This is a genomic window from Hymenobacter qilianensis, from assembly GCF_014489555.1.
Taxonomy (GTDB): domain Bacteria; phylum Bacteroidota; class Bacteroidia; order Cytophagales; family Hymenobacteraceae; genus Hymenobacter; species Hymenobacter qilianensis.
The window spans coordinates 3,618,640-3,675,219 of record NZ_CP060784.1; the positions used below are offsets into that span (position 1 = coordinate 3,618,640).

At 56.1% G+C, this 56,580-nt stretch carries 55 protein-coding genes and 3 pseudogenes (2 of these 58 cut by a window edge); 28 read left to right on the forward strand and 30 right to left on the reverse strand.

Annotation, left to right across the window (positions count from 1 at the left end):
* The 4 genes and pseudogenes from pstB to H9L05_RS16290 all read right to left on the reverse strand — a co-directional run.
* Positions 1–276, reverse strand: a pseudogene (pstB, locus tag H9L05_RS16275) (phosphate ABC transporter ATP-binding protein PstB); it reaches 475 nt to the left of the window's first position.
* A gap of 74 nt (positions 277–350) precedes the next feature.
* Positions 351–1,154: a phosphate ABC transporter permease PstA gene (pstA, locus tag H9L05_RS16280; protein WP_223284512.1), complete on the reverse strand. Its 804-nt coding sequence runs from the start codon at positions 1,152–1,154 to the stop codon at positions 351–353.
* Positions 1,147–2,022 (reverse strand): phosphate ABC transporter permease subunit PstC, encoded by an 876-nt coding sequence (gene pstC, locus H9L05_RS16285; protein ID WP_187731821.1) that lies wholly within the window; start codon positions 2,020–2,022, stop codon positions 1,147–1,149. Before pstC ends, pstA begins: the two co-directional genes overlap by 8 nt.
* Before the next feature lie 27 nt (positions 2,023–2,049).
* A complete protein-coding gene (locus tag H9L05_RS16290; RefSeq protein WP_223284513.1) occupies positions 2,050–2,937 on the reverse strand; it encodes a PstS family phosphate ABC transporter substrate-binding protein in 888 nt (295 codons plus the stop codon).
* Positions 2,938–3,322: 385 nt separating this feature from the next.
* Between H9L05_RS16290 and H9L05_RS16295 the strand changes: the two genes are divergently transcribed.
* Positions 3,323–5,212, forward strand: coding sequence for a pyruvate kinase (locus tag H9L05_RS16295; RefSeq protein WP_187731822.1), 1,890 nt, complete (start codon positions 3,323–3,325; stop codon positions 5,210–5,212).
* Between the two features lie 153 nt (positions 5,213–5,365).
* Here the strand turns inward: H9L05_RS16295 and H9L05_RS16300 are convergent, their stop codons facing one another.
* Both H9L05_RS16300 and H9L05_RS16305 read right to left on the reverse strand, forming a co-directional pair.
* A complete protein-coding gene (locus tag H9L05_RS16300) occupies positions 5,366–5,932 on the reverse strand; it encodes an NADPH-dependent FMN reductase (RefSeq protein ID WP_187731823.1) in 567 nt (188 codons plus the stop codon).
* 84 nt (positions 5,933–6,016) lie between these two features.
* Entirely contained in the window at positions 6,017–6,934 is a 918-nt protein-coding gene (locus H9L05_RS16305; protein WP_187731824.1) for a DUF5996 family protein, read from the reverse strand.
* A 165-nt stretch (positions 6,935–7,099) separates the two neighbouring features.
* Here H9L05_RS16305 and H9L05_RS16310 point away from each other — a divergent pair, with 165 nt between their 5' ends.
* Complete coding sequence (locus H9L05_RS16310; protein ID WP_187731825.1) at positions 7,100–8,167, forward strand: SDR family oxidoreductase; 1,068 nt, start codon at positions 7,100–7,102, stop codon at positions 8,165–8,167.
* Positions 8,168–8,320: 153 nt separating this feature from the next.
* On the opposite strand, the gene H9L05_RS16315 is transcribed toward H9L05_RS16310, so the two are convergent.
* From H9L05_RS16315 to H9L05_RS16325, 3 genes are all read right to left on the reverse strand, one after another.
* Entirely contained in the window at positions 8,321–8,752 is a 432-nt protein-coding gene (locus H9L05_RS16315) for an STAS/SEC14 domain-containing protein (RefSeq protein WP_187731826.1), read from the reverse strand.
* Between the two features lie 182 nt (positions 8,753–8,934).
* Positions 8,935–9,477, reverse strand: a complete 543-nt coding sequence (locus tag H9L05_RS16320) for a hypothetical protein (protein ID WP_187731827.1) — start codon at positions 9,475–9,477, stop codon at positions 8,935–8,937.
* Between the two features lie 288 nt (positions 9,478–9,765).
* Positions 9,766–10,272, reverse strand: coding sequence for a hypothetical protein (locus H9L05_RS16325; RefSeq protein WP_187731828.1), 507 nt, complete (start codon positions 10,270–10,272; stop codon positions 9,766–9,768).
* 283 nt (positions 10,273–10,555) lie between these two features.
* Between H9L05_RS16325 and H9L05_RS16330 the strand changes: the two genes are divergently transcribed.
* Positions 10,556–11,542, forward strand: coding sequence for an NAD(P)H-quinone oxidoreductase (locus H9L05_RS16330; RefSeq protein WP_187734305.1), 987 nt, complete (start codon positions 10,556–10,558; stop codon positions 11,540–11,542).
* Between the two features lie 20 nt (positions 11,543–11,562).
* On the opposite strand, the pseudogene H9L05_RS27000 reads toward H9L05_RS16330, so the two are convergent.
* Positions 11,563–12,776 (reverse strand): annotated as a pseudogene (locus tag H9L05_RS27000) (beta-propeller fold lactonase family protein).
* 339 nt (positions 12,777–13,115) lie between these two features.
* Between H9L05_RS27000 and ispG the strand changes: the two are divergent.
* The 5 genes from ispG (at position 13,116) to H9L05_RS16360 (ending at position 18,195) form a co-directional block, all read left to right on the forward strand.
* Complete coding sequence (ispG, locus tag H9L05_RS16340) at positions 13,116–15,101, forward strand: (E)-4-hydroxy-3-methylbut-2-enyl-diphosphate synthase (RefSeq protein WP_187734306.1); 1,986 nt, start codon at positions 13,116–13,118, stop codon at positions 15,099–15,101.
* Between the two features lie 645 nt (positions 15,102–15,746).
* Positions 15,747–16,172, forward strand: a complete 426-nt coding sequence (locus H9L05_RS16345) for a hypothetical protein (protein ID WP_187731829.1) — start codon at positions 15,747–15,749, stop codon at positions 16,170–16,172.
* Between the two features lie 135 nt (positions 16,173–16,307).
* The gene (locus H9L05_RS16350; protein WP_187731830.1) at positions 16,308–16,982 is read left to right on the forward strand and encodes an NAD-dependent epimerase/dehydratase family protein; all 675 of its coding nucleotides are present in this window, start codon (positions 16,308–16,310) and stop codon (positions 16,980–16,982) included.
* A 64-nt stretch (positions 16,983–17,046) separates the two neighbouring features.
* On the forward strand, positions 17,047–17,730 hold the full coding sequence (locus tag H9L05_RS16355; protein WP_187731831.1) for an HAD family hydrolase: 684 nt from the start codon (positions 17,047–17,049) through the stop codon (positions 17,728–17,730).
* Between the two features lie 144 nt (positions 17,731–17,874).
* Positions 17,875–18,195 carry a DUF6984 family protein gene (locus H9L05_RS16360; RefSeq protein ID WP_187731832.1) on the forward strand — a complete coding sequence of 107 codons (321 nt, stop codon included), beginning with the start codon at positions 17,875–17,877 and terminating at the stop codon, positions 18,193–18,195.
* A 6-nt stretch (positions 18,196–18,201) separates the two neighbouring features.
* Here H9L05_RS16360 and H9L05_RS16365 read toward each other — a convergent pair whose 3' ends face one another.
* From H9L05_RS16365 to H9L05_RS16375, 3 genes are all read right to left on the reverse strand, one after another.
* The gene (locus H9L05_RS16365; protein ID WP_187731833.1) at positions 18,202–18,660 is read right to left on the reverse strand and encodes a nuclear transport factor 2 family protein; all 459 of its coding nucleotides are present in this window, start codon (positions 18,658–18,660) and stop codon (positions 18,202–18,204) included.
* 193 nt (positions 18,661–18,853) lie between these two features.
* Positions 18,854–19,309 (reverse strand): vanadium-dependent haloperoxidase, encoded by a 456-nt coding sequence (locus H9L05_RS16370; RefSeq protein ID WP_187731834.1) that lies wholly within the window; start codon positions 19,307–19,309, stop codon positions 18,854–18,856.
* A gap of 53 nt (positions 19,310–19,362) precedes the next feature.
* Positions 19,363–20,205 carry a hypothetical protein gene (locus H9L05_RS16375; protein ID WP_187731835.1) on the reverse strand — a complete coding sequence of 281 codons (843 nt, stop codon included), beginning with the start codon at positions 20,203–20,205 and terminating at the stop codon, positions 19,363–19,365.
* Between the two features lie 453 nt (positions 20,206–20,658).
* On the opposite strand from H9L05_RS16375, the gene H9L05_RS16380 reads away from it, so the two are divergent.
* The 4 genes from H9L05_RS16380 to H9L05_RS16395 all read left to right on the forward strand — a co-directional run bounded on the left by H9L05_RS16380 (position 20,659) and on the right by H9L05_RS16395 (position 23,332).
* The gene (locus tag H9L05_RS16380) at positions 20,659–20,832 is read left to right on the forward strand and encodes a DUF6728 family protein (protein ID WP_165963537.1); all 174 of its coding nucleotides are present in this window, start codon (positions 20,659–20,661) and stop codon (positions 20,830–20,832) included.
* Between the two features lie 8 nt (positions 20,833–20,840).
* Positions 20,841–21,197, forward strand: coding sequence for an MmcQ/YjbR family DNA-binding protein (locus H9L05_RS16385; RefSeq protein ID WP_187731836.1), 357 nt, complete (start codon positions 20,841–20,843; stop codon positions 21,195–21,197).
* A gap of 144 nt (positions 21,198–21,341) precedes the next feature.
* The gene (locus H9L05_RS16390; protein WP_187731837.1) at positions 21,342–21,722 is read left to right on the forward strand and encodes a hypothetical protein; all 381 of its coding nucleotides are present in this window, start codon (positions 21,342–21,344) and stop codon (positions 21,720–21,722) included.
* Positions 21,719–23,332: an FAD-binding protein gene (locus H9L05_RS16395; protein WP_187731838.1), complete on the forward strand. Its 1,614-nt coding sequence runs from the start codon at positions 21,719–21,721 to the stop codon at positions 23,330–23,332. The genes H9L05_RS16390 and H9L05_RS16395 overlap by 4 nt, the downstream gene beginning before the upstream one ends.
* Positions 23,333–23,615: 283 nt before the next feature.
* Here the strand turns inward: H9L05_RS16395 and H9L05_RS26340 are convergent.
* The 4 genes and pseudogenes from H9L05_RS26340 to H9L05_RS16420 all read right to left on the reverse strand — a co-directional run bounded on the left by H9L05_RS26340 (position 23,616) and on the right by H9L05_RS16420 (position 29,636).
* Positions 23,616–26,569, reverse strand: a pseudogene (locus H9L05_RS26340) (leucine--tRNA ligase).
* Positions 26,570–26,803: 234 nt separating this feature from the next.
* Positions 26,804–28,009 carry a porin gene (locus H9L05_RS16410; RefSeq protein ID WP_223284514.1) on the reverse strand — a complete coding sequence of 402 codons (1,206 nt, stop codon included), beginning with the start codon at positions 28,007–28,009 and terminating at the stop codon, positions 26,804–26,806.
* Between the two features lie 44 nt (positions 28,010–28,053).
* Entirely contained in the window at positions 28,054–28,893 is an 840-nt protein-coding gene (locus tag H9L05_RS16415) for a spheroidene monooxygenase (protein ID WP_187731841.1), read from the reverse strand.
* Between the two features lie 233 nt (positions 28,894–29,126).
* On the reverse strand, positions 29,127–29,636 hold the full coding sequence (locus H9L05_RS16420) for a pyridoxamine 5'-phosphate oxidase family protein (RefSeq protein ID WP_187731842.1): 510 nt from the start codon (positions 29,634–29,636) through the stop codon (positions 29,127–29,129).
* 121 nt (positions 29,637–29,757) lie between these two features.
* On the opposite strand from H9L05_RS16420, the gene H9L05_RS16425 reads away from it, so the two are divergent.
* Positions 29,758–30,375: an acyl carrier protein phosphodiesterase gene (locus H9L05_RS16425; RefSeq protein ID WP_187731843.1), complete on the forward strand. Its 618-nt coding sequence runs from the start codon at positions 29,758–29,760 to the stop codon at positions 30,373–30,375.
* A gap of 178 nt (positions 30,376–30,553) precedes the next feature.
* Entirely contained in the window at positions 30,554–31,102 is a 549-nt protein-coding gene (locus tag H9L05_RS16430) for a DUF4348 domain-containing protein (protein ID WP_187731844.1), read from the forward strand.
* 105 nt (positions 31,103–31,207) lie between these two features.
* On the opposite strand, the gene H9L05_RS16435 is transcribed toward H9L05_RS16430, so the two are convergent.
* On the reverse strand, positions 31,208–31,723 hold the full coding sequence (locus H9L05_RS16435) for an FKBP-type peptidyl-prolyl cis-trans isomerase (protein ID WP_187731845.1): 516 nt from the start codon (positions 31,721–31,723) through the stop codon (positions 31,208–31,210).
* 223 nt (positions 31,724–31,946) lie between these two features.
* Here H9L05_RS16435 and H9L05_RS16440 point away from each other — a divergent pair, with 223 nt between their 5' ends.
* The 5 genes from H9L05_RS16440 (at position 31,947) to H9L05_RS16460 (ending at position 40,546) form a co-directional block, all read left to right on the forward strand.
* Entirely contained in the window at positions 31,947–33,083 is a 1,137-nt protein-coding gene (locus H9L05_RS16440; protein WP_187731846.1) for an NHL repeat-containing protein, read from the forward strand.
* Between the two features lie 449 nt (positions 33,084–33,532).
* Positions 33,533–34,855 carry an FG-GAP-like repeat-containing protein gene (locus tag H9L05_RS16445; RefSeq protein ID WP_223284515.1) on the forward strand — a complete coding sequence of 441 codons (1,323 nt, stop codon included), beginning with the start codon at positions 33,533–33,535 and terminating at the stop codon, positions 34,853–34,855.
* Between the two features lie 41 nt (positions 34,856–34,896).
* Positions 34,897–35,460 carry a hypothetical protein gene (locus tag H9L05_RS16450; protein ID WP_187731848.1) on the forward strand — a complete coding sequence of 188 codons (564 nt, stop codon included), beginning with the start codon at positions 34,897–34,899 and terminating at the stop codon, positions 35,458–35,460.
* Positions 35,457–39,494 carry an FG-GAP-like repeat-containing protein gene (locus H9L05_RS16455; RefSeq protein ID WP_187731849.1) on the forward strand — a complete coding sequence of 1,346 codons (4,038 nt, stop codon included), beginning with the start codon at positions 35,457–35,459 and terminating at the stop codon, positions 39,492–39,494. The genes H9L05_RS16450 and H9L05_RS16455 overlap by 4 nt, the downstream gene beginning before the upstream one ends.
* A gap of 23 nt (positions 39,495–39,517) precedes the next feature.
* Positions 39,518–40,546 carry an FG-GAP-like repeat-containing protein gene (locus H9L05_RS16460; RefSeq protein ID WP_187731850.1) on the forward strand — a complete coding sequence of 343 codons (1,029 nt, stop codon included), beginning with the start codon at positions 39,518–39,520 and terminating at the stop codon, positions 40,544–40,546.
* 233 nt (positions 40,547–40,779) lie between these two features.
* On the opposite strand, the gene H9L05_RS26345 is transcribed toward H9L05_RS16460, so the two are convergent.
* The 10 genes from H9L05_RS26345 to H9L05_RS16495 all read right to left on the reverse strand — a co-directional run bounded on the left by H9L05_RS26345 (position 40,780) and on the right by H9L05_RS16495 (position 49,395).
* A complete protein-coding gene (locus H9L05_RS26345; protein ID WP_317174993.1) occupies positions 40,780–41,253 on the reverse strand; it encodes a C-terminal helicase domain-containing protein in 474 nt (157 codons plus the stop codon).
* A 35-nt stretch (positions 41,254–41,288) separates the two neighbouring features.
* Complete coding sequence (locus H9L05_RS26350) at positions 41,289–42,305, reverse strand: AAA domain-containing protein (protein WP_317174994.1); 1,017 nt, start codon at positions 42,303–42,305, stop codon at positions 41,289–41,291.
* A gap of 26 nt (positions 42,306–42,331) precedes the next feature.
* Positions 42,332–42,760 (reverse strand): hypothetical protein, encoded by a 429-nt coding sequence (locus H9L05_RS26355; RefSeq protein WP_317174995.1) that lies wholly within the window; start codon positions 42,758–42,760, stop codon positions 42,332–42,334.
* A 125-nt stretch (positions 42,761–42,885) separates the two neighbouring features.
* Positions 42,886–45,297, reverse strand: a complete 2,412-nt coding sequence (locus tag H9L05_RS16470) for a sugar-binding domain-containing protein (RefSeq protein ID WP_187731851.1) — start codon at positions 45,295–45,297, stop codon at positions 42,886–42,888.
* A gap of 68 nt (positions 45,298–45,365) precedes the next feature.
* Positions 45,366–45,587 carry a hypothetical protein gene (locus H9L05_RS16475; protein WP_187731852.1) on the reverse strand — a complete coding sequence of 74 codons (222 nt, stop codon included), beginning with the start codon at positions 45,585–45,587 and terminating at the stop codon, positions 45,366–45,368.
* Positions 45,569–45,715 (reverse strand): hypothetical protein, encoded by a 147-nt coding sequence (locus tag H9L05_RS16480; RefSeq protein WP_187731853.1) that lies wholly within the window; start codon positions 45,713–45,715, stop codon positions 45,569–45,571. The genes H9L05_RS16475 and H9L05_RS16480 overlap by 19 nt, the downstream gene beginning before the upstream one ends.
* Before the next feature lie 87 nt (positions 45,716–45,802).
* Entirely contained in the window at positions 45,803–46,387 is a 585-nt protein-coding gene (locus tag H9L05_RS16485; protein ID WP_187731854.1) for a hypothetical protein, read from the reverse strand.
* Positions 46,388–46,412: 25 nt separating this feature from the next.
* Entirely contained in the window at positions 46,413–47,027 is a 615-nt protein-coding gene (locus H9L05_RS16490; RefSeq protein ID WP_187731855.1) for a hypothetical protein, read from the reverse strand.
* A gap of 68 nt (positions 47,028–47,095) precedes the next feature.
* Positions 47,096–47,230, reverse strand: coding sequence for a hypothetical protein (locus H9L05_RS25200; protein ID WP_262892558.1), 135 nt, complete (start codon positions 47,228–47,230; stop codon positions 47,096–47,098).
* Between the two features lie 29 nt (positions 47,231–47,259).
* The gene (locus H9L05_RS16495; RefSeq protein ID WP_223284516.1) at positions 47,260–49,395 is read right to left on the reverse strand and encodes an efflux RND transporter permease subunit; all 2,136 of its coding nucleotides are present in this window, start codon (positions 49,393–49,395) and stop codon (positions 47,260–47,262) included.
* Positions 49,396–49,557: 162 nt separating this feature from the next.
* Here H9L05_RS16495 and H9L05_RS16500 point away from each other — a divergent pair, with 162 nt between their 5' ends.
* The 9 genes from H9L05_RS16500 (at position 49,558) to H9L05_RS16540 (ending at position 55,797) form a co-directional block, all read left to right on the forward strand.
* Positions 49,558–49,776 carry a hypothetical protein gene (locus H9L05_RS16500; RefSeq protein WP_187731856.1) on the forward strand — a complete coding sequence of 73 codons (219 nt, stop codon included), beginning with the start codon at positions 49,558–49,560 and terminating at the stop codon, positions 49,774–49,776.
* Positions 49,777–49,919: 143 nt separating this feature from the next.
* The gene (locus tag H9L05_RS16505; protein WP_187731857.1) at positions 49,920–50,246 is read left to right on the forward strand and encodes a hypothetical protein; all 327 of its coding nucleotides are present in this window, start codon (positions 49,920–49,922) and stop codon (positions 50,244–50,246) included.
* Positions 50,247–50,584: 338 nt separating this feature from the next.
* Positions 50,585–50,881: a TIGR03643 family protein gene (locus tag H9L05_RS16510; RefSeq protein WP_187731858.1), complete on the forward strand. Its 297-nt coding sequence runs from the start codon at positions 50,585–50,587 to the stop codon at positions 50,879–50,881.
* A gap of 463 nt (positions 50,882–51,344) precedes the next feature.
* Positions 51,345–52,034, forward strand: coding sequence for a hypothetical protein (locus H9L05_RS16515; RefSeq protein WP_187731859.1), 690 nt, complete (start codon positions 51,345–51,347; stop codon positions 52,032–52,034).
* A gap of 115 nt (positions 52,035–52,149) precedes the next feature.
* A complete protein-coding gene (locus H9L05_RS16520; RefSeq protein WP_187731860.1) occupies positions 52,150–52,656 on the forward strand; it encodes a vanadium-dependent haloperoxidase in 507 nt (168 codons plus the stop codon).
* Between the two features lie 55 nt (positions 52,657–52,711).
* Entirely contained in the window at positions 52,712–53,578 is an 867-nt protein-coding gene (locus H9L05_RS16525; protein ID WP_187731861.1) for a hypothetical protein, read from the forward strand.
* A gap of 189 nt (positions 53,579–53,767) precedes the next feature.
* Positions 53,768–54,562 carry a thymidylate synthase gene (locus H9L05_RS16530; protein WP_187734308.1) on the forward strand — a complete coding sequence of 265 codons (795 nt, stop codon included), beginning with the start codon at positions 53,768–53,770 and terminating at the stop codon, positions 54,560–54,562.
* A gap of 264 nt (positions 54,563–54,826) precedes the next feature.
* Entirely contained in the window at positions 54,827–55,417 is a 591-nt protein-coding gene (locus H9L05_RS16535) for an energy transducer TonB (RefSeq protein ID WP_187731862.1), read from the forward strand.
* Positions 55,418–55,575: 158 nt separating this feature from the next.
* A complete protein-coding gene (locus tag H9L05_RS16540) occupies positions 55,576–55,797 on the forward strand; it encodes a hypothetical protein (RefSeq protein WP_187731863.1) in 222 nt (73 codons plus the stop codon).
* Here the strand turns inward: H9L05_RS16540 and H9L05_RS16545 are convergent.
* Together H9L05_RS16545 and H9L05_RS16550 are read right to left on the reverse strand one after the other, a co-directional pair.
* Positions 55,791–56,393 carry an aminotransferase class IV gene (locus tag H9L05_RS16545; RefSeq protein WP_187734309.1) on the reverse strand — a complete coding sequence of 201 codons (603 nt, stop codon included), beginning with the start codon at positions 56,391–56,393 and terminating at the stop codon, positions 55,791–55,793. The two genes, H9L05_RS16540 and H9L05_RS16545, sit on opposite strands and share 7 nt — an antisense overlap.
* Positions 56,378–56,580, reverse strand: partial view of an aminotransferase class IV gene (locus tag H9L05_RS16550; RefSeq protein WP_187731864.1) — the 3' portion only. 37 nt of this gene lie beyond the right edge of the window; 203 of the gene's 240 nt are visible here — the last part of the coding sequence; its start codon lies beyond the right edge, outside the window; it ends in the stop codon at positions 56,378–56,380. The genes H9L05_RS16545 and H9L05_RS16550 overlap by 16 nt, the downstream gene beginning before the upstream one ends.

The window sequence follows — 56,580 nt, forward strand, 5'->3', positions numbered from 1 at the left end:
GTCGCTGAAACACCATGCCTACGCGCTTGCGCAGCTCCTCTACGGCCTGCTGGGGGCATATATATCCTGGCCCTGAATGAGAATGCTCCCCTCGTGACGAAAGTCGCTGATGAAGTCATTCATACGATTGAACAGCCGCAGAAACGTGGATTTGCCGCAGCCCGAAGGACCAATCAAGGCCGTCACCGTATGGGCTTCCATGGTCATAGATATGTCCTGCAGCACCTGGTTCGTGCCGTAGTACACACTCACATGTTCAACCTCCAGTTCGGGCATCAGGCAAGGTACGTTTTTGAGAAGCTACGGCAGGTGCCGCCGCCAGCGGTTACGCAGGAATATAGCCAGGCCATTCAGCCCAAACGTAATGAGCAGCAGCACAATAATAGCGGCGGCGGCGTTGATTCCGAATGCCTGCTGGGGGCGCGAAATCCAGTTGAATATTTGAACGGGCAACGCCGAAAACTCGTCCAGGGGGCTTTTTGGCGCAAACGGCACGTAGGCCAGCACCCCCAGCACGAGCAGCGGGGCCGTTTCGCCCACCGCCCGCGACAAGGCCAGAATAATTCCCGTAAGAATGCCCCCATAGAGGCCGGCAGGACCTGGTACCAGATTGTTTGCCAGCGCGTTGCGCCCAGCGCAAACGAGGCTTCGCGCAGCGTTTTGGGTACGGCCCGGATGGCCTCGCGGGTGGCTACAATGAGAATAGGGAGGATGAGCAGGGCCAGCGTGCAGCTGGCGGCCAGCACGCTGCTGCCCATGCGCAGAAAGCGAACAAAGATGTTGAGCCCCAGCAAGCCATAAATCACCGACGGCACCCCGGCCAGGTTGGTAATATTGATTTCGAGCAAAGCCGACCAGCGACTTTTGCGGCCATACTCCTCCAGGTAAACGCCTGCTGCCAAACCCACCGGCACCGCAATCAGAGCGGTGAGCACCATAATCCAGACGGTGCCCAGTAGGGCCGTGTAAATGCCGGCCCGCTCAGGAAAGCGCGAAGGCAGAGCACTCAAAAACTGCCAGCTGAGGCGGCTCAGGCCCGTGCGCAGAATATCGAGCAGAAAAACGGCCAGCAGCAGCAAGCCAAGCAAGGTAGCCAACAGGCCCACCGCGCGGAAGGCGCCGTCGAGCAGGCGGTTGCGGGTCATGTTACTCATATTGTTCCCGGAATTTCTGGCGGAACCAGTACCCCACGTTATTCAGCACCAGGGTAAGCACAAAGAGGGTGATGCCGGCGGCAAAAATGGTGTCGTACTCCAGGGTGCCGTAGGCCACGTCGCCGGAGCTGACCTGCACGATATAGGTGGTTATGGTCTCGACCGGCACCAGCGGATTGGCCGTCAGGCGAGGCTCCTGTCCGGCCGCAATGGCTACAATCATCGTCTCGCCGACCGCCCGGGAAATGGCCAGTATCACCGATACCGTGATGCCCGACGAAGCGGCCGGAACCACTACCCGCATGGCCGTTTGCAGACGCGTGGCGCCCAGCGCGTAGGAGGCTTCGCGCAAAGAGCGGGGCACGGCCGTCAGCGCGTCTTCGCTAAGCGAAGAAACTAGGGGCAGAATCATGATGCCCATCACGCTGCCCGCCGACAGGGCATTAAATCCGGCCATGCCGGGTATCAGTCGTTGCAAAAACGGCGTAACCACGGTCAGGGCAAAAAAGCCATAGACCACGGTGGGCACCGCCGCCAGAACTTCGAGCAGCGGCTTAATGACATTACGAAAGCCAACAGTCGCATACTCATTGAGGTAGATGGCAATGATGAGGCCCAGCGGCAGGGCCACGGCAATGGCCACGCCCGTGGTCAGCAAGGTGCCCGACACCAGCGGCAGAATACCGAAATGCTTGTCAGCAAATAGGGGCGTCCACTGCGTATCAGTCAAAAACGTGCCCAGCGGCACCTGCCGGAAAAAATGAGCCGCTTCCACGGCCAGCATCACAATAATGCCCCCCGTGGTGAGTACGCTGATACCTGCGCTCAGCGCCAGCAGGGCTTCGATGAGGCGTTCTCGCTGTTTCATGGCTGGCAGAAAGAATGGGTGAGGCGGTTACCGCTGTTGGGTTACAAACTCGTCGAAGCGGGCCTGCTGGCGCCGGTATTCCGTGGCGGGCAACGGAATATACCCCACCTCACGCGCCAGATCTGGGGCCTGGGTCAGGTAAAAGCGAATGAAGGCCTGCACCTCGGGGCGGCGCGCGGCCACGCTGCTCACGTACAAAAGCAAGGGGCGCGACAGGGGCGCGTACGTGTTGTTTTTAACGGTTTCGACGGTGGGTACTATCGGCCCGGCGCCATTATGGGGCTGCTCGTCGTCGATGGGCACGAGCCGGAGGGCCGCCTGGTTGGCTTCGTAGTAGGCAAAGCCAAAGAAACCCAGCGCCAGCGGATCGGTGGAGACGCCCTGCACCAGCACGTTATCGTCTTCGCTGGCCGTATAATCGCCCCGACTGGCATGGCGTTGGCCCACGACGGCCTGAGTGAAATAGTCGTAGGTGCCAGAGGCGGTGCCGGCCCCAAACAGATGGATTTCGGCCGCCGGCCATTCCGGCCGAATCTGGTTCCACCGCATGATGCGGTGCTGGGCTGCCGGCTCCCATATTTTCTTCAGCTCGCTCACTTTCAGGCTCTTTACCCACGTATTGCTGGGGTGCACCACCACCACCAATCCATCAAAGGCCACTGTCAGGGGCAGATAATCGATGTCCTGACGGTGGCAGTCCTGGCCTTCGCGGTCGGTGATGGGCCGCGAGGCGTTGGTTAGGTCAATCTCCCGGCGGCAGAACTTCTGGAAGCCGCCCCGGTACCCGACACGCCCACCGTAATCCGCGCCCTTGGATGTTGCCGCGCGTATTCTTCCACCACCGCCTCCGTGATAGGAAATACGGTGCTGGAGCCGTCGATGCTGATTTTTTGGCTGGTCGATTCCTCGCCGCACGCCGTTGCCAGCAGCGCCAGCAGGAGGGGAGTTCCTCTGAGGAAACCAGATCTGAGCGGATGGGTAGCAGCGTATCCCATGGTCGAAGAAGCACTGGTTACCAGATTTGCCCCCAGACTGCTTTGACGGCTTTCTCAGGGTGAAATAGCTTAAGTGAAGCGAATTAAATAAAGCGCCCGTGGCTCGCGCCCTTTTGGCTAAATGCGTAAGAGATAGAGCAGTAGGAGCTGGGGCGGCCTCGAAAGCTAAGCTAGCCAGAAAATTAAACTAATAAAATAATAACTTGTGTTTTAAGGCTATCCATGCGGCCTTAACCTACTTCGTTCAGTGGCTCTCGGCAAAGTATGCGCGCGGCGGTACATGGGGGGCTTTTTTGCTGCTGGCTATGACCGACCATCCCGCATCCTTGCTTTTTGCCGACCGCTACGGCACCCAAATAGCTGAACTGCTGAGCGAGCTGACCAGCCTGCGCCAGGATATGGTGAGCGGAACCGAGCTGGCCGGGAGCCGGCTGGCGCAGGTACACCCCACGTTTCGGGTGAGTGCCCACAACCTGCTGCACTACCTGGCGCTGCGCCGCCACGATTTGCGCCCCCTGCAGCAGCGGCTGGCAGCGCTCGGGCTTTCGTCTTTGGGACGCGCCGAAGCTCATGCCCTGGCCAGCGTGGACGCCGTGCTGGCCGTGTTGCACGAGCTGGCGCAGCCCGGCACATCTCATCCGCTTCCTGCCGATGCTATTGCCCCGGACTTCACGAGTGGGGGGCGTTTGCTGGCCGAGCACAGTGAGGCCGTGCTGGGGCCGGTGCCCGCCACGCGCGACGTGCGTATTATGGTCACGCTGCCCGGCGAGGCGGCCACAGATTACGCGCTTGTGCGGGATTTGCTGCGCCAGGGCATGGACTGCGTGCGCATCAACTGCGCGCATGATGACCGGGCGGCCTGGCAGCAAATGATTGACCACCTGCGCCAGGCCGAGCAGGAGGTAGGCAGGTCCTGCAAGATCTGTATGGATTTGGGGGGCGCGAAGCTCCGCACCACCGGCCTGCCCCCGGCACCGGCCGTGCTGCGGATCAGTCCCGTGCGCGACGAATTCGGGCGGGTGCTGACCCCGGCCCGCCTCTGGCTTACCAGTAAGGAGCTACCGCAGGCGGCGCTGGCGAGCGGGACGGTGCGCTTGTTCTTCCCCCAGGCGTGGCTGCGGCAGCTAAGCCCCGGCAATGCCGTTCGGTTTCGGGATGCAAGGGGCAACAAACGCAAGCTGCGCGTACGCAGCACAAATGAGCAAGGATGCTGGGCCGAGCTGCGCAAAACGGCCTATCTGGTGCCCAGCACCCGCTTTCGGGGCCCCGAGGCGAAAGCCACGCTACAGGAGCTGCCCCCATCAGATTCGTTTTTACTGCTTCGCCCCGGCGATGAGCTGCAGCTGACGCGCCGCGCGCTGCCTGCTGCCGTAGCCGACGGGATGCCCGGTACCGCTCTGGCACCGGCCGTAATCGGCTGCGCGCTGCCCGAAGTGCTCGACTACGTAAAGCCGGGCGAGCGTATCTGGTTTGACGACGGCAAAATCGGCGGCATCGTCGACCGCGTGGAGCCGGATATACTGCACGTGCGCATCACTCAGGCCCGGGCAAAAGGCGAAAAGCTACGCAACGATAAAGGCATAAACCTGCCCGACAGTAACTTATCCTTGCCTTCGCTTACGGCGAAAGACTTAGAAGATTTGGCTTTTGTGGCCCAGCACGCCGATATGGTCGGCCTCTCGTTTGTGAGCAAGGCCACCGAGGTAGAGCAGCTACAGCAGCACCTGTCCCGCCTGACGGAGCGCGCCGTTGCTATTATTCTCAAGATTGAAACCCAGCGCGGCTTTGAAGAGCTGCCGGCGCTATTGCTCAGCGCCATGCAGGCGGGCAGCTGCGGCGTGATGATAGCGCGTGGCGACCTAGCCGTGGAGTGTGGGTTTGAGCGGCTGGCCGAGGTGCAGGAAGAAATCCTGTGGCTCTGCGAAGCGGCCCATGTGCCCGTAATCTGGGCTACGCAGGTGCTGGAAAGCCTGGCCAGCGGCGGCTTGCCGTCGCGGGCCGAGGTGACGGACGCGGCCATGAGCGACCGGGCCGAGTGTGTGATGCTTAATAAAGGCCCCCGCGTGGTGCAGGCGGTACAAACCCTCGACAGCATTTTGCGACGCATGCAGGGCCACCAGCGCAAGAAAAGCGCTATGCTGCGCAGTTTGCACGTGGCCCAGACCACCTGGCATCTGGAGCGCGCCACCTCTTAGAATAGCGAACCACTGCCCCACGCGCCCCTGATTTCATAGCGGCTGGGTGCTACCGACTTTTTGTGCTGGTGGCTTGGAATGCGTGGCGTCTAAGAGTTGATTGAAACTGTGTAACCGACCAAAAAAGCCCCCAGCAATCAGCAAGCAAGCCGTTTACTGGTTTTCACGGATGCTTTTCAATCCTTTCGTCCAGCGGGCTAATTCCCGGAGCATCGCGTCGAGCGCTTTTTCCGAGATGTCGTTTGGTGCCAGGTGATCATCCTGAATGAACTCGGTGAAAAAAGGAATATTAACGGCCTCCACCAGCGGCACCACCCGGTACGAGGAAAGGTCGTTTTTGAGCGCATTCCAGGCCCGCGTGCCGGCCGATACGCCGCCGTAGCTGACGATGCCGGCCGCCTTGTAGCCCCATTCCTTCACCAAGTATTCGAGGGCGTTTTGCAGGGGCGCGGGGTAGCTGAAGTTGTATTCGGCCGTCACGAAAATAAAGGCGTCCGCCTCCGCGATTTTGGCGCTCCACTGCTTCGTGTGCTCGTGTTCATACTTCTGCTGGGCCGGATGATGGGGCTCATTCATCAGGGGCAGATTGATGGTTTGCAGGTCCAGTATCTCAACGTTGAATTCGCCGTGCTTTCTCGCTTTTTCGGCCACCCATTCGGTTACTATTGGTCCCTTGCGGCTAGGTCGTACGGTGGCCGTAATGATTTTCAGGTTGTACATAGAGGGGAGTTTGGTTGGTACGGTCAGCGAGAATAGGAAATATTCCCCTAAGCACCTGCGTGGGGGGCAAATCTGCCCGGAATGTTACGCTCTTTCCAGCGCGGCGCGGTCCCAGTGGGCCAGGGTGGCCGCCGCTTCGTAGGTGCTTTGCAAAAAGTGGAGCACGGCCTGCCGCGGATCGGGAGCCGTGCGCGCGGCTTCGTAGGGCAGCAGAAACTCGCCCATGTCCTGATTAAAAAAGCCCCCCACGGGCTCTATTGGCGCGTTGGCGAGTTCCGGCAGGCCAGGGTAGGCGTAGCTGTAGAAGGCCGCTTCCTGCCCATTACCGCCGGGCCACCAGCCGGCGGCAATCTGCTCCTCCGAATACGATTCGCGGGTCACCCAGTCGGCCAGGTGGGGGATGCCGCCCGGATGGGGAGGCGCCGGCCGGCCCGAAAAGCGCGTGACGGCCAAATCGAAGCTGCCCCAGAAGAAATGTACCGAGCTGCATTTGCCCCGAAAGCGGCTACGGAACTCCTGCAGCACCTGATCGGCCCGCAGCAGTACTTCCCAGAAGGTTTCCGCGGCGCGGGCGTCGTAGGCACGATGAATTTGGTCTTGGGTGAAAGGCGTAGTGTCTTCTATCTCCACCGGCACCGGCCACAACTTTACCGCAATGCCGGCTTCGCGCAGCAGACCGCGGTAGGCCTGGTAGAAATCGGCCACGGACCGGGGCTCCAGGGCCAGCTCGTGGGTGCGGCCGTCGGAGGTATGCACGCGCAGCTGATGCGCCCTAAAGTCGAATACGACCTCACAGCTGCCCGCCGCGTAAGGCATAGGCCCGGTCGATAGGCCTCGTGGCGTGACGTAGAGCGGCACCTGCCACCAATGGTTGAGCATCGGGCTCAGCGCCAGGCGGGTTTTGCCCACAATTTGGGTCCAACGGTGCAGCGTCTCGCGCGTGTCAGTCCAGGAGTCGGCCGGCAAGGCGGGCCATTGGGAGGCTAAGGCGTTGTCTGTCATGAAGAAAAGATAAGATGAACCAGGCACAAATCCTCCCTGCGCCGGCACGTATGCTTGACCTGGAAACGCCTTAGCCGTCGGGAAATCAGCGAGTACAAAAGCTTTCCGTTGATTGCCGCTGCTGGCTGCTGCGTACCCTTGGTCAGCTTTTCCGTACGTATTCTTATGACTAAAATCGCTTTAATTGTTGGTGCCAGCGGCATCATTGGCAGCAATCTGGCCCGCGAGCTGATCTCCCAGGGCTGGACCACCTACGGTTTGGCTCGTACTCCCAAAGACGATGTGACCGGGCTGCGTCCCGTAGCTGCCGACTTGCTCGACCCGGCCAGCCTTGCTACCGCCCTGGCCGACGTAGCGCCCACGCACGTCTTTCTCACCAGCTGGATGCGCCAGGACACCGAGGCCGAGAATATTCGCGTGAACGGCGCCATGGTGCGCAATCTGCTGGACGCCCTCGCCCCCAAGCAGTCGGTGCAGCATGTGGCACTGGTCACGGGTCTCAAGCACTACCTCGGACCGTTTGACTCCTACGCTCGGGCTGGTTCGCTGCCGCCAACGCCATTGCGCGAGGAGCAGCCCCGATTGCCCATCGAGAATTTCTATTATGCTCAGGAAGATGAGGTGTACGCCGCTGCGGCCCGCGATGGCTTTAGCTGGAGCATTCACCGCCCGCACACCATTATTGGCCAGGCCGTGGGCAACCTGATGAACATGGGTACCACGCTGGCCGTGTACGCCAGTATCTGCAAGGAAACGGGGCGGCCGTTTCAGTGGCCGGGTTCCGAAGCGCAGTGGAATGGCCTGTCCGATGTAACCGACGCCCGCGTGATTGCTAAGCAGCTGGTGTGGGCGGCCACGACGGAAGCCGCCAGGAATCAGGCGTTTAACATTACCAACGGCGATTACTTCCGCTGGAGCTGGCTCTGGCCGCGGCTGGCCGCCTGGTTTGGAGTCGAGGCCGCCGGCTTTGACGGCACTGTGCACCCGCTGGAAGCGGCAATGGCCAATGATGCGCCGCTGTGGCGCGAGATGGCGGCTCGCTACCAGCTAAATGTGCCTGAACTCAGCCAGCTGGCTTCTCCCTGGCACACTGATCTGGACCTGGGCCGACCGATTGAAGTGATGACGGATATGTCGAAAAGCCGCAAGCTGGGCTTTACGGTATATCAGGCGACCGAAGATTCCTTTTTCGACTTGTTTGCGCAGCTACGTACTGATAAACTCATTCCATAGGCGTGCTTTTAGTTAATGAACCTATATAATGCAGCCTTTTGCCTTACTTATCATAACACTGAAAAAGCCGCTCCCCAATAGGGAACGGCTTTTTCAGTGTTATTCAGATCTGTAACTATATGCTATGGCTTTCTCCCCGCAATGAAAGATTGGCTATGCTTGCTTCATTCCTGCTTCTTCACGTGCTTCCTTCAGCCAGGCCCGCGCTTCCTGTATATCACCAAACATGCGCATTTGCAGGCCCTCGCCGATGCCAATGTGCATCGCCTCCGCTGAAAGGGCCGCCATTGACTCGGGGCTAACTACTTGGGCAAAATGAGTGAGGCCCTGCGCTATGGCGCGGGGCGCCCAATCCGTGACAATCCACTCCACGGCGTGGTCCCAGGGGCCAATTACTTGCCGGTTGTCGTTGAGCAAATAGGGGCAGGCGTGAGCCTGAAGAGGGTGCAGACACGCATCGGCGCCGGCAATAATACCGATATAGGTTTGGTAGCCAATCCAATTATTATAGACCCAGCGGTTGACGGTATCGTACTCAATGGTAAGATAAACTTTACCGAATCCGTTAACTATTTCTGTGGGCATGAGGCGATAAGTAGGAGGCCGATCTTCTGGGAAAGGCTAGGTAAGCAGGAATAGTCCTGCTATCGGCAAGCTGACTAGAAGTAAGTGGCTTAGAAAGTGCCGTAACCCATAACTCTGGTAAGGCAGACAAATTTGCCCCCCACGACCGAAACGCTAGGGCAAGTACACCAAAATAAGCTGATTTATACGGCTGGCAAACCGGCAGCCTTACGCTGGGCTAGGCGCTGGCCTGCTAACTGGTTGCTGCCCAGAACGATGGTTGCGTAGCCCACGGGCGCTTCGGTGTAGCGCAGGGTCACTTGCTGGCCGAGCCACCAGGAGGTTTGGGCTTGGCCGGGGCTCTTGGAAGGGCCATATTGAGCACTGAGCAGCTCACGGATGCCGCGGCAGTTGGCCTCGCCCATCATACGCAGCTCAATGTAGTAGAGCTTGTCTTTGTAGAAGCCGTAGGTGATGCCGGTGAGTCTATGAGAACCGACTTTGAGGTTGTCGGTGAGGTAGTTATAGAACTGGGTCTGGGTAGCGGGGTCGGTCCTGACCAGCTCCAGGTCGCGGAACTTGCTTATATCGTCGCCGAACGTGGCTTTGCCGAACCCGTTCTGGCTATCGAGGGCGCGCAACGAAGGCGAGGCAGCGCGCGCAGCCTTTTTGGATCTAACGCTTTGAGCCTGGCTACTTTGCCCAGACCAAGCTAGTAATCCCAGGAAAATAACCAGCTTTTTCATAGACAGCCCAGTGTGCGAAATGGCAAAAGAACCACGGAGCGGTAAATCTACTATATTCTGCCAGTAGATAGTTGTTTTGGGGGCTTTTTTCAAGCTGATTTTCGCTTTTTTAGCAGGCTTTCAGGTATTGGTTTGGATTTTTACAGGAGGATAGAAATTCCCTTAAACGCGATCTTGTGTTTTTGTAAATAACTGATATATAAACCTATAAGAATACTTGCGGCGTGCACTACGGTAAAAGCCTGTTGGAAAGCAGTCGAGCTTCTTGTTTTCTGGCTGTCGCGCTAACTACGGCTTGGGAGCCGGCAAAGCAGGAGGAATGGAGGCGTCGTCGGGGAGAAGCTCGGCACCGCTGCCAGCATCGGGAGCAATGATTTTCCAGACGGCGCGCTTCAGCTCGTCCAGGCGATGCAGGGCATCCGTGACGCTGTCGTGGTTTTTTACCTTCTCAAAAAAGCCGGTTTTGACGCCCACCTGAATCATTTTTTCCAGCACAAACGGCAGAATCCAGCCCACAACGCTGCTGGCCAGCGCCCCGCGCAGGCCAATGCGCATAAGCAAACGGGTAGTCATGCGCTTGAGCAGGAGGGCTTTGGCGGCGGGCAGGGCCTTGTCGGCCAGAAAATCGGCTACAAGCTGCGCGTTTCCATTCTTAATTTCGGCGCGCAGTACATCCTGAATCGTATCGAGGGCGGTGCGGGCTACTTTTTGGAACAGCAGACCGGTTTGCCAGGCGCGAAGCCCGGTGGCCCGAGCGGCGCTGAAGATGGTAGGAAACAGGTTTATTTTTTTCATGACAACTCAAAAAAGCCCCCCAGACGACGTGGGAGCGCAAGACAGCGAAAAGATACGGCAGGATTTGGATCGAAATGGATGCACGGACAGCGCAAAGCAGTGGAAGTGCGTTAGCGGTGTAGAGACGCCATATTTGGCGTCTCGTCGTTAAACGATTGGTATCGAAGATTCAGATAAACCACCAGCAGCAACGGCGTAGAGACGCCAAATATGGCGTCTCTACGCCGTTCTTACGAGGCGTTTCAGGTAATTAACAAACGGAGTACACATGAAATCAGAGCACATGAAAGCCATTATCGTCGCGCAGGCGGGTGGGCCGGAAGTATTGCAGAGTGGGCAGCGGCTGCGGCCTCAGCCGGCCGCCCACGAGGTGCTGGTGCGCGTGCACGCGGCGGGCGTCAACCGGCCGGATGTGCTGTTGCGCCAGGGCAAATACGCGGGTAGCGGCAGCGTGGAAGGCCTAATTCCGGGATTGGAAGTAGCCGGCACCATAGCTGAGTGTGGTGCGGCGGTAACGCGCTGGCGCAAAGACGACGCGGTGTGTGCGCTGGTGGCAGTGGGCGGCTATGCCGAGTACGTGGCGGTGGATGCCCGCCACTGCCTGCCGGTGCCCGCTGGCTGGAGTTTTATAGAAGCTGCGTCCTTGCCCGAAACCGTGTTTACGGTGTGGCACAACGTATTTCAGCGCGGACAGCTGCAACGGGGCGAAACGCTGCTGGTGCACGGTGGAAGCAGCGGTATCGGCATCACGGCCATTCAGCTGGCGCATGCGCTGGGCTCCCGGGTATTCGCTACGGCCGGCTCCGACGAAAAGTGCGCAGCCTGCCTTTCCCTGGGCGCTGACCGCTGCATCAACTACAAAACCGCTGACTTCGAAGCCGAATTGCAAGCCGAAGGCGGGGTAGATGTAGTGCTGGACATGATAGGCGGCGACTATACGCCCAAAAACCTGCGCCTGCTGCGCGACGATGGCCGCCTCGTATTTATCAACGCCATGCAGGGCGCCAAAGCCGAGTTCAACGCCTTGGAAATCATGCGTCGCCGGCTCACCATCACCGGCAGTACCCTGCGGCCCCGCAGCGCCGAGTTCAAGGCTTCGCTGGCGGCTGCGGTAGAGGAAAATGTGTGGCCCCTGCTGACTGGGGGGCTTTTTAAGCCGGTTATTTATAAAGTATTTGCCTTGGATGAAGCTGCAGCCGCGCACCAGCTAATGGAAAGCAGCGCACACATTGGCAAGATCATGTTGCAGGTAGAAGAAGCCAATTCCTAAGACGATGTGCAAACTTGCTTTTAGGCACTACGCCGCGTAAAATCCTCTACCACTTGTAGACACACGGGCGCTGGCACCTGCACTGATTTGCCGGTGGGCGTAAGCTTGCCTGTTTCGCGGTCAACGCGGAAGGTAACGATGTTGTTGGTGGCCTGATTGGCAACGAGCACAAGCTGGCCCGTCGGGTCGATGGTGAAGTTGCGGGGCTTCTGACCGAGGGTGGGCACATGCTCAACCAGCGTGAGGCGGCCGCTGGGAATGTCGATGGCGTATACCACCAGGCTGTCGTGGCCGCGGTTGGAGCCGTAGAGGAACTCACCGTTGGGCGACACGTGAATGTCGGCGCAGGAATTCTCCCCAGTAAAGTCGGAAGGCAAGGTGCTGAGCGTCTGGATTTCCTGAAACGTGCCGGCGCCTTCGTCGTAGCGCAGAGCGGTAATCGTAGAGTTCAGCTCATTGATAAGGTAAGCCAGCTGTCCGCCGGGGTGAAACGTGAGGTGGCGAGGGCCAGCGCCGGGCGCAGCAGTGAAGGCCGGGGTAGCGCGAGGTACTAAAGCGTCTTCTTTGGCATCGAGCTGGTAGCCGTATACTTTATCGGTGCCTAGGTCGACCGCGAAAACGAAGCGGTTGGCCGGGTCGGGCAGGATGCAGTGAGCGTGGGGGGCTTTTTGGTTTTTGTGGGGGCCGGAACCTGTGTGCTGTTGCGTATCGGCAATGGGAGCCAATTCGCCATTGGGCTCAATCGGCAGCATGCCCACGTTGCCCCCAGATAGCTGGCTACCAAGGCATAACGATTCATTCTATCCAGGCTGATATAGCACGGAGCCGACCCCAGCGCCGACTGCTGATTCAGCAAAGCCAGGCCCCCGGTTTTCTGATCAATAGCAAACGCGCTGACGGCACCGCTGGCTTTGCCCTGAAAATCAGTGGTTTCATTAACCGCGTACAGATGCTCGTGCCGGGAGTCGAGCGTGAGGTAAGATGGGTTCGCGCCCGCTTTGGTCGCGCCCAGGCGGGTAAGCGCGCCGGTGCTCACATTCAGCTTGTACAGAAAAATGCTGTCTTCCTCCGGCTTGGCATACGTCCCGACGTACAGCAAGTACTCATTCGCGCTCTGGGGGGCTTTTTCGGCAGTTATCATAGACGCGCAGCTTGAGAGTACCAAGGGCAACCCCGCCAGCCCCAAACCAGCAACTTGGAGAAAATGACGGCGGGAGTACGGCAATGAGGTCATAGGAGCAGGAAGGTGGAAGTAAGGGTAGGCAAGGTAGGAAGTGGCAATGTACTATTTACACGGTTGTAGAGACGCGACACAATTAGCCACGGCGCTTGCTTGTCAGCTATTAAAAAGGCCGTCATGCTTCGCTGCGCTCTGCATGACCGATAATGTGGAAACGGTTCGAATGATGCTCATGTGGGATGCTGCGCTCTTTGTAAAAAGCTGATTGAGTATAGCGCAATAATTGCTAAACCTCAAAACCCTCCGGGAAGCCGCCGGTAGCTTGTACCTTTGCTGCTCCGCAACTTTCCCTTCGCCCTGCTGGTTTTCTCCCCAGAAAATTGCCCCCCAATGATGAACAAAACCTATTGCCCCAGCCTGACCGAGTACCAGCGCCGCCTTTCGCGGGAAGTCAAGATTGGCGACGTGCCGCTGGGGGGCAAAAATCCGATTCGGGTGCAGAGTATGACCACCGTGGATACCATGGACACGCTCGGCTCGGTGGAGCAGACCCTGCGCATGGTAGAGGCGGGCTGCGAGTACGTGCGCATCACCGCGCCCAGCATGAAAGAGGCTCAGAACCTGCTGGAAATCAAGAAGGAGTTGCGCAAGCGCGGCTGCAATGTGCCGCTCATTGCCGATATACACTTCACGCCCAACGCCGCCGAGCTGGCCGCCCGCATCGTGGAGAAAGTGCGCGTGAACCCCGGCAACTATGCCGACAAAAAGAAGTTCGACTTCATCGAGTACACCGACGCCACGTACCAGGACGAGGTAAACCGCATCCGCGAACGGTTCCGGCCGCTGGTCCAGATCTGCAAGCAGTACGGCACGGCTATGCGCATCGGCACCAACCACGGCTCTTTGTCCGACCGTATTTTGTCGCGCTACGGCGATACGCCGTTAGGCATGGTGGAGTCAGCGCTGGAGTTTCTGCGGCTGTGCGAGGAGGAGAATTACTACGATGTGGTGCTCAGCATGAAGGCCTCCAACACGCAGGTGATGGTGCAGGCTTACCGCTTGCTGGTGCAAAAGCTGGACGAAGAGGGTTTGCAACCCTACCCGCTGCACCTGGGCGTAACCGAGGCCGGCGAAGCGGAAGACGGCCGCATCAAGTCGGCCGTGGGCATCGGAACATTGCTCGAAGATGGCATCGGTGATACCGTGCGCGTGTCGCTTACCGAAGCCCCCGAAGCCGAAGCACCGGTTGCCAAAGCCCTCATTGACCGCTACACTAACCGCGCCGCCGAAGCCAAACCGATTGCGCCGGTGACGGAAGTGCCCATTGACCCATTTCAGTATCACCGCCGCATTACGCGCGAAGTGCTCAACCTTGGGGGGCAAAATGTGCCGCGTGTCATGGTCGATATCTCGCGCCTGTCGTCGGTGGAGTATGCCGATTTGCGCGCCGTGGGGCAGTTGTATTCGGTGTTTCTGGACAAGTTTCAGATGAACGACCTGGGCGCCGACTATATCTACAGCGGTCAGCGCCCGGTGCCGTTTATGCTGCCCAATGGCCTGAAGGAAGTAGTAGACTACCAAGCCTGGATCGATGCCGGCTGCCGCGCCGACCATTTCCCAGTGCTCACCCAGGCCGAATACGCCACCGCCGGCCCGCAGCATACAGAGCTAAACTTCGTGTTTCAGAACCTGGAGTCGCTCACGCCGCCGGCCCTCTACCAGCTTCGCGCCGACTCCACGGCCGTCATTATCCTTTACACCGATAATGCCCACGCCATGCCGGAACTCCGGGGGGCTTTTTTCCGGCTGATCAATCATGGGGTAACTAACCCGGTCATTATCAACCGCCAGTACCCGGTGCTCACGTCCGAGCAAACCCAGCTCTACGCCGCCACCGACGTCGGCGGTCTGCTCCTCGACGGTCTCGGCGACGGCGTGGTGCTCAGCACCGAGTTGCTACCCGAGCGCGCCAAGGAAGAATGGCTGCCTACCATCGACCAGCTCAATCAGCTTTCCTTCGGCATCTTGCAAGCGGCCCGCACGCGCATGAGCAAGACGGAGTACATCAGCTGCCCCAGCTGCGGCCGTACCCTCTTCGACCTCCAGGAAACCACCGCCATGATCCGCAAGCGCACCGACCATCTCAAGGGCGTCAAAATCGGCATTATGGGTTGCATCGTGAATGGCCCCGGCGAAATGGCCGACGCCGACTACGGCTACGTGGGCGTGGGCAAAGGCAAAATTGCCCTCTACCGCGGCCAGGATGTCATCAAAAAAGCCGTACCCGAAGAACTAGCCGTGAATGAGTTAATTGAGCTAATGCGCGAAGACGGCCGCTGGATTGAGCCTATGCGGTTGGAGGAGCCGGTAGGAGTGTAGATTCTCAAATATGAAATAAAGGGAGTGCATCAGCGCATGTGTTCAACTCCCAGCTTTCTAAATTAAAGACATCTATTTCACTATAAAAATGAGTAACAATAATTTATAAATGGGCTCCAAAAATAAATCCAAAAATAAGAATGGTTTAGAATTGGGTGAGTTAATTTTCTGGTTAATGGTGATTGGAGCAGTTTCGTACACAACAAAAAACATCATTAAAAATAGCCTTCTTGAATCCAATTACAAAATAATAGACGCGGTGATAATTGATTCTAGAAATCCCCTGGGTAATAGTAGGATACCTCGAGAGTTCACTTACTCTTATCGGTTTTGTTTGGGTGATGATTGCTACACAAATAATTCCTTAGACACAGGTTATAAGATCGGTAATAGGGTTAAAGTAAAATATTACGAACGTTATCCTGCTTTTAATGAAATATATCGTGACAAAAAATAAAACTGGATGCACTGATCGGATATGTTAAACCAGTTCATAATTTTATTATTTTTGCTGCCTCAGCATATAATTTAGGAAGCTAAAATGATTAAAAGAGGCCACTTCTGGTATTGATTAAATTAGTGCAGTTCAAAAACGCTTTACAAAAGGTCCGTTATTTGCTTTCTAGCTCTGCTCGACTAGAAACCATGAAGAACTTCATTGCATTGATCCTGGTATGCCTTCTGTGCGCCGCCGCTGCGCAGGCCCAGGATATACAGTCTATCGGCAAGGATAGAAAGGCCATCAAGAAGGACGTCCGCAAGCGCGACAGAAAGTATAAAAAGCTGCGCGTAGACATGGCCGCCGACGGCACTGATATCGAATGGTATCAGGCCGGCGACAAGAACCCGGAGAATGCCACGATTGGGTTTGGCTTCCGCAATGACGTCTGCGTAACCACGCTCACGGCCCTCGCAGACTCAACGAGCCTCTTGAAGATGCAAACGAAGCTGAACGCCCGCAATGTGCAAGCCGATGAAGGCGTGTGGGATTCGAACGACGGTAAATACCGTACGAATATTACCACCAGTCCCGGCCAGTATTACGTGATTACGCGGCGGCGAAAAGGGTAGGAGCACCACGTTCTTACAAGCAAAAAGGACCCTGAAGTAAGTGGCTTCAGGGTCCTTTTTGCTTTGCTGGGGGGCTTTTTTAGCCAAGAAACGGTTGTGTTAAAACATATCAAGTAGCTGGTCGTCTACTGCTGTATGAAGATAAAAGCTATTCTGACCGGCGCGACGGGTATGGTGGGAGAGGGCGTACTGCACGAGTGCCTCAACGACCCCGATGTGGAGCAGGTGTTGTCCATTAGCCGCAAGCCCTACGGTCTGAGCCACCCCAAGCTGCGCGAAATCATCCACAGCGACTTCCACGATTTATCGGCCATACAAGACCAGCTGACGGGCTACAATGCCTGTTTTTTCTGCCTGGGCGTGTCGTCGGTGGGGATGAAGGAGCCGGAGTACCGCCGCCTTACTTTTGACCTGACTATGCATTTCGCTCAAACCGTGCTGTCCCGCAATCCGGACCTTACGTTTTGCTACGTGTCGGGCACCGGCACGGATGGCACCGGGAAAGGAAAGCTAATGTGGGCGCGGGTGAAAGGGCAGACGGAAAACGCGCTGTTGCAGCTGCCATTCCAGAAAGCCTACATGTTTCGGCCCGGATTTATGCACCCCACTAAGGGCCTGAAAAACACGCTGTCTGCTTACACTTATATTTCCTGGCTTTATCCGGTGATGCGGCGGCTGTTTCCCAAGTATGTTTCTACGCTGCGAGAGATGGGCCTTTCCATGATTAACGCCGTGCGCCACGGCTACCCCAAGCGCGTGCTGGAGGTGCCGGATATCGTGGCGCTGGCCAACGCCAAAGGTTCGGCTTAAACCGGCTGTGGGGGGCAAATCCGCGTAGAAGGCGTACTACAATTGTCCGAAATCTGCCTTCTACATGATTCAAACCGTCATTTTCGACATGGATGGCGTGCTCGTTGATACCGAGCCGCTGCATCGCGACGCCTTTTTTCAGCACTTTGCCGAGCTGGGCGTAACGCTTACGGCTGAGAAATACGCCACTTTCCTGGGCTCCTCTACCCGCAATATGTATCAGCAGTTCAAGGAAGAATTTGGCCTGACCGAGGACGTAGAGACGCTGATGAGCCGCAAGCGTGAGTTCTTCGGCAAAGCCTTCGACGAATCGACCGACTTGGAGCTGCTGCCCGGCGCCCGCGAGCTGGTCCTAGACCTGCACAAGGCAGGCATGCCGTTGCAGCTGGCCTCGTCGGCTTCCAAAGAAACGATTCACCGCGTGTTTAAGCGCTTCGAGCTGTATCCCTACTTCGATAATTTAGTTAGCGGAGAGGATTTTCCGCAGTCGAAGCCCAATCCGGCGCTTTTTCTGCACGCCGCGAAGCTGGCTGGCAAACCTCCGTACGAGTGCCTGGTAATTGAGGATTCGGCCAATGGCGTGAGCGCCGCCAAAGCCGCCGGTATGTACTGCATCGGTTTCAGCAGCCCGCATTCCGGCGGCCAAAACCTGCACCACGCCGATCAGGTAGTATCCGATCTGCGACACCTCAATGCGGAGTTGATTCTGGGGCTTTCAACGCCGGTTGGTTCTGTAGTAACAAAGTAGAGACGCCATAGTTGGAGTCTCCTCGTTGAACGATTGGCGTAAACTAAGGTCGAACGGCTCAAACGAGGAGACTCCAACTATGGCGTCTCTACCTTGTTCTAAATAACTCAGCCAGCCGTAGAACTTCGGAGAAGCTCCCTGTCAATGGAAAAGCGTCTGCTAACCTTGCTCGAACTAGGCTTGCTCATTTACATGCTGCGTGGCAAGCCAAACGTTGAGCGGATACTTGCGCTGCTGCCCGCCGCTGAAGTAGAAGAAATGGACGATGGCGGTATGGGCAGCTTGCGCTTTGTCAGCAACAAGCAAAACCGGCGTTTGGGAAAAATAGTAGCTGAGCTTTGGTATAAGGATGTAGACGAAGTGCCCGTGCTGGCCTCACTCTATCTGGATACCGAAGGCGACTTGTATGAGCTGGACAGTTGGAAAGCGGATTCTACGCCGTTGAAGCGCATACCCAATTTCTGACTTGGCTTACTTGCACTTCTCCTTGCGCCGCGTGTCGATGATGTGCACGATTTTCCAGCCCTCGGCCAGCTTCACCAGCTGAAACGAATTGTAGCCGCAGTGGCTGAAGGTGGTGCCCACATAAAACTGGTACGGCGTCCAGACGCTGGCCAGGTTGGCGTCGATAAGCACCTGCTCGAAGGTGATGCGCTCATCGTACACTTCTTTGTGCGGCGTACCAACGCTTTTCAGAAAACCCGCCACTTTCTCCGTCTGCACCTGCGTTTTGCCCTCGCGGTTGGCAATCACCTGAAACACCGCTCCGGGGGCCAAGGTGCTCCGTGCCATCGTGCTGTCGCCGCGGCGCAACCCGTCGAAAAAGGTGGTGATAGTTTGCTTAACGGCGGCAGTTTCGGTGGCGCTGGCCTGGGCAAAAGCAGCAAAATTGCCCCCCAGAAGGCAGGCAGCGAGGAGAAGTTTTTTCATGAATGCGAGGTGGGAGAAAGTTGCGAAGTTTACTACGACAATAAGGACGCGGCTGATTAAAGGTAAGCTGCGCAGTTGCATTTATGTGCTGAAAAAAAGCCCCCCACAGCGTATTTATTCACGCAAAAAAAGGTGTTTGCCACTTCTGAGAAGGACAAACACCTTTTACCGGATTGCTATACCTTTCTAATTGCTAATTTGGTGTTAGGTCAAGGTCAGCAATTACATTACCTAGTTCTTTACCCATCTCTATAGAAGCAATCTGTGTAAATGGATAGTGTATGCCAGCGTAGACCCTGGAATAAGCAGCTTCTTCTCTCATGGCCGAAATAGATGGATACTGCCGGGTAGGTAAACCTTTCCAAGCAAACGCGTTGTCTGTTACCGGAACATCGCCGAATTCTCTTATTAGCACTTGCGTAAGAGGAGCGTTTATTCCGACAAGCCCGGAAGGATACTCAGGGTAAGGAGGCGAGGCCAAATACGATTGCCAGGTTGGATCAATGTGTCGCTGGATATACGTAACCGGGCGAATAAGATTATACTGAAATTTGCCTCTAAAGGTATTAATAGGGCCGTCCTTCATCGCAATGCCGGTTTTGGCATACACTTCTGCCGCCCGCCCCAGCCTGGCATTATGACTTCTCAACAGTCCGGTTGTAATAGAAAGCAGATGGTAGGGGGCCGGAATGCCTACGCCCGCTACCCCCCTTCAGCCCACCAGTCTGGTATTGCTTTTTGCTCTGGGGTTAAGGCTTTACCAATATCATACACTGCTTTTGCCTCTTTATAAAAGGCAGAGGATGGATCTTCTGAATAAGCAATTGGTGGTGGGGGAGCAGTTGCCGTTAAGCTGTAGGCCAGAAAAGGCCTTGAGTTCTGTAAAAAAGGCCCTTGTGGAGCGGCAAAGGCAGGGGGTGTACGCACCCAGGAACCGGGAAATTCCGGTAGCACATACCCTTGGCTGCCTAGATTAAAGTTATCGGTGGTGGACCAGTTGTAGATAGCACTCGCAACGGCTCGCCCGTGAGCTTGCGAACGGGTTAACACGGCATCGGCGGTACTTAGTCGGTAGCGGTTGTTGTAGGCGTTTTCTAGCGAGTCCATCCGAGCCTTATCCTCGTCGGTCAGGCCCACTAACAATTGCTTGTACATACTGGCCAGGGCCGCATTGGCACTGGCGCCCCACACATACTCCCGGCCCGGCTCCGGGGCGGGCATGGGGGGCATTTGGTACAGTTTAGTAGATAAACTGATGGCCCCTCTGATGCCCGGCCGCACGGTCTCGTACAGGCCGACGCCGATGTACCCGAAAGCCCGGTTGTTGGCGATGGTAACGGGTAAGGGGTTTCTACGCAGTTCAATTTTTGCAATCAAATCATACCAGTCGTACACGACGTTGGCACTTTCCTCCTGGGCGGTTTTTGATGGCTGGTGAAATATTTCCTCGTACAGCTCGTCGCAGCTGTAGAAGAACATTGCGGACATGAAAAGCACGAACAGACGAGCTGCTTTTCGGTGGCTGTTCATAGATGTAAGTTTCATAGCGAATAATTGGTTTGGTGAAAGAATGCCGATAGAGTAATCGCAAGAAACTCAGGCGCGGATTGTCTATTGAGTGGACATTCTGATTTCCAAGTGTGACAAGCGAGGGAACGGCTTCTATTGCCTACTATGCGCATAGAGTAGCGCAAAGCCGTTGGCGCGGTTCTGTACGTCCGGTGGGGGACTTTTTCGGACGAATCCGGATTCAAGGAGTAGTTACTTTCTGTTCATATAAATTAAGTAAATATTAATATAAGTCAAAATATTATTTGATTAATTATAATTAAATAAAATCGTTATAATGAGTTTAGCCGTCCTAAAAATTGGCTTTCTGAGGTCGTAAACCACTTTTCTCCCTTTGGTGGAAGGCATAAGTTTATGTAATTATTTTACCTTGCAACCAAATCATTCCGGGCTGCCGGATGTTCTTAATGCATACCAAAAGCCACTGCAATGAAAGGTCGTAACCTGTTTAATTTCGGTCCTGCCCTCGGTTATTTCTTCCGCAAGAATGACCCGAACCGGCACACCAATTTCAACCTGCGTACCATGCATTTCATCAATAAGCTTTCCATGGCTATGTTCCTGGTTTGCTTGCTGGTAATGCTGTTCCGCTACGTGCTCTAGTCTAAAAAATGAACATCGAAGATTATCGCGACTACTGTCTGCTCAAGCCCGGCGTAACCGAGGAAACGCCCTTCGACGAGGACACGCTGGTATTCAAGGTGGGGGGCAAAATCTTCGCCCTTACCAGTATCAGCCAGTACGGCAGCGTTAATCTGAAGTGTGACCCCGAGCGCGCCGTGCAACTCCGCGAGGAGTTCGACTACGTGTTGCCGGGATACCATATGAATAAGAAACATTGGAACACCGTTGTCATTGGCAGCGGTGTATCTGCTTCTCAGCTCCGCGAGTGGACCGATCATTCGTACGATCTGGTGCGAGCGTCACTGCCCCGCGCAATCCGCGAAGAACTCGCGAAGGATAGTTAAGACTTCGCTGTAAGACGCTTTCGCTATGAGGCCGTGCCGGCTAAACCACATAAGGTTTGGCTGGTACGGCTTCTTTTATTTGAGAACTTGTTTTTAGAATATTTTATATATACATTATAATTATACACATTATGCGAGCCTGTTATGAGTCGATATCTACCTACTATAGCGGTGCTGGCCATCATAAGTGGAGCCTTATCGGGCTGTATGACCACCCGCATCGCCACCATTTATGACTGCGACACGGTAGCGAATGACCCAAATAGTACTAAAGTCGTTACGTCGTATTTCTGGGGCCTGAAACAGCCGGCCGATATCAAGCCACCCTGCGATTCGCGCTTTAATCACCTGAACAGCGTTACGGTAAACACCAACTTCGGCTACTTCCTGCTTTCCCTGGTCACGGTAGGCGTCGTGACGAAGCAGCGGGTAAGCTGGTGCTGCGCGCCCTACACGCCCGCCGTTGACACACTGGGGCTGGGACCCGTAGCAAGGCCCGAACTCCGTTTATCCGTCCGCCCATGAGCCTGCCCAACGGAATGGAGGCGCTCCCAATGGCGGAGTGGACCAACCGGCACGAGAACTTCACGCAGCGCCTGCAACCCAGCGCCTGCTTTAAGCTGCGCATTCCCAACCTGCCTACCAGCCAGGCGCAGTACCGCCAGACGACGGCCAACTTCCAGTGGCTAATTCGGTACGGCATTGAGCACAACGTGCGCCTGCGGGCCATCGGCAAGGGCTGGTCGTTTTCGGAAGTGTGCGTAACCGATGGCGGCTTGGTAGATACCATGGCTTTGCGGCAGTCATTTGCCCTCCAGCCGAGTATGGTAGCGCCGGCTTACCAGAGCGCCGGACGCACGGCCGATAATCTGTTTTTTACGGAGTGCGGCATGAGCATCATTGGGCTGGAGCAGCAGCTGGAGCCCCGCAAAAAGTCGGTGCGGGCGTCCGGGGCCAGCAACGGGCAAAGTATTGTGGGCGCATTATCCACGGGAACACATGGGGGGGCTTTTCGCTTCGGCTCCATTCAGGAAACGGTGGTGGGCCTGCATATCGTCACGGGCCCCGACCGGCACGTGTGGCTGGAGCGGGCTTCATATCCGGTGGCCGCGCCAAAATTCACGGACTGGCTGGGCGTAACCGACGTGTTTCGCGACGACGACCTATTCAATGCGGCCTTAGTCAGCTTCGGCAGCTTCGGATTTATTCATGGGGTGCTGCTGGAAACGGAGCCGCTTTTTTTGCTGGAAGAATCCAGCTCGCCGCGCGTGCCCTACCGCGAGGGGCTAAAGCGGCTCATGACCAACCTCGACCTGACTGGCCTGAAGCCGTGGCTACAGCTTCCGCTCAACGACCCCACGCGCCAGCCTTACCACCTCACCATCATCATCAATCCTCACCAGTTCGACCCCACGGGCGCCGATCCGAACCGGGGCGTGTTTGTGCAGCTGCTGTTTAAGGCGCCGTACCGGTCGGTGTATCCACGGCGGCCGGCGCCAGCTTCAGGTTTTATTTATGGTGATAGTTCTCTGGGTTTGATTTCGACGGTGCTCGACCATTTAGGCAATGCCGGCGTGGCGTTGGTGCCCACGCTGGTCAATCGGCTGTACCCGCTGGCCTTGGAGCGCAACAACGGCACAGCCGGCACCATGAGCGAGACCTTCGACAACACCAACATCCGAGGCAAAGCAGCCAGCGCCGCCATCGGCATAGACAACCGCGACGTGCTCCGCGTGCTGGCCGAAGTCCACTCGCTCAACCAACAGACGCCCTTTCCCGGCGTGCTGGGGTTGCGGTTTGTAAAAGGCACCAAAGCTACCCTGGGCTTCACGCGCTTCCCCGTCACGGCTGTGTTGGAGTTCGACGGGGTAGAGGCCCGGGTCACGCGCCGGTTTCTGGAGATGATCTGGGCCCGCCTGGAAATCCTGAACATCGCCTACACGCTGCATTGGGGCAAAATCAACTTCAACCTGACTAAGCCGCGCCTCCGCAAAATGTACGGCGACACCGCCGTAAACCAGTGGCTCGGCTGCCGCCACCGCCTGTTGGACGCTCCTACACGCCGGGTATTCACTAACCCCTTCATGGAGCGCTGCGGCTTGGATAAAGATCCGGCGCAAGTGCCTGTGGTGTAGGGTCGCCTCACCCCCCGGCCCCCTCTCCTAAGGGAGAGGAGGAGCCTGACGCTTGGCCTGCTCAGCACCTTCGGCTCTCGCCTCAGATACTGCTACCAATCTTAGATTATTTGGAAAAGCAAAAAGCCCCCAGAGATACTCTGGGGGGCTTTTTCTGAGGTAAAGCGAGTCGAGCGGTAGCGGTTACGGAGGCGCTAGCCGACGTAGCCGCGTAAAACGACTAGCGTCAGGCTCCCCCTTTCCCTTAGGAGAGGGGGCCGGGGGTGAGGCCAATCGTGGGGCTCTACACTACCACATTCACCATCCGGCCGGGCACCACGATTACCTTTTTCGCTGCTTTGCCTTCGCTGAACTTTTCGAAAATCTCGGAGGCCAAGACTTCCTTCTCAATATCAGCGGCAACGGCAGCGGCGGCGAAGGTCATTTTGCCGCGCATCTTGCCGTTGAAGGAAATGGGATAATCGATGCTGGCTTCTTCGAGGTATTTCTCCTCGAATACTGGGAATTGAGCGTTAGTAATGCTGCCGGGCTCGTGACCTAGTTCAGCCCACAGTTCCTCGGCCAAGTGAGGTGCGTAAGGAGAAATAATTACCGTGAGTGGCTCCAGAATAGCGCGCTTGTGGCAATTCAGGGCCGTTAGCTCGTTCACGGCAATCATGAAGGTGCTGACGGAAGTGTTGAACGAGAACCGCTCAATGTCTTCCTGCGCCTTTTTGATGGCTTTGTGCAGAGCCTTCAACTCGGCAGGCGTCGCGGCCTCGTCGGTGACGGCTAACTTTCCATCTTCGGGGTGGAACAAGCGCCAGAGCTTCTTTAGGAAGCTGCTCACGCCGCTCATACCGCTGGTATTCCAGGGCTTGAACTGCTCCAGCGGCCCCAAGAACATTTCGTAAAGACGCAACGCGTCCGCGCCGTAACGATTGATCAACTCATCTGGATTGGCTACGTTGAAGCGGTTTTTCGACATCTTCTCAACCTCCCAACCGCAGATGTACCGCCCATCATCTTCAGTGATGAATTCTGAATTAGTAAAGTCAGGACGCCACCGACGGAATGCTTCCATGTTCATGAAATCATTCTCCACAATGCTTATATCCACGTGCAGAGCAGAGAAACCCTGAAAGCCATCGACATGATTAATAACAACGCCCAAATCGCGCTTATTAAACTCAGCAGGATAGTTTTTTATAAAGTTCTTAATCTCATCAATTGTAGATGCATCACCAGCTTCATACTTATCCAGCTTACCTTTTGATATAAAAATTGCAGGCGGAAAATACTTCGATAAAGCTGATTGCGAGCTTTGTCTTGAATCCACATTCCAAGTCAGATTCAATCGATACACGAAGTTCGAGCGGCCCAAAATCATCCCCTGATTAATCAGCTTCTGGAAAGGCTCGTTGCCACTGACGAGGCCCAGATCCTTCAAAAACAGATACCAGAAACGGGCATACAGCAAGTGGCCAGTAGCGTGCTCTGCTCCCCCCATGTAGAGGTCAACGGTTTGCCAGTACTGCTCGGCTTCCTCGCTCACAAACCGCTCGTCGTTGTGCGGGTCCATATAGCGGAGGTAGTACCAGCTAGAGCCGGCCCAACCGGGCATAGTGCTTAGCTCGAAGTCGAACTTGCCGCGGTACTTCCAATCCTGCGCGCGGCCCAGAGGCGGCTCGCCGGTTTCGGTGGGCTTGTACTCGTCGATTTCGGGCAGCACGATGGGTAAATCAGCTTCGGCAACACCATAGGCCAAACCTTCCTTATAGTAAATCGGGAGGGGCTCACCCCAGTAGCGCTGACGGCCAAAAATGGCGTCGCGCAGGCGGAAGTTTACCTTGCCTTTACCCAAGTTGTGCTCTTCCAGCCAAGTAATGAGCTTGTCGTTGGCTTCTTTGAAGGTGAGGCCGTTGATGAGCTCAGAGTTGATGTAGCGGCCTTCCTTGGTGGGGTCGGCTTGCTGATCGAGGTTCTGCTGAGCGTCGGTGACGGCGATGATAGGCAGGTTGAAGTGCTTGGCGAAGAGGTAGTCGCGCTGGTCGCCACTGGGCACGGCCATCACGGCGCCGGTGCCGTAGCCAGCTAGCACGTAGTCGGCCAACCACACGGGCACAGGCTCGGCACTCACCGGATTGATAGCGTAGCTGCCAGTAAATACACCCGACACAGTTTTGGTGTCGGCCATACGGTCGCGCTCCGAGCGGCGCTTACTGGCCAGCACGTAGGCTTCTACGGCTTCTTTTTGCTCGGGCGTAGTGAGCTGGGCGGCCAACTCGTGCTCGGGGCCAATACCATGAAGGTGGCGCCATAAATTGTGTCGACGCGGGTGGTGTACACCTTAATGCCCTGCTGGGGGGCATTTTGGAGCGGAAACGTAACCTCAGCGCCCACCGAGCGGCCGATCCAGTTCCGCTGCATTTCCTTCACCGGCTCGGGCCAGTCGATGGTGTCGAGGCCCTGAAGCAGGCGGTCGGCGTAGGCTGTGATGCGCAGGTTCCACTGGGGCATCAGGCGGCGCTCGACGGGGTAGCCGCCGCGCTCCGAGAGGCCATCTTTCACCTCATCATTGCTGAGCACTGTGCCCAGGGCCGCGCACCAGTTCACGTACGTATCCGACTGATAAGCCAAACGATAGGGGTGAACCGCGTCGATGCGCTGCTTCTCGGTCATCATCTGCCACTGCCCGGCCGTGAAGTCGTGGCGCTCGTCGGCGTCGCCGGCGGCACGCACGCCGGCGCTGCCTTTCTCGCCAAAAATATCCTGCAAGGTGCGGATGTTCTCGGCGCGGTTAGTTTCCAGGTTATACCAAGAGTTGAACAGCTTGAGAAAAATCCACTGCGTCCACTTGTAATAGCTAGAATCGGAGGTGCGAATTTCGCGGCTCCAGTCGTAGCTAAAGCCCAGCGACGAAAGCTGCTCAATGTATCGCTGAATGTTCTCGCGGGTGGTCTTCTCGGGGTGCTGCCCGGTCTGGATAGCGTACTGCTCGGCGGGCAGGCCAAATGAGTCGAAGCCCATGGGATGCAGCACGTTAAAGCCCTGCAAACGCTTGAAGCGCGACACAATATCGGAGGCAATATAGCCCAGCGGATGACCTACGTGCAGGCCCGCGCCTGAGGGGTACGGGAACATGTCGAGCACGTAGTACTTGGGCTTGTCGAAGCTGTTGCTTACCTCGAAAGTTTTATGTGTTTTCCAGTGGGCTTGCCACTTTTTTTCAATTTCCTCGGGACGATACGCGGGCATTAGCAGGAGTTTAGGCTGTTCTGAACAGGCGAAATTACGCAAAAAGCCGCGCGGCTCCTTGATAAATAGCCTATGGTAGCTACAAGGCAGGTTCCGTCAGCTCTGGGGGGCTTTTTTAGGCGCATGCTGAGGTTGCCACACTATCTGTCATGCAGAGCGGTAGGGAAGCATCTCGCTCACGGTAGTGGGATTACTAACCTCTCGTCAGCGCTAACGAGCAAGGTCAGTATATGCCTAAATACCCAACTCAAACTGAAACACGCCGCCCCAGCGGTTGCCGGGCGCGTCGAGGTCCCAGTTGCCGCGGGCGGGTTGGTAGCTGGCATTGAGCTGGGCTTTCACGCGGTGCTTGCGCAGGTATTTGGTCAGGCCAAACTCCAGTACGTCCTGCTGATCAACTTGCTCTCTGAGCACACGATTGGGCTGTAGCCAGGAGTAGCGCAGGGCTGGCTCCCAACCGGAGGGAAAATAGTAGGAAAGCTGCTGATTAAGTCCTTGTCCTACAAAAGCATAGCGCAGGTCGTTGGTAGAATCGTAGGTGAAGGGATTGGGACTGGTGCGGCGCATGTATTCCGTCTGATAAGCCCAACCCTGGTATTTCACCATCGCATCGGTGATAAAGGTGCCCAGGTCGACGGGGCTGTACAGCTCCACGCCGAGTTGGCCCCCACTGCGTACGGTTTGCCGGTTGTAGCTGTAGCCCGCCGCCAGCGAAACTTTGGGGGTAGGCTCGCGCTCGATGTCGCCCTCCGAATAGTCGCCGCCGCCCTTAAAGGCGCCCAGGGGCAGCAGCTCGGCGCGGCCCGTGTAAGCCAGGCCCGGACCGGAGCCGTTTGGCCCCCGGCCCTCACCCGTGGTAATGGCGCCTTTCAGCGAATACAAGGCAACCGGGCCCAGCGGATGGGTATAATATGCCTTAATGCCAAAGTCGCGGTCAATGGTGAGGGCGGCATTCACAATAGAGCGCTCCGCAAACTGCAATTGACCCGAGGAAACAACCCGCTGACGGTTACCGGGCTGCTTGTTTAGCCCAAAAGCAAAATAGAGGTTGGGCGTAACATTATAAAAAATGACCGCATCACGCACGATGTTGGCCACGCCCAAGGATTCAAAATCCTGGTCGCCGCGGGAAAAGGAGAGTTGCAGACTGTAGCCGAGTTTTTCCGTAAGTACGTAGCCATCAGCGCGCAGGCGCAGACGGCGCACGCGCGCATCATATTCCCGCACGCTCAGGTCGGTGCCCGACTTAGAGATAAAGCCCGCCCGGTTTTGCATGCGGAAGCGAAAGTTGATGTAAAACAGGGAATCAGCTGAGCGGAATTCCATGCCGTTGAAGCGCATTGGCCGCTCATCATTTTCGACCTGGGCCCGCGCTTCCTGATTAAGACCCAATAAAAGCCCCCCACTCAGGCCAGCGGCTAACAATAAACGTCGTTTCATACGGCCGCAAGTTCGGAAATCGGGCGTGGTCGATAACCAGAAATTTAAATGTGGCGGTCGTGCAGAGCGGGAGCGGAGCATCGCGCGGGATCATGTGTGAGCACTGATCCCGCTAAACACGCGAGATGCTTCGGCTTCGCCTCTGCATGACGTTCAGGTTTTCTGATTTGCTTACAATAACACGCCCGCCAGCGGATTTTTGCCCCCCAGGTGCCTTCGCTGCTCAGCACCCGAAACCGGGCAAACAGCTCTTCGCCGTACCATTTTTCCTGCCGCGTCAGCCGGATAACCTCCTTGTGCGTGGCATCGCGGTACGCATACTGCTGCATGGCCTGCGCCGACTCCCAGATGCTGAATGTGGCCTGCCGCACCACCGGCAGCTCACCCAGCCCCACGGCTCCCAGCACGCCCTGCGCTTTGGCTATGGCGGCGCTGGTAGGGGCCACGTACCGCCAGAAGCGCGGCGTTTTCCACCACCGAATGGAAGCACGGGTCAGCACGGCCACCGGCCCGTCGCTGGGGGGCATTTCTACAGCGTAGTCAAATGGATTGGTGCCGTCCCAAAGTCCATGCGCTTTGATAGGAGCCAGATGCGCCGTCCAGATTTCCTGGCTCTGGCGCTGGTACTCAACCCACAGCGGATGCGATGCAAAAAACGCTGCGGCCGCCTCCGCCGATTCCCACACCGCCATCATCCCGTACAAATGCAAGTTGGGCCGCAGCCCAAACCCGTTGTCGGCCCCGCTGCCTAGCAGCTTGAAAAACCGCAGCCCCGCCACCTTGCGCAGCGGAGCCTGCGAAGTGCCCATCTGAGCCAGCCCCCAGCGCTTCTGGCCGGGCGCAAGGCCAAATAATGAAATAGTAGTGAGCGGGGAGGAGGTCAAGCGAATGGTATTCAGGTCTGAAAATTAATATGTAAACCTAAAAGAACGTCATGCAGAGGCGGAGCCGAAGCATCTCGCGTGCTGACGAGAGGTTAGTAATCCCACTACCGCGAGCGAGATGCTTCGGCTCCGCCTCTGCATGACGTTCTGATAAAAACGTAATCATGAAAACTAGTAAGCAACAAAAAAGGGCCAGAATTGCTTCCAGCCCTCTCGCATAGCTCAGAAAAGCACTATTTGGGGTTTACTTTGGTATGCTCGTCGCCGGTGGGCTGGTACCGCTCGCCGGTGGCTACGGCTTTCACATAGCCGAAAGCGTGCACCAGTACGTTGCTGGGCTGATCCCAGTACTCGCCGCGCTGTATGTCTACTTTGAGCAGGGAGATATTCGGGTCGTCGGAGCCTTTAGGAAACCAAGTACGCAAGCCTTCATTCCACAGCTCTTTGATTTTCTCGCGGTCATTTACGATGCTGGCAATGCCCGAAATGGACACGTACAGGTTGTCATTAGGCTTGGAGTAGCCCAGGTTGATGTGCCGATCCTGCTGCACCTCATCGATTTTGGCGGAGTCGCGCTCCGTGAAAAACCATAGCGTGCCGGTATTCTCGGGCTCGTGGGTGTACATCGGGCGGCTATGCAGGGTACCATCGGGCTCGATGGTGGTCATCATCGCGATTTTGATGTCTTTGATACGGTCAATCAGCTTGGTAACGTCGTTACTTACGGCTACGTGCTCGGCCATGATTTCTAGGGTTTTGGTGGTGTTTGGAACAGTACCTGGAAATACGGCCGGTGGGCCGAAGGTTCAGGGCTGTCGAGCTTTTCGCCCTTTCCCAACTGGTCCGGATGTACTTTTGCCCCCCATGAACTTTCTGGCCCACCTGCTGCTCTCTGGCTCGCCCGCCGCCCCCGATTACGCCGATATCGTGGTGGGCAACTTCGCGGCCGAAGCCGTGCGCGGCCGGGCCGGGGTGTTGGCCTACCCGCCCGCGGTGCAGCGCGGCATCCGCCTGCACCGCTTCATCGACTCGTATACCGATGCCCACCCGCTGGTGCGCCGAACCACCGCCCGCCTGCGCGGCGCCGGCCTGGGCAAGTGGGCCGGCGTAGTCTCCGACGTTGGCTTCGACCACCTACTGGCCCGCGACTTCGCCCACTATCACCTCGACGACCCCGCGGAACCGCTGCCCGCCTTTGCCCAGCGCCACTATGCCCTGCTGCACACCCGCCGCCACGAGCTACCCGAGCGCCTCCGCCACCTGCTCCACTACATGCGCCGCGATGATTGGCTCACCGGCTACGCCCGCCCCCAGGGCCTGGAACGCGCCCTGCTGGGCCTTAGCCGCCGCGTACCCAGCGCCGAAATACTAGCCACCGGCGCCGCCGCATTTCTGGCGGAGCTGCCGGCGTATGAAGCGGATTTTCGGGCGTTCTGGCCGGAGCTGAGGGAGGCGGCAAGTCAATCCGTCAACAGCGCATAATAAGGCTGACGTCAGAACTGGCGCGAGCTTGCAGCTCGTGACTACCATGCCGGGAGGCTGCGCCTCCCATGCTAGAACAAAATCGTTTTGGTAAAAGGTGATTTATTGCAGTTCCTGCTTGCCGCTTTGCGGCAGTGGAGGTGCAACCTCCACAATATGGCTAATCACGAGTTACGCTTTGCTAAACTCGCGCTATTTAGAGGGAGATGCTAAACTTGCAATAATTACTATTATATTAATAATAAAAAAATCCTTAAAGATGAATAATGTAAATATTGCGACTATAATCTTAATTACTCTAGTACCAATGATACTAGGGGGCTGTCAAGATAATTATGCTGAAAAGAAAGATTTTAAAGAAGCTAGCCAAGTAGCTAGTAGCAAAGACACTATCTTTTCATTAGAGCCCTTTGATGCTTTTTATAAAAGATTTACGAATGACAGCATATTTCAAATACAAAGGATAAAATTTCCTTTGCCTGGAATAAATACTGATGGAATGGATGTAAGTGATACAATTTATTATTGGCAGAAAGGTAAATGGAGAATGTTTAAAGGAATTCCAAGTGATATTGATACTATAAACTTTGAGGTGAAAAAAATACGATCAGATACCATTGCTATTAATGAGGTGTCGCAAAAACATGTTTCTTTTAGTTCTAAATACATTTTTAAGCCCAAGGAAGGTAGATGGTATTTGGTTTACTATGAAGATATTAATCTGTAATTGTTAAAGACAGAAAAAATCTTTGAAACATTAATATCTTCATAGTAAACAAATAAAAAACGGGACTTTATAGCCCCGTTTTTTATTCAAATCAAATAGTAATCCTTAGTGGTGATGTCCACCTTCGCCGTGCACGTGGCCGTGAGCTAGCTCTTCCTGTGTAGCGTCGCGGACGGCGGCTACTTTACCGTCGAAGTGCATGACCATGCCGGCCAGGGGGTGGTTGAAGTCCATTTGCACTTCCGTGTCGCCGATGGACACTACTTTGCCTTGCATCTGGTGGCCTTCGTTGTCGGACATGGGCAGGAAGTTGCCTTCCTGGAGCATCTCCTCATCTATCTGGCCATCCACTTCAAATACCTGCTTGGGGATGCCCACTACGGCTTGCTGGTCGTAGTCGCCGTAGGCCTGGTCAGGGGTGAGGGAGAAGTTGAAGGAGTCGCCGGCTTGTTTGCCATCAAGCTGATTTTCAAACTCCTCGGGCAAGCCGCTGTGACCGAACAGAAACACCATGGGGCTGTCGGCCTCAGCCGATTCTACCAATACTTTTTCGTTGTTCTCGTCCGTCACGCTGAGGTCGTAGGTGATGGTAACGACTTTGTTTTCGCTGATTTGAGCCATACTGCAGGGGACTGAAAAGTCCTGGAATGTGGGTTGGAAATGGGTTTCGAGCGGCTAGTTACGGAAATGATGCCTAATGCCAGCGCTACCCTCTGTGATACTGCAACCCAGGCGGTGGGGTTTTGGAGAAGTAAAAATTTGCCCCCCGCCAAACGAGTTTGGTGGCAGGCCGTTAACCTAAACCGTAGAGTACTAAAAACCAATTACCTGCCCAAACTACCCTATGAAAACCAACCTCATAACCCTTCTGCTTGCCTGCGGAGGGCTGCTGGCCAGCTGCCAGTCAAACTCCACCAAAACCGAAGCGACCGATATGCCCGCTGCCGCTGCACCCGCCGATACGGCCGCAGCCACCCCAGATACTATAGCCCAAGTCGGCAGCCCCAAGCTGCTGCACACCCTCGATGAGGCCCACAACACGCCCGATGGTATGGCTTTGGCGCCTAACGGCAACATCATCCTGTCTGTGCCCAATCTGGCCAATAATTCCTATCCGGCCGTGCTCATGGAAATGACCGATACCAGCCTGATACCCTACCTGACCACTTTGCCCCCCGAGCCCACTACCAACAAGGCAGCCCCCATGGACCTCGCCTTCGGACCCGACGGCCACCTGTACTACGCCGAGAATCAGTACGAAAACGACAAAAAATTCAAATCGCGGCTGATGCGGGTGCGGGTGGAAAACGGCAAGCCCGGCACCGTAGAAACGGTGGTCGACAACTTTGCGCTGGCAAATGCCGTGGTTTGGAAAGAAAATAAGATTTATGTAACTGACAGCCAGTGGGATATGCCCAACGACGACAAAGGAAGCGCCGTGCTGGTGTTTACTTTGGATGAGCTAAACAAGGGCGTGGTGCACCTAAAACCCAAAACCAAGGACCCACATGTGTTGGCCACCTTCACCACTCAGGTCAACGAAACCGGCCTAGACAACGGCGCCGACGGCCTCGACTACGACAGCCGCGGCGACTTCTACACCGGCTCCTTCGGTGACGGTACTTTCTATAAATTGACGATGAAGCCCAATGGTACGTTGGCCAAAAAAGAAGCCCTCAAGCTCACCGGCGACAAAATAACCTGCGTCGATGGCCTCGTCATCGACCGCGCCACCGACAAAGTCTACGTCTGCAACTCCCGCGACAACGCCATTCAGGTTATCAACCTGAAAAACAACTCGGTAACCACCCTGGCCAAAAACGGTGACACCAACGGCGCCAATGGCCTCCTCGACCAGCCCGCCGAAGTGCTGCTCAACGGCAAGCGTCTCTATGTGACCAACTTCGATAAGCCGGAGAAGAACTTTGTGAATACAAAGTCAGACGCGCCGCATACGATGTCGGTGATTGATTTGAAGTAGCCTCACCCCCCAGCCTAATTTCGCTTAAAGCGCGAAGTCCCGCGGAGCGGGGCGCCAGACTACTCATGCTACGCGGCTACGTTGGCTAACGCACCCGCCACTAATCTAGCAGTAGCATAGAGTACTATATCTAGCATAAAAAGCCCCTAGAATAGTTCTGGGGGCTTTTTTTGCTAGATATATTCGGTTTCTGTACTGAGGGCGCGGGCCGGAGAGGTAGTGTTGGCCATGTCCATACAGCATATGAAAGAACCGCCTTTCATCCATTTTATGGATTGTGCTATAGAAGATTAAATCGTGATTTCTAGTAGATTTTAAAATTTATAAAGAAGTTACTTAAATGGCTTTATAATTCATTTAAACCCGAAATTCAGGCTTTATAATTGTACTATATTTATGTAAGACTTGGTTTGTACTATTTGAACTTTTACTTCATCAGCTATAGGCGTATGCGTCAATACTTTACATGTAATATTTTATTTTTTCTATCTATTTGGGTTTTCCTTGGGATAGGCAGTGGCTCAACGGTGTGGGCACAAGCACCAACTGTAGTAAGCATGCAACCTGTGCGTCATGCGGCGGCAGCACCCCGCGTGGAGCCCGTGACATTGAATTTTACGCAAGCTATTACGACCTCCTCGGCTACTAATCTGCGGGTTTATGGTAGTCAGGGACGCGGCCTGCTTTCCGGTCGGCTTAACGGTGGCCACACATCTACGCTGGTCTTTTCGCCAGTTCAGCCCTATGCTCCTGGCGAGCGCGTAAGCGTAAGTATACCTACCACGCTTACGAGTACGGGAGGTATAGGGGCCAGGCGCCATGTATACACCTTTACAGCTGCAACTGCGGGATTAGGGCAAGGTTTCTTCCTCGACACAACTGAAGTTGCTCCCACTAACTCCCGCGATCAATTACTGGGAGACCTTGATAATGATGGCGACTTAGACCTAGTGACCTCGTCGGGATTGTTCGGCATGTATTCATACATGAATAACGGCCAGGGGCACTTTACGCCACTTTTCAATTCCGTTGTAGGAAGTACACCTAGTGGAGCTACTCTGGCCGATATAAACCAGGATGGCTATCTAGACTTGCTGGCGGGCGATGCTGATAACGCCACCGTAGGTATTGGATTTGGCGACCATGCTGGAAGTTTCGGTTTCCTCAATTTAGCTGGACAATTAGTATCAGTGGGCGCACGACCAGTAAGCGTGGCTACCGGCGACGTAGACGGCGATGGGGACCTGGACTTTGTGTCGGCTAACCACTGGGGTAATTCCGTGACGGTAGGCTTCAATGGTGGTGCCGCTCAACTTTTTAAGTTTACCGCTACCGCTAGTGTAAGCGTAGGTATAGAGCCTACTACGGTGCAGCTGGCTGACTTGGACAATGACGGCGACTTAGATGTTCTCACCAGCAATAGTGGCAGTAATTCGGTTAGTATCCGGTTCAATAATGGGCTTGGCGGCTTTAGCGGCACTACGAGCGTGGCGGTAGGCGGGGCGCCTTCTGACCTGGACCTAGCTGACCTAGACCTGGATGGCGACCTGGACTTGGTTACCGCCAACGCAGCTGATGGGACGGTGAGCGTGCGCCTTAATAGCGGCTTGGGCGGCTTTACTGGTACTACTACCTTAGCCTTACCGCCTGGTAGCACTCCCACGGGGCTACGTACTGGAGACGTGAATGCTGATGGCGCCCCAGATCTGGTTGTAGCACAGGGCCGCGGGGGCAAATTATTACGTTTCTTAATAATGGAACAGGTGGTTTAGCTGCTCAATTTGGAGCGTTAGAATTAACGGCCAAGTTTGGGTTGCCCACCTCCTTAGGCGTAACGCTAGGGGACGTAGACGGTGATGGTGACCTGGACCTAATCACGGCTGATGAGCAGCGGGGCCGCGTAATATTGGGCCGAGATGGATTAGCTCCATCAGTAGGAATTCCCACCTTAAATGCCTTTTCGCCAGGGGCTGGGCCAGTAGGAGCCACCGGCATCCGCCTAGCGGGCACCAATCTTAGTAGCACTACCGGCGTTTATTTCAATGGCGTAAGTGCGCGCTTTGTGGTTAACTCTAATTCGCAGGTGGTGGCAGTAGTGCCGACCGGTGCCAGCACGGGACCGCTACGCATCACTACCGTAGGAGGCTCAGTGACTTCCGTCCAACCCTTCGTTGTGACAGAGGGGCCTGTGCCTCCAGTGCTTGTAACGTCTACTACACCACAAGCAAATGCCCTCAATGTAAGTGCTACCGCAAATCTACAGGCTACCTTTGCTAGTCCGATTACCGACTTGTCGGCTCCTGCCATGCACGTATTTGGTTCGCAACGGCGGGGCGGCAGCTGGGGGGCATTAGTGGTGGAAACACTACCACCTTGAGTCTGACTCCTAACCCAGCTTTTGCTCCGGGCGAACACGTAGCGTTAAGCCTGCCAGCAGGCCTAACAGGAACTTCAGGTGGTTCGGTGCAGCCCCGGGTAGTAGAGTTTCGGGTGGCAACGGGCGGCTCAGGCGAGGGCATCTTCGCGGAAGCGGGTAGCACGAGTATCCCGCTACCAACGCCTTCGGTTGGAGTACGAGCAGCCGACTTAGATAACGATGGCGACCTCGACCTTATTAGCAGCCCTCAGGTCACCGGTTCGGGTACTCTGGAATTGCGCTTCAATGACGGACAGGGCCGCTTTAGCCCGATGGCAAGTAGCGCCCCGCCTGCCCTAGTAGGTGCCTCAGGCGAGATACTGCCTGTCGATGTGGATGGGGATGGCGATTTCGACTTGCTCGTATCAGAGGGCTATTCGGACGCCTTGAGAATACCCCGCATTAGCGTGTGGCATAACAACGGACAGGGACGCTTCACACCTGGTACACCGTTCTCTGTTGTGCGGGAGGCAACCAAGATACGCGTGGGCGACTTAGATGCTGATGGTGATCTGGACATAGTTTTCCGGGAGGACAACGATATAGTGCGGGTAGCTCTCAATAATGGAAGCGGAACGTTCACCTTAGCCGGCATAGCTAACTGTCCTAATATCTATCAGTTGCGCCTAGCCGACCTGGATCGGGATGGTGACCTTGATGTATTGGCCCTGTCTTCGCCTTGGCAGGGCGACCAGCTGGTGACTATCCTAAATGACGGACGGGGTGGGCTTACCGCTCAAACTCCAGCACGGATTTTTTTGCCGCGAAGTGTACAAGACTTAGCCGTGGGTGACCTTACGGAGGACGGAATTCCCGATGCGGTAGTTGTTGCTTACAACTACGGCAGCACCACTGCTACCTTGCCTGGCATGCTGGCCATATGGCCCGGGCAAGGTACTGGGCAGTTTGGTCCCCGCTCCACCCCAATTGAAGTCGGTGTGTATCCGCGGTCCGTCAGCTTGGCTGATGTCAACGCGGACGGTCACCTTGACATACTAACCCTCGCCGCAGGTGGCAGCGACGGATCGATTCTGCCGCCCGCTGAGTTAAATGTACAGCTAGGCGACGGGCATGGGGGAGTACACCAACCGAATACTCAAATTTTAGCTGCGCAAGGCAACCTAGTATTTAGTTCTGAGTTGGGAGACTTCGATGGAGATGGGGACTTAGACGTTGTATATAATAATCGGGAAAATAATGCATTAACTGTCCGGTTTAACCAAGGGCGCCCGGCTCCAACAGTGACTTCTTTCTCGCCAGCACAAGGCTCCGTTGGCGCGCGCGTGGTGCTGAGCGGCACTAACCTAAACAGCGCCCGGCAGGTAACTTTTGGGGGTGGGGCAGTAGCGGCCGTGCAGGTTTTATCACCCACTCAATGTGTGGCTATTATACCCGCTGGAGCAGTTTCCGGCCCGCTGCTTGTTACGACTCCGGGCGGAACGGGCAGCAGTGCGGGCAGTTTTACAGTAGTTGAACCTGTAGCCGCAATAAATCTTAGTCCTGCTCGCAACTCCCTGCGTGCCCCTAATAACGCGGATGTGGTTTTGCGCTTGAGTCAAAGCTTGGACGCTAACGCCGCTGCTGCCCTGGTCGTAACTAGTGAACAGCGGCAGGGGCGTCGTACAGGCACTGCTAGCGGTGTGGGCACGGCGGAGCGGCGTTTTGATCCAGCTCTGGATTTTACACCAGGTGAACGGGTGCAGGTTTCGTTGCCCGTACCCAGCCAACTATCCTCCAATACAGCTCAGTCCCAGGTATACGACTTTACTGCCGCCACGGGTGGACCTGGCCGCAATAACCTGCGCTGGGCAAGCTACGTGGCATTTGGTAGCGGCCCCACTGGAGATTTTGATGAAGATGGAGCTCCTGACTTAATAAACAGTGAAGGAAGAGAGGACCGCCTGCGCCTATTGTTTAATGATGGCAAGGGCCATTTTGGGGTGCGCACTACTACACTGGCTAACCCATTGATACGGGCTCTAAAAGTAGCGGACATCAACGGGGATGCTCACCTGGATCTGGTTATGAGCGAATACGTCACACGCAATTCAAACAACCGGGAAATTAATCGCCTCGTCTGGCGAGCTGGCACGGGCACGGGCAGCTTTGGCCCAGCGCAGCTGGTACATCAGGTAAGCGGCACAGCACCGAACATAGTCATTGGCGATTTAAACGGGGACGGCTTACCCGACATAATGGCCCTGATCCGGGAGGTGGATAGCGTTATGGTTTCCCTGAATTTGGGCAATGGAACCTTTCTACGGCAGGCAAATGTGGCTTCGGCGCCCTATGCCATGGCTATAAGCTTAGCTGACATCAATAATGATGGAATGCTCGACTTACTGACCTCGGGTACCGGTACTGCCTTTCTTTACAAAAGCCTAGGAATGGGAAATGGAAGCTTTGTGCCACAGCCCCCGCTGTCATTGGGTGGGCAGACGGGCGCCGCAATAGAGGTCGGTGACGTTGACTCCGATGGTAACCTCGACTTAGTTTTAGGTACCTCGGGAAGCGCAATATTATATCGGGGTGACGGGCGGGGTGAGTTTGGCCCTATGCAGGTGATAGGCTCATTGGGAAGGTCGAGCTATCTGCGCTTAGGCGACTTTGATGCTGATGGTGACTTCGATCTTCTAGTGGCAAATAATGAGCGCTATTTAGGGGTTCACTTGCTCTCCAATGACGGAGCAGGAAACTTTAGTCAGGCTGCCGTAGTGGGGGAGAATACCAACCCAGACCATGTAACCGTAGCTGATTTTGACCTCGATGGCAGCCTAGATATCGTTTTGGGTGGTGACAGCTTGACTGTTCCTGGTAGACTTGATACGAAGACAGGTCTGTTTACCTATTTAAACCATTCTATTGCGCCCGTTATTGTAGGATTTACCCCCCAGAGTGGCAGCGCAAGTGCCGAAATCACGCTTTCAGGACTAGGACTAGGCAGCGTGACCCGCGTAACAATAGGTGGAGTGCCAGTAGCCTTTACGGTAGAGTCGGAGAGCCAACTCAAACTCACTATTGATCCTAATACGGCTACTGGCCTAATTGTCGTTACTTCACCTCATGGCGTGGCTACGAGTACTAGTCCGTTCACGGTACCAACGCCTTCCATTACGAGCTTTACGCCCGGTAGCGGCGCAGTGCACCGGCTGGTTACGGTGACGGGGACTTATTTTGGCGGCGTTACTGCCGTGCGCTTCAACGGTGTGACGGCCCCTGGCTTCAAGCTACTGTCCGGCAATCAGCTTACAGTGTTGGTGCCCGCTGGCGCTGGCACCGGCCCTCTGAGCATTACGACGCCCAGCGGTACGGCTACTAGCCGCGAGGTATTTACATCTTCGACTGCAACGGGTTTGTTGCCCAGCCGAAATGGCCTTAATGTGGCCCCTGGTGCGAATCTAACCATGGAATTTTCGCAACCTGTGAGCGCGTCCGCCGCTGCTCATCTGCGTGTATATAGCAGCCAGCGTCAGGGCCTGCGAGCCGGTGTACTGACTGGAGCTGGCACAGGCTCGCTCACCTTTAACCCTACCTTGGACTTTGTTCCTGGTGAGTTGGTGAGCGTGACCTCACCCGACGCGCTTTTGGGGGTACAAGGCAAGACTTCGTCCAAGCAGGTGTACCAGTTCAGGGTGGCTACAGGCGGCACTGGGCAGGGCACATTTGTCGCTGATTCCGATTTGCCCCTCAAACTCACTTCCTCCGCTATCCGGCTGGGTGACATGGATGGTGATGGTGATCTGGATATGGTACTCAGTGTAGACACCAATGGTGACGACTATGTTGCGGTGGCCCTCAACACGGGCAACGGTAAATTTGCCCCACCGGTCTATACGCGGATAGAACACGCTTATGCCTGCTTACATCTCGGGGACTTTGACGGAGACGGAGACCTGGATGTAATAACCTCCGAGGGGAGCAATGTTGTTGTTTTCTCCAATGACGGGACTGGGCTACTTAGTCTCAAGCAGAGACTGTTGCCACTAGGGGAGTAAGAGGCAGCATCCATGAGTTCCCTGTGGAGGTAGGCGACATAGATGGGGATGGAGACCTTGACATAATAACGGGCAACTCAAGCCAAACTGCTATTTCAACACTACATAACGACGGAACTGGCAACTTCAGCGCTGAGCCGCAGCAGCAGATGAGTAGTTCATTTTCATTCATTCGCCTCGGTGACGTCGATAATGATGGTGACTTAGATCTGCTGGCAGCACCAGTGGGTACTTTAAGTCGAACTAACCACGTGCTAACAGTGCGGCTCAATGATGGCAACGGCAAATTTATTACCAACGCTGACGTAGTATTAGATAGGGCACCTACCACCCTAAAGCTTGGTGATATGGACGGTGATGGCAACCTGGATGTTGTACTAACTGACCGACCAGATTTTAGGCAGTGGGGAATAACAGTATTGCTCAACGATGGCACAGCGCGCTTCGCCAGTGCCGGACAGCGTCGGTTCATTTCTGCCAGCAATGATGTTGCCTACGTACTAGAATTGGGCGATGTAGATGCTGATGGTGACCTAGATGTCTTGACGTATGGCTTTGATTTTACTGCCAATGCTACTCAGAGCGTACGTTTATTTCTCAATGATGGGCGCGCTACGCTCACTAGTATGGCGGGTTTCTCCAGTCTTGGTGTACAATGGGACTTGATTTTGGGCGACGTTGATGGTGATGGTGACTTGGACTTGGTTACCGATGATAATAGAGGCCGCGGTGGGGTCACCATCCGACTGAACGGTCGCGGAGTGCCTTTAGCAACAAGGACCAGCACCCCGCTAGGAGGACTCGTTACCTTATATCCAAACCCTGCACACCAACAGTTTAATGTTGGGCTACCCGCCGGGTTGCTAATGCAGGCCGGGACGCTTGCGTTGCTCAATAGTCTCGGACAAGTAGTACATGAGCAAGGTATCTCTGCTGCCCCGGTGGGTGGTCAAGTATTTGTTTACCCGCGTAACTTATCCCCAGGGCTCTATTTTGTGCAGCTTACGATAGGGGAAAATCAACAGGTAGTAGGGCGTATTCTGTTACAGTAAATGGTAAAGTAGAGCAGCGAGATACCTGCACAGTTAAAGCTAACAGTCTATCTGTCGTTGATCTTCTCGTGGTTTAACATGTAAAAAGCCCCCAGAAATATTCTGGGGGGCTTTTTAAATGTTAAAAATATCATAAACGCTGCTGCCAAATCGGTAGTAGTAGCGGAGGCAGGAACCGACATAGCCGCGCCATTAGGCTCCCCTTTTCCACGGGAAATGGCCCACGTGAGGCCCTACTGCATCTCCCAGGCCGTTCTATACGCCCCGATACTCTCCACATAATCCAGAAAGTCCTTGTAGAAAGGGTGCCGACCCAGCGTGCTGGAGTCACCTACGATGAGGAGCTTGCGGCGGGCACGGGTCATGCCTACGTTCATGCGACGGATATCGGAGAGGAAACCGATGTCGCCGGCTGAGTTGGAGCGCGTCATCGATACGCAGATAATATCGCGTTCCTGGCCTTGGAAGGCGTCCACGGTGCCCACGGTGAGCAGGCGGTGGGTGGTCATTTCGGCTAGCTCAGGCGTTTCTTCTACTTTGTCCTTCAGGTAGTTGATCTGGGAGCGGTAGGGGGCAATTACGCCCACCGTTAGCAGATCTTCCAGGTGGTCTTCGGGCACGTAGGCGGCCAGCAGCTCGGCCAGGCGGCGTAGGAGTAAGTCGGCTTCTTCGGGGTTAGCCACGGAGCGGCTTTCGGCGATGCCCATTTCCTGGAAGCCAAAGCCGGCGGTGTCCAGAAACTCTACGGCCAGGTCGGGGCGAAGCGGAGGTCGTAGTCGGGGAGGTCGGCGTGGCGGACGGTGGAGTGGGCTATGAGCTTGTTGTCGTAGAACTGGGCCGAGCTGAAGGCCATAATCTGCTCGTGCATACGGTATTGCACTTCCAGCATACGGGCCACGTCGGGCTGGCGCTGAATGCACTTTTCGAACAGCGTTTCGCGCAGACCGTCGCGGGCGGCTTGCTCACTTTTCACCGTGGGGGGCAATTGGCAGTGGTCGCCGGCCAGCACCACGCGGTTGGCGCGGGTGATCGGAATCCAGCAGCCGGGTTCCAACGCCTGCGCGGCTTCGTCGATAAAGACGGTTTCGTAGGTGAGGTGGCGAATGGCGCGGTTGCCGGCACCCACCAGCGTGCAGGTGATTACCTGCACCTTATCCAGCAAATCCTCCGTGATGTAGCGCTCCAGCTGATCCGATTCCTGCAGCATCTGGTGAGCCTGCTCTTTGAGCATGCGCCGCTGCTCGCGCTCTTCCCACCCGAAATGGCGCTTGAATTTGCCGGCCATCTCACGGTATTGCTCCGCCGTCTGCCGCATCGATTTTAGCTCCGAGTAGCTCTTATGATTCATAATCTGAGCGTCCAAGGTATGCTCCAGCAGCAAATCGGACACGCGCGAGGGGTTACCCATGCGAATGACGTTTACGCCGCGCTCAGCTAGCTTTTCGGTGAGCAAGTCCACAGCCGTATTGGAGGGCGCACACACCAGCACCCGCCGCTCGCGCCGGATGGTTTCGATGATGGCCTGTACCAGCGTAGTAGTTTTGCCCGTGCCGGGAGGGCCGTGAATAATAGCCACATCCTGCGCCGCCAACACGTGGCGCACCGCGGCAAGCTGCGACTCATTCAGCGGGCTCGGATAGTACAGCATGGCTTCTGCATCGGGCTTAAAACGGGCTAATTTGCCCCCCAGCAGCACATCGCGCAGGTCAGCCAGGCGCGACTCATACGCACCCATGACTTTGCCCAGGGCGTAGTCCATTTCACGGTAGCTAACCTCATCAAAGGTCAGATCAACGCCCAGCTTGCCTTCGTCGACCCAATCGGGAGGTCTTCTTTATTAGTGGCGAGCAGGATTTTATTGCGGCGCACGGCCGTAATCACGCCGTTGAGCGTGGGCCGGTCGGAGCCGGCGCGGTTGGGAATATTACCGAAGAGGGCGGCATTACGGCCCACTTGAAATAGGTGCAGACTGTTTTGGCTGGCCGGGCGCTCCAATTCGAGCACCAGCTTGCCGCCAAAGCCTATTTCTTCTTTCGTAATCTTAACCGGATACCAAGTCAGGCCGCGGTGCTGGCGCTCGGCGATGGTCGTTTTGGCACTCTTGATTTTAAACTGCTCCAGGTCTTCCTGCTGCTCCAGCTTCAGCAGGGCCTGCACCTTGCGCAGCTCTTTTTCCAGCGCGTAAGGGTCGGTGAGGATATGTTGTTCAGACAAAGGAATCGGGATTGGATAGATCGTTGGTAACAACGAAAACGGAGAAATAGTGGCTGAAGGCAGAAAGGATTTTTGCGAGAATCAGCAATGATCCTAATACGAGTTAGTAGCTATGAAAGAACTGTCTACTCAGCCGCTATAGTCACTTCCACAGCCGGCAACCCTTCCGCACTAGCCCGCAGCGTAATCTTACCTGCCTGCTCACCCGACTTCACTATAACCAGCGCCCGCCCTTGCCAGGCGTTCCGCTGGGGGCGCTGGTAGCTCTCGATGCTGGTGGGGTTGGCATTGCCCACGCCGACAATGGTACCGGGGCCGCTTAGCTCAAACTTCAGGGCGTTATCAGCTTTGGGGTGGCGGATGCCTTTGCTGTCGACTAGCTCTACGGTGATATAGCTCAGGTCCTGGCCGTTGGCGCGGATGGTTTGGCGGTCAGGGGTGAGGGCGAGGCGAGTGAGTTTATCCGCCGATTGTAGCGTGGCTGTAGCTACCTCTTTAGCGCCGGTGCGGCCGATGGCTTTTAGCTCGCCAGGTTGGTAGGGCACGCTCCAGGTGGCCATGAATTTGGTGGCGCGGGTGGTGGGTTTTGTGCCGAGGCTTTTGCCGTTCAGGAAAAGTTCAACCTGCTCGCAGGAGGAATACACATCCACGGTCAGGGGCTTATTTTCCTGGCCCGGCCAGGTCCAGTCGGCGAGCACGTCGTGCCATTCCCACTTGCTCCATTCTTCCTTCTGGTTGGGGTTCAGAGGGAAAGAGGGCGTGGGGGGCTTTACGAAAAGCGAAACCTGGTTTTCTTTCCAGAGCGCATCGCGGTAGTAGGACTGAGGCCGCTTCCAGCCGCAAATATCAATGTCGCCGCAGAAGGCGAGGTTCCAGGGGTAAAAGCTTTGGTACTGCCAATAGCCCAGCCAGCCAATGCTGGCCTCGCCGATGTAATCCACGGCGGTCCAAACGAAGTCGCCAATCACGTAGGGATAATCTACCACACCCATCCAGCTGCCAAATGCTTCCAGCGGATACGACTCCGCGCCGTACATCACGCGCTTGGGCAGGCGGGCGTGGTCCTTGGCGTAGATATCCTTCTGGTGATGGTCGCCGCCGGCAGCGTAGTTGTAGCCGGCCACGTCGAGCACGGCGAAGTAGGGGTCTTTGTCGGGGCCGAGGCCATTGACGGCGGCGGTAATGGCCCGCGTGGAATCAAGGGTGCGAATGTAATCGGCGAGCTGGCGGGCGGTTTTTACGCCTTCAGGCTTGCCGCGCTCCGGTATCTCATTGCCCAGACTCCAGAGAATGATAGACGGATGATTTCGGTCGCGCAGCACCATGCTGGCCACGTCTTTTTGCCACCACTGATCAAAGTACAGATGGTAATCGTAGGGGTTTTTGCCTTGTCGCCACATATCAAAAGCCTCGTCGATGACGAGCATGCCCAGCCGGTCGCAGGCGTCGAGTAGGGCGGGTGAGGGCGGATTGTGGGAGCACCGAATGGCGTTGTAACCGCTGGCTTTGAGCAACTCAATCTTGCGCTCCTCGGCCCGGTCGTAGGCGCGGGCGCCTAGGGGGCCGTTGTCGTGGTGAATACAGCCGCCTTTCAGCTTCACGGTCTGCCCATTTAGCTGAAATCCGTTTTTGGCATCGATAGAAATGGAGCGAATACCAAACGGCGTTTCTACCTGATCGATGAGCTGCTGGCCCTGATAAACTTCCGTCAGGGCCATGTACAGCGCCGGTTTCTCCACCGACCACCGCTCCGGCGACTTCACCGCCAGGGCCTGCACGAGCGTAGCCGTAGAGCCAGCCGCCACCGTTTGCTTCGATTCGGTGCGGGCCACCTCGCGCCCCTGGGGGCTGCGCAGAGTGGTAACAAGCCTGATTTGCGCCGCCTGAGGGCTCTTATTGGCTACTTTGGTCTGGGCTTTTACCCGGGCTTCGGTCGGGGTTATCTTCGGCGTCGTGAAAAAAGCCCCCCAGGGCTCCACATGCACCGGGTTTTGCACCGTGAGCCACACGTGCCGGTAAATGCCTGAGCCAGAGTACCAGCGGCTGTTCAATCCCTCGTTCCTGACCTGTACGGCCACCACGTTGTTGGCCCCAAACTGCACTTTGTCGGTGATGTCGTACCAGAAGCTGGTGTAGCCGTAGGGGTTCGTGCCCAAAAGCTGGCCATTCAGCCAGACTTCGGCATTCATATACACGCCATCGAACTGAAGCTGAACGCGTTGGCCTTTCTGGGTAGCGGGCACCACAAAGGTTTTGCGGTACCAGCCGGTGCCGCCTGTGGTAAAGCCGCCGTTTACCTGGCTAACGGCGTCGGGGTTGAAAGGAGAGGCGGTGCCCGGCATGTCCTCGATGCTCCAGTCGTGGGGCAGGTCGAGGGTGCGCCACTGCTTATCGTCGAAAGCGGGTTTTTCGGCCCCCTGCGCGCCGCCCCGATGAAAGCGCCAGCCAGCATCAAACAGAGTGGTTTTGGCGGGGCGGGTTTGGGCGTGCAAGGTCATGGAAAGCAGCAGGGAGAGCAGAATCAGGGTTGACTTCATAGAGCAGGCAAAATGGTATAGCCTTCCGACAATACTCGGGTATTTTTCGTAGCCAACCAGCATTTATCTTATCCCGAAAATTCCTTTCCGCACTGCTGACAAGCGTAAAGCGTAGTGCCCGCATAAAACAGCCGTTTCCACCACGCTTGCCGTAGTGCCGGCGTCGTATCGAGGGAGCCGCAGCGTGGGCAGCGGTGCAATGCTGGCGCGGCGCGCCGCTGCTCAAAGGCAACGACGATTTGGTGGGCAGCCGGGGCCTCGTCTTCCTCAATCAGGAGCTGATAATACAATCCTTCCCGAAGGGCAGAGAAGGCGGCCCGCAGGTTTTGACCAAGGCCGCAATTTCAGCTTCCCGCAGCTGATTGTACAGATCCACGGCTTCGGCGTACGTCAGGTATTGCGCAGCCGGAAGTAGCATCTTGGAGCCGCTGGGGTGCTTTTTTGGTTAAGTAAACGCTTGGAGAGACGCGAAGTGTCGCGTCTCTCCAAGCGTTTGGGGGCAAATTTATCGGCGGGCGCGGCGGGCGGGGATGCGCTGGCGCAGGCGGAAAATATAGAATAGAAGGCCGGCGCTAAGTACGGCCAGAGCCACGGCCAGCATCTCGCGGCTGGTGCGGTCGGCTTCGGCTTCTTTAGCGGCGGCTTGGGCATCGAGGAGCTTTTTTTCGCGCTGCTTGTCGCGCATCTCCAGGTTTTGGATCTGGTTTTCCAGGTCGTAGAAGCGCTGCTGGGTGCTGCTCTGGTCGGTTTTGGCTACGGTAATCTGCTGCTGAGCCTGCTGCTTTTCGGCCACGATATTAGCGGTGCGGCGCAGGGCATCGTTCTTCACGGCCTGCACAATTTCGGTGTCTTTGCGGATGATGCCTTTCAGTGTTTCCACCACTTCTTGCAGGTCTTTTTTGGAAGGCTGATTGCCAAAAAGACTGTTGCGGCGCGCGTTGGCTTCTTCGTACTGGCGCACTAACAGTTCCCGCTCCTGAATCAGGCGGGTAACGGGGCTGGGCTCCGCAACCGAAACATTTTCAGGTGTTTGAGCCTCAGCGAAGAAGGTGATCAGGAGGAAAAATCCGGAAAGCAAGCGTAGTTTCATACGGCAAAGTAACAACAGCATCTTGTTACTCAGCTAGCGGCCGGCTGCGGTGCTGAAACGGAACGGCCCGACGATAGTCTTTGCCCTTGCTGCGCCGCTGCCACAGAATGTAGCCCAGCAAACCCGCGCTAAACAGGGCCAGGCCGATGGCTAGCATCTCGTGCCGGGTGCGAACCTGCTCGGCTTCGGCGGCGGCGGCCTGGGCTATCAGCAGGCGGGTTTCACGCTCTACTTCCAGCTTTTCGCGCGCCATCTCCCTGATTTGTAGCTCCTCGATCTGGTTTTCCAGAGCCTTATACTGCCCATTTGTAGCCTCCACGGCCTTTGTTTCGGCCTTCTCGCGGGCCACTTCCACCTGCGCTAGTTTGGGCAGAGTGCGCTGCCTCACGGCCTCCAGAATCTCCGTGTCTTTGCGAATGATGCGGCGCAGGGCCGCATTTACTTGGTTGAGGTCTTTTTTGGAGGCTTTTTTTCCAAACAGGCCATTGCGCTGGGCGCTGGTTTGCTCGTAGGCCCGCATCAGCTGCTCCCGCTCCCGAATTTGGCGCAGCAACGGGTCGTTTTCGGCTGCCTGAGCCAGCGCGTTGCCGCCCACGACCAGCAGCGTGATGATGAAAAATAAATACCTCTTGAAACTCATATGGCACTTTAACGGCGAAGTGCGCCTCGTAGTTTGTACGGGCTCGGGCTTCTCTTGAAATCCTCAAATTAGCCCCCCAGCACCGCCACGGGCTGCCTGATTTCCTTGGGCCGGTGCTTGTAAAAATACAGAATCAGCAGGGGCAGCAGGGTCAGCTCGGCCACGACGCCGAAGAGCAGCGTCAGGCCGATGAGCAGGCCCACGTAAAACGTGCCGTCGAAGGAGGAGAAAATCAGGGTAGAAAAGCCCCCACAAGGATGGTAGACGTGACGATAACCGCTTTGCCGGCCATCAGGTAAGTGCGGCGCACGGCCCGAAACAGATTGGGTTCTTTGAGTAATGTCAGCTTTAACTTGCTGATAAAGTGAATGGTATCGTCCACGGCAATGCCGAAGGCGATAGTGAAAATGATGCTCGTGCTAACCTTCATATTCACGCCCGCAAGTCCCATCACGCCCGCCACTACGATGATGGGCACCAGGTTGGGCACCAGCACCACGGCCGTCATGCGCAGGCTGCGAAACAAGGCCAGCACAATCAGCGTGACCATGACAATGTCGATGCTCATGCCCACAATCATGTCGCGGGTGAGGTTTTCGTTGTTTTTGTCGATGAGGTTGGCCGAGCCGGTGAGACGGGTTTGGAGGATATTGGCGTCGATATTCTGGGCCAGAAACGTGCGCAGCTTGGCATTGGCCGCGTCGGCGCGAATACTGCCAACGTCCGACATGCGGCCCGTGATGCGACCTTCGCGGGCGTCGGGCTGCACCAGGGAGCGAAACTCCGGCAGCTTCCGGAACAGCTTGACTTTAGCCACAATGCGGCGCAGCTCAGCCTCCGAATCGGGCAGGCGATATTCTGCCACATCGCCGCCGTTCAGCGCCTTCCGCACCGACTTTACGATGGTAACCGGCGAGGCCAAAAAGTTCAGGCCGTAATCCTGCCGAAGATAGATTTCGACGCGCTCAATCTGGCGCAGCACCGCCAAATCGTAGATGGTGCCGCCGTTTGCCGGCTTCAAATCCAGCTCGAAAGGCCGTACGCCGGCGAAATGCTGCTCAAAAAAGCCGAAGTCCTGCCGTACCGGGTCGCCCTCCGACAAGTCATCGAGCAGGGCCGAATTAATGCGCACTTGCATGGCCGACGCAATGGACCCGGCAATGATTAGCCCCCCAAGCCCAAAAACCAGCCGCCGCCGCACCAGCACCCAGCGAAACATGCGACCCAGCACGCCGTCCCAGTCGTGGCCGTGCTGGCGAGGTACGCGCAGCTGAGGCTTGCGTAACAGCAGGAGTAGAGCCGGCAACAGCGTGAAGGTGAGCACAAAAGCCAGCAGCACCGAGATGCCTGTGAACAGCCCGAAGTTGTGAATGGGCCGGATGGAGCTGGTCATCAGGGTAAAAAAGCCGATGCTGGTCGTCAGGGCCGACAGGCCGGAGCCGAAGCCCGATTCGCGGATGGTGGTGCGCAACGCCTCACTTTTGGGCGCGCCGTAGCCCAGCTCCGTCACGTAGCGCGTGATGAAGTGAATGGTATCGGACATGCCCACCGTAAACATGATAACGGGCAGCAAAGCTGTCATCAAATCGATGCTAACCCCGCAGGCCGACATCAGCCCCAGCCCCCACAAAATAGCCCCCAGCACCACTACCAGCGGCAATATCACGCCCCACCACGTCCGAAACGTAAACCACAGCAGCCCCGTGACCAGCAGCACCGATAGGCTCATAAACAGAATCATTTCGCGCTGCAACCGGTCAACAAACACCGATTGGGCCACTAGCTTGCCGGCCATATGGTAGTCACCTTCCGCGAAGCCAAGCTGGGTGAGCCTGGTCGTCAGGCTGGTCATCAGCGAGTCGCCGGGGGGCTTTTTCAGGTCGGGCGCGGTCTGGAGCAGCACCGTGACGGCCTTGCCATCGGCGGCAAAAAGGTTGCCCACTAAGCCCGGCGTGCGGTAGATGATGGCCGAATCGGCGGGTAGGCGCGCGGGCTCATCCAGGTGCAGATACGGAATGTTGAACACGCCCAGGCCTTCCACCACGGGGTTGGTAAGCGTGGTGGGCGACGTGACCTGCTCAACGTAGCGCTGGCGCTGGGCAAAGCGCGTAAACGAATCGACGCGAGCCAGAAACGGCGCATTGAACACGCTGCCATCGGCCGGTGCTTCCAGCCCGATCAGCACGTAGTCGTTGTCGTTGCCGAAGCGCTTGGAGTACTGCTCGTAGTAATCCAGGTCGGGGTCGCCGGCAGGGTAGAAGTCGTTGAAATTGTAGTTGAAGCGCAGCTGGGCCACGTAATACACGCCCAGGGCCGAAATGAGGGCCAACACGAGCAGCGTGAGGTAACTAAGTTTGCGAAGGGGCATTCGGGGTAGCTAGAACGGGCAAAACAGCGGCGCGCTTGGCGCTTTGAACCACTGTTTGTACTTTAGAAACGGCGGAGACCAATGGATACCACTAGAAAGGCGCAGCCAAGCCAACCACGCCCCGCCAGGTTTTGTTTCCTCACTTTTACTTCTTCCCCGTTTATGAAAAACGCCCTGCTGGCCCTCGCCCTGTTTGTTTTCGTTGGTACCGCCACCGCCCACGAGGGTAAAGACGAGAAGAAGGCCAAGAAAACCGCCGCCAAAACCTGCAACATGCCCGAGAAAGGCACCGCTGCCTGCTGCATGAAGAAAGACACAAAAACGGCCGTCGTGAAAGCCACCCCAGCGCCGGCCGCCGCGCCAGTTACGAAGTCGCTGTAAAGCATTAAAGAAATAAAAAGGCATCCACTTTAGCGGTAAAAAGGCTAAAGTGGATGCCTTTTTATTTTACGTACTACTTTTATCTACTTTAAGAGAATGCGCATATAATGAGAATATTCTATCGATTTTTTATTGGAGTCTTCTTGTTACCACTTACTATTTATATTCTTTTCTGGTTGCCGTTATTATTTATTCCTTCGTGTCAGGAAGCTGAGGCAAAAGTTACTTTCTATGATACTGTAAAATATGAGCTGAATGTTAGTCCTAATGTCTTTGTCGGTCCAAAAAGAATAAATTCGGAAAAATATCAATGGTATCTGCTTAAAGGGTCTTCAGATACAGTTTTCGTCACAGTTGATATTCATCCTCATAGTCTTGGATTACTTAACTCATTAGGCCTAGACACAAGTAAACCTGACAGTGGTACAACTGAGTGGTTAAGAAAGCATCATCCACGTATCAATAAATGAGAGAAATAAAATTTAATCAACACTTAAAATATATTAAAGGTCTAGCTATACTGCTTTTTATGGCCGCTATGTATTGTGGTCTGGCAACTTTAGATGTTATGGTCAGTCTTAAATATGAAACTAACAGTATGGAAGACTGCATATCGAGTATTACTGGCTATAATTTGTGTTTTATGTTGAAAGTCTATCCGATTGCTGGCGTTAGCTGTTGTCTATTAGCAATGGGATTAGTGGCATGGAGACAAGCCCTTAAGAGATAGTGTAGCCTGCGCAACAGATGCTTTGGAATACATCATATTTCCCATGATTTCCTTACCTACTTATTTATCAAGGAGTATATGAAAGTGCCTGAAAAAGCCCCCCAGCCCCTCTCCGCCGCCGACGTTGACCGCATCATAGAAATGGGCTGGGAAGACCGCACGCCTTTCGAGGCCATCGAAGCGCAGTTTGGCCTGGCAGAGAAGGACGTTATTGCGCTGATGCGGAAAATGATGAAGGCGTCCTCTTTCCGGATGTGGCGCAAGCGCATGACCGGCCGCAGCACCAAGCATCTGGCGCTTCGGGCTGATGATATGGATGGGTTTAAGAGCAATCAGCAGCGCGCTATTTCAATGAATAAGATCAGTAAGCGGTAGTATAAAAAGTCGTTATAAGACCTCCTTCTATCGCAAAGTCGTTGTAGAGAGTAGCTAAAGTGAACAGGAGAAGGCACGCCTGTGAGCGGGGCTTCTTTGTTGATTAGAGTGCCGTAGCCATTATAACTGGCAAAAGGGAAGGAATTATCAATAGGCTGTGATAACATATATCTTAAATGGCACGAGCCTTTACAAGAAGTCGGATAGAAATTTAACAATAATTAATAGTACTAGTCTGATATTTTTTTGTAGCTTAGACAAGTTAACACGGCTGCTTCTCTTCTCCTTTGTGAGTATAAAAGGATTACTGCTCCTCGTGCGCCCTGCCGGTGCCCCCTCCTCGCTGCCACTCTAAGTCGGTCCTTCTTAAAGCCTGCATTTTTAGAAACAGCTACACCTAGGCGTATCAGCTCGTGGTCACTCACGCCTGTGGTAGCTAACCTATCCTAACCTGTTTATTTCTATGAAAACGTTAACTCGCTTTCCCTCCCTGCTACGCCCGTTACTGCCGCTGCTCTGCTGCCTGCTTCTGGCCACGGCCTGTCACGAAGATGGCACCCTGGTGCCCTTTCCCGTCGGCGGCCGCCAGGCCGTGCTGACCTGGAATACCGCGGGCACCGTGGCTGTGGCCCGCATGGCCGATCCTACCACGGGCTTTTTTATCCTGCCCCACCCCGAGGCGCGCATCTATGCCATCGTGAACTTATCCATGCACGATGCGCTCAATAACATCCAGCGCCGCTACGCGCCCTACGCCCTGCAAGGTCCGCTGATGCCCCTGGCCTCGCCCGAAGCGGCCGTGAGTACGGCCGCCCACCACGCCCTGGTGGCCGTGCTGCCCGAGCAAAAAGCCTACGCCGATTCCCTCTACCAGGTCTCGCTGGCTTCCATTCGCGACGGCCAGGCCAAGACGCTGGGCATTGCGTTAGGCCACGCGGCGGCCCAGGCCGTGCTGGCCACCCGGGTGGGCGACCGGTCCGATGTAGCCCAGATTCCCTACACCCCGGGCAGCAACCCCGGCGACTACCAGTTTACGCCCCCCTTTGACGCTCCCCCCTTCAACGGCTTCTTTGCCCTGGCCGGCTGGCGGGACGTACGGCCTTTTGCCTTAACCTCGGCGGCTCAGTTTCGCCGCGTGCCGCCCCGGCCCTGACCTCGGCGGAGTACGCGGCCGATATCAACGAGATCCAGGCGCTGGGGGGGCTGTCAGCACCCAGCGCACGGCCGAGCAGACGGCCATCGCCCTGTACTGGCTGGATAACTCCCCCTTGCAGTGGAATCGCATTGCCCGCGCCGCCCTCGCTAGTAACCCCCAGAGTGCCCACGGCACGGCGCGGCTGCTGGCGCTGGTGCAGGTGGCCGAGGCCGACGCCTACATTGCCATGGCCGACACCAAGCTGGCCTTCCCGCGCTGGCGTCCCACCACGGCTATTCAGCAGGCGGATCGGGATAACAACCCCCTCACGAGCCCGGATGCGAGCTGGGTGCCCTTCGCCTTTCCCACCCCGCCCGACCCGGACTATGTGTCGGGCCACGCCGTCGCCGGCGGGGCGGCCGCGGCCGTGCTGAAGAATTTTTTCGGCACCGATGCCGTGCCCTTCGCCATCACCAACAACGCCAGGCAGACCCGCGGCTTTGCCGGCTTCACGCCCGCGGCCACCGAGAACTCCGTCTCGCGCATCTATGCCGGCTACCATACCCGTTCCTCCGTCGTCCAGGGCCAGACCATGGGCGAGCAAATCGGGGCCTACGTCTTCCAGACCCAGCTGCGATAAGCACCCCCCTCGCGACGACGTATTGTACATCTCACCCTATATTCCGGTGAAACCAATGGCTGCCAAAGAACCAAACCCACCATCTGCTCCGGCTTTCCCGGAATGGCTGCCTAATCCGATTTCTGTCCTAGGCAGCGTACTCGCCCGAAAGACAGCGCTAGCTTTCCGCCTCAGCCTCTTGCTCACGGCCAGTATGTTGCTGCTGGCGTGTGAAGAAGACACACGCATCCCAGGATTTCCCTCGCCTCCCCTGGTGGTGACGGAGGCGACGCCGCATGGCTGGACCTATGAGACCATGGGAGTGCCGGCAACGACCACGGTGAAGTTTTCTCCCGGACCTGCCACGCCCATACTAGGCACTGGCAGCGTGCGGTTCACCACGACGGCCACACATAATCACAGTTTTAACTTCTCTCGCGTTCGCAACACGCAGTATGCCGGCACCTTGCTGTCGAGTATTACCGAGCTATCCTATGCTACCTTCGTCGAACGCCGCGATACCCTAGTCGATACTCCTTTCTTTGTACTGCATGCCGACAACAACGGCGATGGGACGGCCGATGATATCCTTAATTTTACGCCTTGGTATCAGACTGCCCAGTTTATCGTACCTGCGGGAATATCAGTACCTGAGCAGTGGGTCAGCCGGAATAATACATGGCAAACCTGGGACGTCTTGCACGGCGGCTTTTTTATCGTGACCGATGTGCTCAGTGATCCCGATAATAACGGCCGCCTGATTACGCTCGCTTCCTATATTCAGAAGTATCCGCACGCCACGATTCGCAACGTGGGTAACGGGCGGGGGGGCATTCGGGTCGGGCTAGGAGGACCTACCTTTGCCAATAACTTTATCGGCTATGTCGATAATGTCAAGATTGGTATCGCGGGGCAGACGACCACCTATGACTTCGAAAACTGAACAGGGCGGTGTGTAATGATTGATTTTCATACTTCGCGATGTACAGCAGAAGCCCAGCATCAAGATGGTCCAAATTTCATTTCTACGAAAACAGAAAAGCCGCCCCAAACCGGGCGGCTTTTTCTATTTTTGACAACTCGACCTATCCGCACCTCTTTCCAGCCAGCTTCGGCGGGCGCTATTCTTCTCATGCAGCAGTACCTCGACCTCGTTCGTCATATCCTCGACCACGGCACCACCAAAACCGACCGCACCGGCACCGGTACGCTCTCGGTGTTTGGCTACCAGATGCGCTTCGATCTGGCCCAGGGCTTCCCGCTGGTTACCACCAAAAAAGTCCACCTCAAGAGCATCATTCACGAGCTGCTGTGGTTTTTGCGCGGCGACACCAGCAATAAGTCGCTGGAAGACGTGGGCGTGAGCATCTGGCGGGAGTGGGCCGATGCCAACGGCGACCTAGGGCCCATCTACGGCAAGCAGTGGCGCAGCTGGACGGCCCCCGACGGCCAAAGCATCGACCAGATAGCCGAAATGGTGCGCCTACTTCGTACCCAGCCCGATTCGCGCCGCATGGTAGTATCGGCCTGGAACGTAGCCGACCTGCCCCTGATGCGCCTGACGCCCTGCCACGCCCTGTTTCAGTTTTACGTAGCCGACGGCAAGCTTTCCTGCCAACTCTACCAGCGCTCCGCCGACGTGTTTTTGGGTGTGCCTTTCAACATTGCCTCCTACGCCATGCTCACGCTGATGATGGCCCAGGTAACCGGCTTGGAGCCCGGCGAATTCATCTGGACTGGCGGCGACACGCATCTGTACTCCAACCACCTGGAGCAAGCCCGCCTCCAGCTTACGCGCGCCCCGCGCCCCTTACCACAGCTGCGCCTGAAGCCAGAGGTGACGGATATATTCGGCTTTCAGTATGAGGACTTTACCCTCGAAAATTACGAGCCGCACCCAGCCATAAAAGCGCCTGTGGCCGTATAGTCGGAGGTTCGCTGGTTTGGCGAAGCATTGATTGCAAAAGACGCTTAGGCTGAATACTGCGAAGCAGCCCGCGAACGGATGTTGTGTTTGTAATCGTGGGTAAGCCTGCGGGAAGTGTTGCAACCATTTGGCTGGCGACTCACCTCAAATAGGAGGCTGCGTGACGTTTCGCAAGGGGGAATTTATTTGCCGGGACAGACGTAGCATTACAAGCCGGGAAAAATTTGCCTCCCAGCATTCGTTAACTCACAAGTAGTAAGTACTATGAAGCCTAGTGCCGCGACTCCCGCCAGCCTGAAGCACAACGGATTATTGCTGCTCATCGGGTGCTTGCTGCTGGCCCTGATGGCGGCACCCGCTGCCCGTGCGCAAGGCAGCTACAACCGCTGGACGGCCCAGCCGCCCGCGGCTATTGAGCCCTTGCAAAAGAAGCAGCGGGCCCCGAAGCCGCAGCCAGCCGTGGTGCCCGATACAACGGAGCAGCCGCGCGTGGCCCAGTCTAAGCTGCTGAAGCGCGGCCTGGGCAGCCGCATGCGCCAGGGGCAGTCGTTGCCCGAAGACAGTATTTCAATGGTGTTCTTCTCCCAGAATAGTCGCTACCCATCGGCGGCGGTGCAGGCTCGAGCTGAGGCCAAGGTCGTTATCAGGCTGCAGGTAGCGCCGGATGGTCGGGTGAGTCGGACGTCCGTCGTCACTCTTACGCCGGCGCCCAACCCGTACCGCGATGGGCCCGTACCGGCTCCGGCCCTGCAAGCACTCGCCGATGAAGCGCAGCGCGTGTTTCGGATGCTGCGTTTTGAGCCCGGCCCCCAGACCTCGGAAGAAGATTTAAGCGCAAACTTCTCTATTCAATAAAGTTTAGACGGCCGTTCCTTATATTGCATTTAATATTATAAACCTCGCTAACTAAGGCCTAACTAACTAGCTGTACATTATTTAGTATAATTATTTGTATAAAAATAAAATTATACAAAGTCTAAATCCGAACCTTTACGTTTTTCGTAGCTGCCCGCGTGATACCTCGCGACTACTTTTCCATCTACGTTACCGAATCAGAGCAAAGTGTGCTGACGCGTCAGCACCGGGCATGGGTAGCATTGTATGCGCTGCACGCCGGGCAAGGCCCTCGTGCGAACGTATTACGCACCAATGAGGTAACCGAAGCTGATCTGCTGGAGTTTGAAGACAGCTGGCGCAAGCTGCGGCGGCGAAATCTTCCGCAGCTGCATCAATAGCTTGCTTCCCAGCGTAGTAGCTGGGTTACCAAAGGATGCGGTTCGGGGGAAAAGCTGGTTTCACCCACTTGCCAGATAGGGCGCACCGTTGCCACATTTGCCGTAAACACGGCCTCCGCAGTAAGCAGCTCTGTTACCGGATAAAGGCCTTCCTCGACAGGAAATCCATGTGCCTGAGCCACGCTCAGCAAGTGAGCCCGGCGGACGCCCGCCACGCACCCCGTACTGATGGCAGGCGTGTGTAGGCATTTATTCTTCACCCAAAAAATTGCCGCTGCGCCCGCTTCGGCTACGTGCCCTGCGCTGTCCAGCAGCAGAACCTCGTCGAGGCCGCGGCCGGCGCGCTCCTGGGCAGCCATGACGTAAGTAAGCGCATTAGGACCTTTGCAGAAGCTGAAAGGCGAGAAGTGCGTGCGTAAGTGCTGGCTAAAATCGGCGCGGGCGCCAGTGGGTGCGGCCGGCTCGTAGGCCGTTGCGGTGAGCAAATAATCGGCTGTTGGAGTGACCGGCGTGTATAAGCCTGCGCCTGCCCTCCATAGCTGGAGGCGCAGACGGGCCGCTGTAAGGTTTTGGGCAGCTACTAATTGGTCAAAAATGCCCCCAGACTATCTGGCGTGCCCAGCTCGGCAGGCAGAGTCAGGTGCAAAGCACTGGCGGCGGCCTGCATCCGGTGCAGATGATAGGAGAGGAGGCGCACCCCACCATCGGCCCAGATCAGTGTCTCAAAAAAACCGTCGTTGTAAAACAGGCCCCGATTGGGCAAAGCCAGCTTGAAAGCGGCTT

Bases quoted from the DNA above. Each gene is read 5' to 3' on its own strand.
- pstA (WP_223284512.1), bottom strand. From the start codon at position 1,154: ATGAGTAACATGACCCGCAACCGCCTGCTCGACGGCGCCTTCCGCGCG.
- pstC (WP_187731821.1), bottom strand. From the start codon at position 2,022: ATGAAACAGCGAGAACGCCTCATCGAAGCCCTGCTGGCGCTGAGCGCA.
- H9L05_RS16295 (WP_187731822.1), top strand. From the start codon at position 3,323: ATGACCGACCATCCCGCATCCTTGCTTTTTGCCGACCGCTACGGCACC.
- H9L05_RS16300 (WP_187731823.1), bottom strand. From the start codon at position 5,932: ATGTACAACCTGAAAATCATTACGGCCACCGTACGACCTAGCCGCAAG.
- H9L05_RS16305 (WP_187731824.1), bottom strand. From the start codon at position 6,934: ATGACAGACAACGCCTTAGCCTCCCAATGGCCCGCCTTGCCGGCCGAC.
- H9L05_RS16310 (WP_187731825.1), top strand. From the start codon at position 7,100: ATGACTAAAATCGCTTTAATTGTTGGTGCCAGCGGCATCATTGGCAGC.
- H9L05_RS16315 (WP_187731826.1), bottom strand. From the start codon at position 8,752: ATGCCCACAGAAATAGTTAACGGATTCGGTAAAGTTTATCTTACCATT.
- H9L05_RS16320 (WP_187731827.1), bottom strand. From the start codon at position 9,477: ATGAAAAAGCTGGTTATTTTCCTGGGATTACTAGCTTGGTCTGGGCAA.
- H9L05_RS16325 (WP_187731828.1), bottom strand. From the start codon at position 10,272: ATGAAAAAAATAAACCTGTTTCCTACCATCTTCAGCGCCGCTCGGGCC.
- H9L05_RS16330 (WP_187734305.1), top strand. From the start codon at position 10,556: ATGAAAGCCATTATCGTCGCGCAGGCGGGTGGGCCGGAAGTATTGCAG.
- ispG (WP_187734306.1), top strand. From the start codon at position 13,116: ATGAACAAAACCTATTGCCCCAGCCTGACCGAGTACCAGCGCCGCCTT.
- H9L05_RS16345 (WP_187731829.1), top strand. From the start codon at position 15,747: ATGAAGAACTTCATTGCATTGATCCTGGTATGCCTTCTGTGCGCCGCC.
- H9L05_RS16350 (WP_187731830.1), top strand. From the start codon at position 16,308: ATGAAGATAAAAGCTATTCTGACCGGCGCGACGGGTATGGTGGGAGAG.
- H9L05_RS16355 (WP_187731831.1), top strand. From the start codon at position 17,047: ATGATTCAAACCGTCATTTTCGACATGGATGGCGTGCTCGTTGATACC.
- H9L05_RS16360 (WP_187731832.1), top strand. From the start codon at position 17,875: ATGGAAAAGCGTCTGCTAACCTTGCTCGAACTAGGCTTGCTCATTTAC.
- H9L05_RS16365 (WP_187731833.1), bottom strand. From the start codon at position 18,660: ATGAAAAAACTTCTCCTCGCTGCCTGCCTTCTGGGGGGCAATTTTGCT.
- H9L05_RS16375 (WP_187731835.1), bottom strand. From the start codon at position 20,205: ATGAAACTTACATCTATGAACAGCCACCGAAAAGCAGCTCGTCTGTTC.
- H9L05_RS16380 (WP_165963537.1), top strand. From the start codon at position 20,659: ATGAAAGGTCGTAACCTGTTTAATTTCGGTCCTGCCCTCGGTTATTTC.
- H9L05_RS16385 (WP_187731836.1), top strand. From the start codon at position 20,841: ATGAACATCGAAGATTATCGCGACTACTGTCTGCTCAAGCCCGGCGTA.
- H9L05_RS16390 (WP_187731837.1), top strand. From the start codon at position 21,342: ATGAGTCGATATCTACCTACTATAGCGGTGCTGGCCATCATAAGTGGA.
- H9L05_RS16395 (WP_187731838.1), top strand. From the start codon at position 21,719: ATGAGCCTGCCCAACGGAATGGAGGCGCTCCCAATGGCGGAGTGGACC.
- H9L05_RS16410 (WP_223284514.1), bottom strand. From the start codon at position 28,009: ATGAAACGACGTTTATTGTTAGCCGCTGGCCTGAGTGGGGGGCTTTTA.
- H9L05_RS16420 (WP_187731842.1), bottom strand. From the start codon at position 29,636: ATGGCCGAGCACGTAGCCGTAAGTAACGACGTTACCAAGCTGATTGAC.
- H9L05_RS16425 (WP_187731843.1), top strand. From the start codon at position 29,758: ATGAACTTTCTGGCCCACCTGCTGCTCTCTGGCTCGCCCGCCGCCCCC.
- H9L05_RS16435 (WP_187731845.1), bottom strand. From the start codon at position 31,723: ATGGCTCAAATCAGCGAAAACAAAGTCGTTACCATCACCTACGACCTC.
- H9L05_RS16440 (WP_187731846.1), top strand. From the start codon at position 31,947: ATGAAAACCAACCTCATAACCCTTCTGCTTGCCTGCGGAGGGCTGCTG.
- H9L05_RS16445 (WP_223284515.1), top strand. From the start codon at position 33,533: ATGCGTCAATACTTTACATGTAATATTTTATTTTTTCTATCTATTTGG.
- H9L05_RS26345 (WP_317174993.1), bottom strand. From the start codon at position 41,253: ATGGGCATCGCCGAAAGCCGCTCCGTGGCTAACCCCGAAGAAGCCGAC.
- H9L05_RS26350 (WP_317174994.1), bottom strand. From the start codon at position 42,305: ATGGACTACGCCCTGGGCAAAGTCATGGGTGCGTATGAGTCGCGCCTG.
- H9L05_RS16470 (WP_187731851.1), bottom strand. From the start codon at position 45,297: ATGAAGTCAACCCTGATTCTGCTCTCCCTGCTGCTTTCCATGACCTTG.
- H9L05_RS16480 (WP_187731853.1), bottom strand. From the start codon at position 45,715: ATGCTACTTCCGGCTGCGCAATACCTGACGTACGCCGAAGCCGTGGAT.
- H9L05_RS16485 (WP_187731854.1), bottom strand. From the start codon at position 46,387: ATGAAACTACGCTTGCTTTCCGGATTTTTCCTCCTGATCACCTTCTTC.
- H9L05_RS16490 (WP_187731855.1), bottom strand. From the start codon at position 47,027: ATGAGTTTCAAGAGGTATTTATTTTTCATCATCACGCTGCTGGTCGTG.
- H9L05_RS16495 (WP_223284516.1), bottom strand. From the start codon at position 49,395: ATGCCCCTTCGCAAACTTAGTTACCTCACGCTGCTCGTGTTGGCCCTC.
- H9L05_RS16500 (WP_187731856.1), top strand. From the start codon at position 49,558: ATGAAAAACGCCCTGCTGGCCCTCGCCCTGTTTGTTTTCGTTGGTACC.
- H9L05_RS16510 (WP_187731858.1), top strand. From the start codon at position 50,585: ATGAAAGTGCCTGAAAAAGCCCCCCAGCCCCTCTCCGCCGCCGACGTT.
- H9L05_RS16515 (WP_187731859.1), top strand. From the start codon at position 51,345: ATGAAAACGTTAACTCGCTTTCCCTCCCTGCTACGCCCGTTACTGCCG.
- H9L05_RS16525 (WP_187731861.1), top strand. From the start codon at position 52,712: ATGGCTGCCAAAGAACCAAACCCACCATCTGCTCCGGCTTTCCCGGAA.
- H9L05_RS16530 (WP_187734308.1), top strand. From the start codon at position 53,768: ATGCAGCAGTACCTCGACCTCGTTCGTCATATCCTCGACCACGGCACC.
- H9L05_RS16535 (WP_187731862.1), top strand. From the start codon at position 54,827: ATGAAGCCTAGTGCCGCGACTCCCGCCAGCCTGAAGCACAACGGATTA.